This is a genomic window from Plantactinospora sp. A48 (assembly GCF_055793945.1).
In genome coordinates, this window is sequence record NZ_JBTIXF010000024.1 from 1 (window position 1) to 57,671 (window position 57,671).

A 57,671-nucleotide genomic window follows, 5' to 3' on the forward strand; every position below is an offset into this window, starting at 1 on the left:
GGAGGGGGGGGGGTTCTTTTCTCGTTTGGGGGGTGGGGGGGGGGGCTGTACTGGGGGGGGGGGTGTGTTGGGGGGGGATCCCTCCCCCCCCCCCCCCCCCCCCCCCCCGCGGTTTCTCCCACGGGCACGACGATTCCACCGTCCCGCCGCACGGTGTTTCCCGGGACGCTGTGGGCGTCCCGCATCCGGTTCACCCCGGCTGCGCTAGCGTGGTGATCATGCAGGGACCTGCGGAGGGGCGGACCCGTCGAATGTTCGGCGGGCGAGCCGGCGCGCTCGGCGACCTGGCCGCCAGCCCGTACCGGGCGGACCGCGACCGGATCGCCAGCTCGCCGTTCTTCGCCCGGCTCGGCGGGGTCACCCAGGTGGTCAGCCCCGGCGGGGCCGGTCTGCTGGTACACAACCGGCTCACCCACAGCCTGAAGGTCGCCCAGGTCGGCCGCGCCATCGCGGAGCGGCTGGCCGCCGGCCCGTACGCCGAGCTGCTGACCCGGCTCGGCGGCTGCGATCCGGACGTGGTGGAGGCCGCGGCACTGGCGCACGACCTCGGCCACCCGCCGTTCGGGCACCTCGGCGAACAGGTGCTGGACCGGCTGGCCCGCCACCAGTTGGGGCTGCCGGACGGGTTCGAGGGCAACGCGCAGTCGTACCGGATCGTCACCAGCACGGAGATCCGCAAGACCGCGACCATCGGTCTGGACCTCACGGCGGCGGTCCGGGCCGCCATGCTGAAATACCCGTGGACCCGGCGTGGCTATCCGGATCCGCATCCCCGCTGCCTCGATCCGGCGCCCAGAGGTGCCGCCGCGCCGTCGGCCGACCCGGAGAGCGGTTCGGTCAAGTTCGGCGCGTACGACACCGAGGCGGCTGACCTGCGCCAGGCCCGGGAGCCGTTCGCCGGCCGGATCGCCGACTGGCAGCAGACCGTCGAGGCGTCGATCATGGACACGGCCGACGACATCGCGTACGCGATCCACGACGTCGAGGACTTCCACCGGGTCGGCGTGCTCCAGCAGGGCGTGGTGGCCACCGAGCTGACCGGGTGGCAGCGGGACGCCGGTCAGCTGCGGAACCTCAGCGACGCCGTCCTGGCGACCGCCCGCCGTCGGCCCGGCGCGGCGATCGAGCGACTGCGCCGGCAGTTGCACCGCAAGGACGCCTGGATCAGCGACGGTGACGCCTTCGCCGCCGCGGTCGAACACGTCCGCGCCGAACTGGTCGACGGACTGCTCGCCGCGCCGTTCGACGGATCGATCGAGGCCGAGCAGTACGTCGCCAGCTTCTCCGCCCGGTGGACCCGTCGACTGGTCGACGCGGTCACCGTGACGGCGGCCCCGGCGGTCCGCTCCGGCCACGTGCTGCTCGACGTCGCACAGTGGCACGAGGTGCAGGTGCTGAAACTGGTCCACCACCGCTTCGTACTGGAACGTCCCGACCTGGCGTTGCACCAGCGCGGTCAGGCCCGGCTGCTGACAACCCTGGTCGAGGCGCTGTTCGCCTGGCTGCGCGACACGGGGGAGGGCGGCCGGTTGCCGCAGCGCCTGCACGACCTGGTGGAGCTGGCCGAGGCCGAGCTGCATCCGAGGACGCCCGACCGGATCGGTCGGGCGCAGGCGCGGGCCACCGTCGATTTCGTCGCCGCCCTCACCGACGGACAGGCCGGTGCGCTGCTCGACGCGCTGTCCGGCCGTTCGGGCGCGCTCTGGACCGACGCCTTCGTCCTCTGAGTCCTTGGTCCCGGCGGTGTGACCGGTCGGGTCCGCTGATGGCGGCGTCGGGCTCGGGCTGACCGGTCGGTCCGCTGATGGCGGCGTCGGGCTCGGGGTTGCCGTCGGCGTACCCGGCAGGGCTAGCTCGGCCGCGACTCGTGGTCGGCGCGTGCGGCGAGCAGGGCGGTCATGTTGTCCGCGCACCAGGCGCGGGCCGCGTCGATGAGCGTCAGGAGGCTGCGGCCCAGCGGAGTCAGGGCGTACTCCACCCGGGGTGGGTTCTCGGCGTACGCGTTCCGCTCCACCAGGCCGTCGCGTTCCATGGCTCGCAGGGTCTCGGCGAGCACCTTCGCGGTCACCGTACGCAGTGGGACACGAAGCTCGCTGAACCGGCGTGGCCCGTGCTCCAGGCACAGGACCACCATCGCGGTCCACTTGTCGCCGATCTGGAAGGGCATCACGCTCGACGGGCAGGCCGCGTCGAACATGTCCTCCCGCAGGCTCAGCGTCACGGCCCGAGCGTAACCCCGGTACCGTTGCGGTAACCAGGGTGCCGGCGGTTAGCGTCCCGCCATGAGCAGCATCGTCATTTTCGGCGCCGGGGGTCGGGCCGGCCGGGCCGTCGCCGCCGAGGCCCGCCAGCGTGGCCATTCCGTCACCGCCGTTGTCCGGGACCCCGCCAGACATCCCGATCTGTCCGCCGCGATCCGTGGCGACGTCACCGATCCGGAATCGGTCGCCGCTGCCGTGGGTGGCCACGACGCGGCGGTCAACGCCGTCAGCCCGGCCTCCGGACCGGAGGAACTGGCCCGGCTGGACCTCGATCCAGCCTTCTTCCGCAAGGCGGTCGACGCGCTGCTGGGTTCCGGCGTGCCAAGGCTGGTGGCGATCGGCCTGTTCGTGAACCTGCTCGACGGCGACGGCCGGCTCCTGCTGGACGTTCCCGAGATCCTGCCGGCCGAGTTCCGGCCGTTCGCGCTCGCCCACACCGCCGGGTTGCGGCGGCTCCGGGACGCGGGGTCGGCCACCGACTGGGTGATGCTCACCCCGCCGGCCCTGTTGCGGGACGGCCCGCGTCTCGGCCGGTACCGAATCGGTGGCGAGACCGCGCCCGAGGGCGAGTTGTCGTACGCGGACCTGGCCGTCGCGGTCATCGACGAGATCGAAAGGCCCAGTCTGCACCGGACCCGGGTGTCCATCTTCAACCGGTAGGTGCCATCCGTCGGCAGCGGTTCAGCCGGACCGGACCCGGGCGTCGTGCCAGGTCCGGCCGGAACGCTTACACATTGCCACTGGTCTATGCACAAGATCGATGCTATGAAATGGTGGGTCGCTGGCGACCTACCAGGGCAGTGCCGCCTCCACCGGTTGGGCATCGAAGTCGTTTGGGGAGACCAGTACATGAACGCAAATCAGGATGGTCGGCTGCGCGCCCGATGGCGGCGTTCGACGAGAACCATCATCGCCGCGGCGACGATGTCCACCGGAGCCGCCGTGCTCACGGTCGGACTCACGATCGGAGCGGCCGTGGCGAGCGCCGGCACCGCCGAGCGCAGCTCGCCGAACGTTTCCCTCGCCGCCCCGGCGGTTTCCAGCGTGGCGGCTGGTATCGCACACACCTGTGCGGTACCCACCGACGGCACCCTGTGGTGCTGGGGCGGTAACTACAGCGGCCAGCTCGGCGACGGCACCACCACGAGCCAGAGCGCCCCGGTGCGGATCGGTACCGCCACCAACTGGGCCAGCGTCGAGGCCGGTACCAGTTACACCTGTGGGGTCCGGACGGACGGCACGCTGTGGTGCTGGGGCAGCAACAGCCGGGGCCAGCTCGGCGACGGCACCACCACCAGGCGGAGCGCGCCGGTACAGGTCGGCACCGCCACCACCTGGGCCAGGGTCAGCGCCGGCGACCAGCACACCTGCGCCACCCGGACCGACGGCACCCTGTGGTGCTGGGGCTTCAACCGCACGGCGCAACTGGGTCAGGGGAGTACCTCCCCCTACACCGCGACCAGCCCGATCCAGGTTGGTACGGCGACCAACTGGGCGAGCGTCACGACCGGCTTCGGCCACACCTGCGCCACCCGGACCGACGGCACCCTGTGGTGCTGGGGTGACAACTCGAACGGGCAGCTCGGTTTCGGCACCCTGACCCCCAAGACGTCTCCCTTCCAGGTCGGCACCGCGACAACCTGGGAGGGCATAACGGCTGGGTACGCCTACACCTGCGCCACCCGTACCGATGGCACCCTGTGGTGCTGGGGGGAGAACGGGTACGGACAGCTCGGCGCGACTGGCTCCTACCAGACCTCGCCGGTCCAGGTCGGCACCGCAGCCACCTGGAACAGGGTCACCGCGACCTTCGACACGACCTGCGGGACCCGGACGGACGGCACCCTGTGGTGCTGGGGCAACAACGGCAAGGCGCAGGTTGGCGACGGAACCACCACCAACCGGTACGCGCCGACCCAGGTCGGCACCGCCACCACCTGGACCGGTGACGTCGTGGTCGCCTACCACGGCTGTGCGATCCGCACCGACGGTGGCCTGTGGTGCTGGGGCGACAACTCGGGTGGCCAGCTGGGCGACGGCACCACCACCCAGCGGTCGGCCCCGGCGCAGGTGACCTTCCCGAGCTGACCACAACCCGCCCCGAGGTCGCCGAGGCGGACGGCAGACGCCGACGTCCGACCGGCTGGGGTTTCGACGCCGTGCCGTCGGTCCGCACCGCACCTGTGGCGGTGCCGGGCCGACGGCACGAGCGCGAACGGCCGGCCCGGTCGATCGGCGCGGCCGACGGGGTCACGTGGTCGACCGGGTCAGGTGGTCGACCGGGTCACGTGGTCGACCGGGTCACGCGTCGAGCAGGCCGGTCACCGTGACCACGAGGGCCCGGCTGAGCCGTGCCGGGAAGTCGACGCGGGAGGCCGCCAGCAGCGGATCCTGGACCGCCTCCAGCACCGCGGGGGAGGGGTTGGCGAACGGCCACAGCCCGGCGATCAGCACCACCGACAGCGACACGAGTTCCCGCGCCGCCGCCGGGGTCAGCGCGCGGACGCGGTCCCGCAACAGCCGCGCGAGCCGGCCCTGCAGCTCGGCGTGGGCGAGCTTGAAGTCGCGTACCGCCTCGGCGGAGATGTTGCGTTCCAGCTCGGTGCCGAGCGAACTCCACAGTTCACAGACCAGCGGGCGGCGGGCGACCGACCGGGCCAGCGCCGTCACCACGGCACCGGGCGCCGGCGGGTCCGTCGGGTGTGGTTGCGGCAGTTCGGCGGGAAGTTGCGCCAACCAGTCGTGCAGCGACTGGTTGAGCAGCGCGAAGAAGACCGCCTCCCGGGTCTCGAAGTAACGGACCACGTTGGTCTTGGACAGGCCGACCCGCCGGGCGAGTTCCCGCAGGCTGATGTCGCGTACCGGCATCTCGGCCAGCAGCTGTCCCGCGGCGTCCAGGATGGCCCGGCGTCGGGCCTCGCGCTGCTGCGGGCTTCTGGCCCGCTGAAACTCCGGTCGCTGGCCGGTTGTGGTCATGGTCACTAGCTCGGGAAATCGACGGACTCGCTCACCGACCGCCACTCGGCGTCGGTCGCGGCCCGCCGTTCCGCCGCGTCGCCGGCCGCCGCCACGGCGTCGGAGCCGAGCAGCAGGCGCAGCGGCGGGGTGGGTGCCTCGGCGAGGTCCAGGACGACCCGCGCGACCCGCGCCGGGTCGATCGGCTGGTTGCCGTCGGCGGCGCGCAGCCGGGCCTCCGCGGCGCCGATCACCGGCTGGTACGCCGCGCTGATCGGGATGATCCGCATCGAGGAACCCGCCCAGTTCGTCCGCATGCCGCCCGGCTCGACGACCGTGACCTTGATGCCGAAACCGGCCACTTCCTTGGCGAGTACCTCGGAGAACCCGCCCACCGCCCACTTGGCGGCCTGGTAGGCGCCCAGCCCGGGGCTGGCGACCCGGCCACCGACCGAGGAGATCTGGATGACGTGGCCGGAGCCCTGTTCCCGCATGGCCGGAAGCGCGGCGCGGGTGACGTTGACGACCCCGTAGAAGTTCGCGTCGAGCTGGGCCCGGAAATCCTCCTCGGGCATGTCCTCGATCGAGGCGACGTCCGCGTACCCGGCGTTGTTCACCACCACGTCCAGCCGCCCGAACGCCTCCAGCGCGACCCGCACGGCCGCCCGAGCCGCGGTCGCGTCGGTCACGTCGAGCGCGACGGTCCGGACCCGGTCGCCGTACGCGTCGACGAGGTCCTGGAGCTGGTCGGTCCGGCGGGCGGTGGCCACCAGGGTGTTGCCGGCCCGGAGGACGGCCTCGGCGAGGTCACGGCCCAGCCCTCGGGAACTCCCGGTGATCAGCCAGGTTCTGGTCATGATGGTTCCTTTCCTTGGATCGGGTCGAATTCCCCATGTCGCCCGCCCCGAACGTGGGGTCGGGCGAGGGGAGCGGCGTCTGAGCCGGCATTCCTGTCCCGCGTCGTGATCTTGTCCGCCACCATAAGGTTCCGCCGGCCTCTTATGTTTTCCACGATAACAGGCCACTGGCCTCTTCGGCGACCTGGTCCGTCGCGGGTCACCGGGCCCGCGCCGGTGCGTTATCGTTGCCGGGGTGCCGACGATCGGATGATCGTCGTATCCGCGAGGGTCGGAGTGGACGAGGATCGGAGTTGATCGTGGTAGGTGACGACGACATCTCCGGGTGAGAGCCCGGACCGGCCGCCGGGGCGCGTGATCGCGCCGTCGCCGCGGCCTCCCTGTCGTCCCCTCCGCTTCGTACCGGGCGCCAAGGTCGCGCGCCCGGCCGTCATTCTCCGAGGTCGATCGTGTCCGACGCTTACATCGTCAGCTCCGCCCTGTCCTTTTCCTGGCCGGACGAGACGCCGGTCTTCGGCGACCTGTCCTTCTCCGTGCCGGGCGGCCGGACCGGCCTGGTGGCGCCCAACGGCAGCGGCAAGACCACGCTGCTGCGGCTGATCGCCGGTGACCTGCGCCCGACCTCCGGCACCGTCACGGTGCGGGGCGTACTCGGTTACCTGCCACAACACCTGCCCTTCGCCGTCGACCAGACCGTCGGGCAGGTCCTCGGCGTCGACCGGACCATCGCCGCGCTGCACGCCATCGAGGCCGGCGATGCCAGCGAGCAACACTTCACCGCCGTCGGCGACGACTGGGACATCGAGGAACGCACCGCCGCCGAGCTGGACCGGCTGGGCCTGGGCGAGGTCACCCTGGACCGGCGGCTGGGCACCCTCAGCGGTGGACAGGTGGTCTCCCTGGGTCTGGCGGCGCAGCTGCTCAACCGCCCGGACGTGCTGCTGCTGGACGAGCCGACGAACAACCTCGACAGCGCGGCCCGGGAACGGCTGACGGCGGTGCTGCGGGGCTGGAGCGGCTGCCTGCTGGTGGTCAGCCACGACCGGGCGCTGCTGGACGAGATGGACCGCATCGCGGCCCTCGACCACGGCGAGATCCGCTGGTACGGCGGCACCTACACCGACTACGAGCAGGCCGTACGCGCCGAGCGGGAGGTTGCGCAGCGGCAGGTCCGCACCGCCGAACAGGACCTCAAGCGGCAGAAGCGCGAGCTGCAACAGGCCCGCGAACGGGCCGCCCGCCGCGCCTCCACCGCCGCCCGCAACCTGCCCGACGCCGGCCTGGCCCGGATCGTGGCCGGCGGCCTCAAACGGGACGCCCAGGTGTCGGCCGGTCGGGCCAACGAGACCCACACGGCCCGGGTCGGCGACGCCCAGGCCCGCCTCGACCAGGCCAGCCGGGCGGCCCGGCAGGACGACCGGATCGTCATCGAACTGCCCGACACCGCCGTGCCGGCCGGCCGGACCGTCTTCGCCGGCGAGCACCTGCGGACCGAGTACGACGGGCGGCCGGTGTTCGCCGGTGACGGCATCGACCTGAGCATCCGGGGACCGGAGCGGATCGCGCTGACCGGCGCCAACGGGGCGGGCAAGTCAACCCTGCTGCGGCTGGTCAGCGGCGACCAGCAGCCGGTGTCCGGGACGGCCACCCGGGCGGTCGGCCGGACCGCGTACCTGTCCCAGCGGCTCGACCTGCTGGACTCGGACCGTACCGTCGCGGAGAACCTCGCCGCCTTCGCCCCCGCCCTGGCCGACGCCGAGCGGATGAACCTGCTGGCCCGTTTCCTGTTCCGGGGCGACCGGGTCCACCTGCCGGTAGGGGCGCTGTCCGGCGGCGAACTGCTGCGGGCCACCCTCGCCTGTGTCCTGTTCGCCGCGCCGGCGCCCCAACTGCTCCTGCTCGACGAGCCCACCAACAACCTGGATCTGGACAGCATCGGGCAGTTGGAAGCCGCGCTGACCGCGTACCAGGGGGCGCTGCTCGTCGTCAGCCACGACCAGCGTTTCCTGGACGCGATCGGGGTCGACCGCTGGCTGCACCTGGCCGACGGCCGGTTGACCGAGATCCATGCGCCCCGGGCCGACTGAGTACGCCTGGTCCGGCTCGGACAGCCTGGCTCAGTGCGCACAGCCTCGTCCGGCGCGAACAGCCTGGGTCGGGTGAATTGCCCGGTTCGGGGTACCCGCCGAGCCTTTCGTCACCGTCGGTGATCGGCCGCTGACCAGGGATGGATCACCCCGACAGACTTTGCAATGCTTCCCTCCAGGCGACAGGCACGCACGGTGAGCACATGCTGGAGGCCAGTCCGATCATGAAAACGGAATCGTGGCAGCTCAAAGGTTGTGTAGCCGTGAGGGAAGCATTGCAAAGCCGCTGTCACCGGCGGCCCGAGAGCTCGGACCGAGATCACCCACGGTAATCATCGCAGTGGCCCGGCGCCATTACTCCACGTAGTCTTCGGGCCCTCGTCTGGATCAGCCAGCCAGCCGTCGGTGGAGGTGCCGCTCGGCGTACCGCTGCTCGACCCGCCGTTGGTGGGAGCCAGCGAGCATCGGCGGAAACCCGCGAGGGGTGGTCAGCGACCCGAGCCGCAGGTCGCAGGTCAGGGGTCCGTTGGCGCCGGTCGCGCCGGTCGCGCCGGACGGGCGCGCGGTTACGCGGTTACACGGTCGCCTTCACCGCGCGGAGGAAGGTCTGCCAGGAGGCTGGGCCGAACACCAGCGCCGGACCGTGGCGGTCCTTGCTGTCCCGGATGGCGACGATCCCGGTGAGGTTGCCGGCGACCTCCACGCAGTTGCCCTCGTTGCCGCTCCGGGTGCTCTTCCGCCACACGGCACCGGTCAGGTCAGTCATCGTACGTCTCCTTGATCACGTTGCCGATCAGGTCGTCTGACGCCGGCTCGTCGAGGGCGAGATCCCACAGCGTCCGCCAGGCTTCATCGTACGTCTCCAGCTCGCCCGGCTGATCCAGATAGAGGCTGCCGGTCAGCGACTCGCTGTACACGGTGGACGGCTCGGCCGGGCGGGTGCCCACGGGCGGGAAGTCAAGGATCGCAAACGCGTTTGCCACGGAGGCGGTGTGTGGCCCAACGGACAGCGGCAGCACCCGTACGGCGATGTTGGGTGCCCGGGCAACGTTCACCAGGTGGGCGAGCTGGCGCCGCCACGCCTCGATGTCCACGATGGGCCGGCGGATCGCCGACTCGTCGATGATGGCCTCGAACATCGGCGCGGCGGGGCTGCGCCGGGTGAGCAGCCGCTGCCGCTCCAGCCGCATCGCGACCTTCTGCGCCACCCACTGCGCGGTCCGGTCGGGCTTGGTCTCGAACACCGCCGTCATGTATTCCGGCGACTGCAACAGCCCGGGGATCAGCGTCGACTCGTACTGCCGGATGTGGCTGGCGGCGGCCTCCAGGCCGACGTACAACTCGAACCAGGCCGGGATCACCGCGCCGTAGGCGTGCCACCAGCCCCGGCTCTTGCTCTCGCGGGCGAGCGACACCAGCACCTCGGTCAGCTCCGTCGACATGCCGTAGAGCTGGCACATCAGCGTCACGTCGTGCGAGCGCAGGGACGACTGGCCGCCCTCCAACCGGTACATCTTGGCCGGCGACCATTCGAGCTTGGTGGCGGCGGCCTCCAGGTTGATTCCGGCCTCTTCGCGGGCCTGTCGGAGCAGCCGGCCGAGTTGGCGTCGCGGTACGGAGGTACCCACGTCGATCATTTGCCCCCGACCCTGTGGTCGACGACGATCCACCGACTTCGTCCACTCTGCCTGCCGAAATGACGCACCGTCAATCACCCGCACAAGACGATGCCGCGGGTGCGCGATGGAGGCCGCGCACCCACGGCACCGGGCGGGTGCGCGACGGCCACCGCGCACCCGCGGCACCGGCTGGGGAGCCGGGGAGGTTACGACAGCGTCAGCGCGGTGTCGTCGATGACGAACGAGGTCTGCGCCGAGGAGTCCTCGACGCCGGTGAACTTCAGGGTCACGGTCGACCCGGCCAGCGACGTCAGATCAACGGTGCGCAGCTGGTACCCGCTGGCCGCGTTCAGGTTCGAGTACGTGGCCACGGTCGTCGAACCGGCCTGGACGGTCAGCTTGTCGTAGGCCGTGCCCGTCGTGCTCTCCGCCGTGTCGATGTGCAGCCAGTAGGTGAGGGTGGCGTGGCAGCCGGCCGGAATGGTCACCGACTGCGACAGCGTGTCGGTGTGGGACCGGCCGTAGCCGTCCAGCCAGGCCTTGTAGGAGCCGCCGTGCGCTGGCTGGCTGGACGAGCTGCTGATCACCCCGGAACTCGCCGTCCAGGGTGCGGTGCCGGATTCGAAGCCCGGATTGCCGAGCTTCTGGCCCGAGCAACCACCACCGGGCGAGCTGACCGCCCAGCTGAAACTCGTCGTACCGGTGGCGCCGGTGCCGTCCTTGACGGTGACGGTCGTGGTGGTGTTCTGGACCGCCGTCGGCGTACCGCTGATCAGACCCGAGCTGGCGTTGATCGACAACCCGGTGGGCAGCCCGGTCGCGCTGTAGGTGAGGGTCTGGCCGCTGCCGGAGGACCTGGCCTGGATCTGCAGGCTGGTCGGTACCCCGGTGGTCGCTGTCTGGTTGCCCGGGTTGGTCACCGTCACCGTGTTCCCGCTGCCCGGGGGCTTGGTCAGCAGGCAGCCGGCGATGGTCAGGTCGATGGCGTTGGCGGAGTTGAGGCAGGTGGTGAACCAGTAGACCTCCTGCCCGTAGCTCTGGCCCTGGTACGCGTGGGTGGTGCCGTCCGCGTCGACCTCGCACGGATTGTTCAACGTACACATCTGGCCGTTGTCGTTGCCGGTGTTGTTGATCCCGACCACCCGGTTGCTGTTCAGGTCGACGATCGGCGACCCAGAGGTGCCGTGGGTGGTGTTGCATCCGCTGCTGTAACGGATCGAGTCGTGCCACGTCCACGCGTCCTCGCGGAGCGTGGGTACGAACCCGTTGATCGAGCAGTTCCAGATCTGCTTCCAGTAGCCCGACGGGATGAACATGTTGCTGGCGTCCACCGGGTGGGTGTCGGAGATGGTCAGCGCGGTCACGCCGTAGCTGGACCTGATGGACCCGAAGGTGGTGTTGAGACGGTACAGCGAGACATCGGTGTTGGTCATCGTCGCGTAGAGCAGCATGTCGGCCCGGACCGTACCGAGGGAACCACCGGTGGAGTTGAGCAGCGTGCCGGATCTCGTACTGGTCCTGTTCTGCAGCACCACACCCGCTCCGGGCATGCCGCCCTCGTAGCAGTGACCGTTCGTCAACATCAGGGCCCGGTCGGTGTCCACCGAGGTGGGATACCGGACGAGGGCGGCCGAGCAGTTGTTCAGGGCGATCGTCGCGGTCAGGCTGGCCGCCTGCAGGGTGTCGGCGGCAGCGGCTGGACGGGCCGGGCCGCTGATCGCGGCGCCGAGCACGATTACGCCAAGGGTGATGGCGATTCGTCGGAACATGGGCTCTCCAGATGGGAGTGGGGGATGCCGACATGAGCTTATGGCCGATCTTGCTCACAATGAAGAGAGTGAATTCCGCGAGGCATCGGCGAAGGATCCGGCAACCGGAGGGGGAGCGCGATGACCACACCGAAGAAAATCGACTTCAGGTCCATCCCCGACGACGGCGTGACCTGGACACTGTTGGGCACCCTCTACCTGCGAGCCTGGGAGAGCCGCCTGTCGCACCCCATTCTCGGGGACCGGTACGCGGCCGAGGCCGTCGAGCGCATCGACTACGACTTCGCCAGCCTCAGGCGGCGGGTCCGGCCCGACTACAACCAGTTCGTGGTCGGGCTACGGGCGCGGCAGCTCGACGACTGGGCCCGGGCCTTCCTGGCCGACCATCCGGACGCCACGGTGCTGCACCTGGGTTGCGGCCTGGACAGCCGGATGCTCCGGCTCGACCCGGAGGGTGTTCTTCGCTGGTTCGACCTGGACCAACCGCACGTCATCGACCTGCGCCAGCGGCTCTACCCGGAACACGGCAACTACCGGATGATCCGCGCCTCGGTCACCGAGCGGGGCTGGCTGGCGGAGATCCCCACCGACCGTCCCGTCCTGATCATCGCCGAGGGACTGCTGCCCTACCTGACCCCCGACGAGGTACGGGACCTGCTGCGACGGTTGACCGACCACTTCGCCACGGGCGAGCTGATCTTCGACGGGGTGGCTCCGTGGGTGGCCCGGATCGTCAAACCCTTCCGCTGGTCGGCGGGCGACGGCCGGGAGATCGAGCGGTGGAACCGGCGGCTCCGCCTCGCCGACCGGGCGGGGCTCACCGCCCACTCGGAGCGCATTCCGATCCGTCGTTACCGGGTGCTGTACCGGCTCATGGACGCCGTACCGCCGCTGCGGGCCGGCTCGACGACGTACCGGTTCACCTTCTGAGCCACCGCTGACCGGCGCCGGCCGGGACCGCGCTGACCGGCGCCGGCCGGGACCGGTTCTCCCGGGCCACGTCAGTTCGACGTGGCCCGGGAGAACCGGAGTGCCGGAACCCGGTCGGGTCGGGCGGGGATGCCACCGGGCTCCGGCGGATGGGGCCGGGTCAGGTCCGGTTCAGGTTCCAGAGGTGGTCGGCGGTGCCGTTGTCACCCCACTGGAGGGTCTGCGCCCCGGACGCCGTGCTCATGTTGGAGACGCCGAGCAGCAGGCCGCTGTTGACGTTCCGGAGCTTGTAGTGGCCGGAGCCGTCCGCCACCGGCACCCAGAGGTGGTCGGCGGTGCCGGTGTCACCCCAGACGAGGCCCGTGGCGCCCTGGCTGGTCGAGGCGTTCTGGATACCGAGCACCAGATTGCTGAGCTGGTTGACGATCTTGTATTGCCCGTTGCCCGCCGAGACGAGCGACCAGACCTGCGACGAGTTGCCGTTGGCGGTGGCCTGGACCACCGAGGTGCCCCACGCCGTGCCGGAGTTCAGCGTGTCGAGCCGCAGCCCGCTGTTGACGTTCGAGATCCGGTAGGTGCCCGAGAGGTCGGACGGGGGCGGCGAGGACGGCGGTGCCGACGTTGGTGGCGTCGACGTCGGTGGCGTCCCGTTCCCTGGGGTGATGGTGATCCGGTACGCGTCGTTGGTGGCCATGTTGACCGGTACCGAGATCGTCCCGTTGGACGGGGTGTACGTGCTGTTCGAGATCGTGCTCGGGCCGGCGGACGCGACCGTACGGCCCAGCGAGACGGTCTGCTCGACCTTGACGTTCACGGTGCTGCCGAGGCTCAGCGAGTTGAGCCCGTTGACCGTCACCGCGCAGGATCCCGAACAGTGCCCGACGATGATGCTGACCTGGTTGTTGCCCGACGGCACCGCGGCGAAGCCGTCGATGCCGGTCTGCGCCGGCGGGTTCGTCACGACCATGTTGCCGGACATGGCGCCGTACCAGGTGTAGAGCCAGTAGGCGGCGTTCGGGCTGCCACCACGGCTGGTCAGCAGGTCGCCGAGGGCGCCGGACTGGTTCCAGAACGCCAGTTCGGCGTCGCGGATGCCGAGCCGCTCGAACTTCGAGATGTAGCCGACGAGCGGACCGGGCAGGCCGACCTCGCTCGGCGAGGCGTACTCCTCGATCGCGATCGGCCGCCGGGCGATGCCGAGCTGGTCCTCGATCGACTGGACGGTGGCGACGTCACCGGCGATCTTCGAGGAACTCGACAGCTCGTGCCAGGCGAGGATGTCCGGCACGGTGTTCGTGTTGACCGCGTTCTGCAGGAAGTTCCGCATGTCGCTGATGTTGTCGGAGAAGCTCGGGCCCTGGATCGGCTTGTTCGGGTCGATCGAGCGGACCTGGCGGAACGTCGTGGTCCAGAAGCTCTCGTACGTCCCGTTGGTCGAGCGCCAGGTGTTGTCCGACTCGTTCCACAGCTCGTAGGCGGAGATGCTGTTGTAGTAGGACGAGGACTTCATCGCGTTGATCTGCGAGTTGATGAAGGGCGTCCAGGTGCTCCAGCTGAACTGGTACGGCCAGCCGGCGTAGTAGTCGGACAGCCGGTTGACCAGCTTCGCGCCGACGGCGACCGCTGTCGGCGCGACCTGGGAGATGTCGCCGGTGGGCTGCTGGCGGCCACCCTGCGGCATCTGGACGAAGGTGTTCGGCTTGATGGCCTGGGCGAGTGCGACCGACGGCTGCGTGGCGTTGGCGAGCCCGTAGAGGCTGCCGGTCGCGACGTGCGTCACGGGACGGAGCACCTGGTTGGCGTTGACGGTCAGGGTGTTCGCGGCGCTCGCCGCCGTTGCGGGGGTCAGGGTGAGGCAGGTGACGACGAGCGTGCCGGCAACGGCCGTGGCCGTGGTCGCCAGCAGGGATCGGGATACTCGTCGACCCCATCCGGTATGGACGGTCTGGGTCATGCCGTGAGGGCTCCTTCCAGGTTGGGCTCTGACGCTGGCCTGGCTCCGAAGGAAAATATGGAAAACAGTTTCCTGAATGTAAGGGCCATGTTTCCGAAGGTCAAGCGGCGCCGATCGATTTCCTGAGGCCCTGGTGTTGATGGTGCGTAGAGCCTGTTAACGGAGCGTGAGGAAACCCTTTGCCCTCAGCGACCCAGAGGCAGCCACACCCGCATCGGCCCGGCGGCCCGGTTGGCCCACAGGTGGTACGGGATGGCCGAGACCGTCGCCCGGACCACCTCGGAGGTGTCGGCCGCGTCGAGGGGCCGGTACAGGGCGTCGTCGCTGCTCGGGCGCACGGCCATCGTCGCGGCCAGGCGGACCGGAGCCAAGCCGTCGCCGGGCACCGCTTCGAGCGGTACGGAGGGATCGAGTTCGAGATCCTCGAAGACCGCTCCGGACAGCGCCTCGGGCACGTCGGCGTGCTCAAGGCAGTAGACGACCGGACCCCGGGCGAGCGCGACGGTGCCCCGCACGGCGTCCACCCGCGGGTGTGCGGTCATCAGGCGTGGGGGCATGTGCAGCACGAGTTCGGCCCGGTCGCCGGGCCGCCAGGCGCGGGTCAGGCGCAGGTAGCCCTCCTCCGCCGCCGACCGGACCCGGACCCCGTTCACCGACAGCTTCGCGTTGGCACACCAGGCCGGTACGCGCAGCGCGAGGGTCCACGGATCGTCGTCGGTCTCGGTGACCGTGACCGTGATCCGCCCGTCCCAGGGATAGTCCGTATCGACCTCGACCGTCCGACCGGCGCAGGTGTAGGTGCCGGCGGCGTACAGGTGCAACTGAAGTCCCAGCCCGTCGCCGGTCGCCGTGTAGTCGTGCAACGAGGCCATCAGCCGGGCCAGGTTGGGCGGGCAGCAGGCGCACGAGTACCAGGACAGCCGCTGCGAGGGCGCGTCCTCGTCGGAACCGTCGTGGCCGGTGCGCAGTTGCAGCGGGTTGGAGTAGAAGAACTCCCGGCCCGACTGGGCGATCCCGACGGCGATGCCGTTGTAGAGGAAGCGTTCCATCTCGTCGGCGTACCGGACCCGACCGGTGGCCAGCAGCAGCCGCCACGCCCACTGGAACGAACCGATGGCCGCGCAGGTCTCCGCGTACGCCCGGTCCGGTGGCAACTCGTACGGGTCGCCGAACGCCTCGTCGCGGTGCCGGGATCCCTGGCCGCCGGTGAGGTAGGTCTTGCTGGCCAGCGCCGACTCCCAGAGCCGTTCGGCGGCGGCCAGCAGGTCGGCGTCGCTGTTCTCGACCGCCACGTCGACCGCGCCGGCGAGCAGGTAGACCTGGCGAACCACATGACCGGTGACCTCGCGGGCCAGCCGCACCGGCTCGTGGTCCTGGAAGTACCGGGGTCCGAACCGGTCGCCACCGAGCAGCCCGTGCCCACGCAGCTCGACGAACCGGGTGGCGAGCGTCAGGTACGGCCGGTGCCCGGTGACGCGGTACAGCTCGACCAGTGCGGTCTCGATCTCGGGATGGCCGCAGACCGCGTCCTCGCCGTCCGGACCGTACCGGCGGACCAGCAGGTCGGCGAACCGGCGCGCGACGCCGATGACCTGCTGCGCCGCCGCGTCGGCGGGACCGTCACCGTCGCCGGTGCCGTCGGCGCCGCTGCGCGCCGCGGCGACCGCCGCCTGGATGAGGTGACCCGCGCAGTACATCTCGTGGCTGTAGTGCAGCTCGCTCCACTGCCGGTCCCGATGGTCGGTCTGGTAGTAGGAGTCGAGGTAGCCGTCGGGATCCTGTGCCTTCTCCAGCAACGCGGCCACCTCGGTGGCGAACCCGGAGACGTCCCCGGACCGGCCGCGCTCCCAGAACACCGCCTCAAGGGTCTTGTACACGTCGCTGTCGGCGAACCACATGCCGGCGAACGGCCCGCCGAAATCCCCGGTGACCCGCCGCAGGTTGCGGATGTTCCCGTACGCGTCGAGCTGCTCGACGCAGTGTGGCAACGTCGCCGCCGCGTTGCGCTCCTGCCAGGAGCCGAGCAGGCCGCGGGGATCCAGGCGCACGGCGTCCGCGTGCAGGGGCCGGAGCGCGGAACGGGCCTGGGGCGTGGGTACGACCGGACCGTACGAAGAAGTCATGGAGTGTCGTCCTCAGTCCTTGACGGCGCCGGCGGTGACACCGGCGGCCACGTACCGCTGCGCGACGATGAGCAGCAGGGTCGCGGGGATGGACGCGATGACGGCGGTGGCCATGATCGCGTTCCACTGCTGGTTGTTGTTGCCGATGTAGTGGTAGATGCCGAGGGTGATCGGCTGGGTGTCGCCCCCGCCGTCGAGCGTGGTGGCGAAGACGAAGTCGGACCACGCCCACAGGAAAGCGAACAACGAGACGGTGACGACGGCGTTGCGGGAAATCGGCAGGACGACCGAGACGAACGTGCGCCACCTCGTGGCGCCGTCCATCCGGGCCGCGTTGATGAGCTCCTCCGGGATGCCCGACATGAACGCTGTGAAGATCAACACGCCGAACGGCACCGCGATCGTCGAGTCGGCCAGCACCAGGCCGACGGCGTTGTTCAGGATGCCGAGCCTGAGATAGACGGCATAGAACCCCATCGCCATGATGATCGCCGGGATGATCTGCGCCATCAGCAGCACCAGGCTGAGCGCCCCGCCGCCGCGCGGTCGCAGTTTGGCCAGCGAGTAACCCGCCGGCGCCGACAGCAGCACGGTGAGGATCACCGTGCCGAGGCCGATCATGAGACTGGTTCCCAGGTACGGCAACTGGTCGTGCAGCACGGCCCGGTACCCCTCCAGGGTGCCGTGGACCGGGAACAGGTACGGCGGATCGTGCCGCATGTCGGTGTCCCGGGTGAAGGACACGTTGATCATCCAGTAGACCGGGAACAGCATGACCGCCGTGAGCAGCAGACCGATCGCGGTCTTGACCGGCTTGCTCATGCCGACTCCTCGCTGCGCTCGCTCATGCGTTCTGCCTTCGCTGGATGCGGATGTAGATCAGGCCGAAGATCAGCGCCATCACGATCAGCAGGTTGCCGACCGCCGCGCCCGGACCGAACTGCGGCAGCATGCTGCCGAAGCTGAACCGGTACGACCAGGTGGCGAACGTCGTCGACGAGTCGGTGGGGCCACCCCTGGTCATGATCCAGATGATGTCGAAGACCTTGATCGTGTAGACCAGCCCGAGCAGGAGGGTGATCGCGCTGACCGGCCGCAGCAGCGGGAACGTCACCTCCCAGAATGCCTTCCACCCGGTCGCGCCGTCGATCGCGGCGGCCTCGTAGAGGTCCGCGGGGATGGCCTGCAGACCGCTGTAGAGCACGACCAGGTTGAACGGGATGCCGATCCAGATGTTCGCGATGATCACGCTGGTCAGCGCCCACTGCGGCGAGGTGAGCCAGTTGACCGGGTCGATCCCGAACAGGCCCAGCGCCGAGTTGACGATGCCGGAGTCGCTGTTGAGCATCCACGACCAGGTCGAGGCCGAGACGATCAGCGGCAGCAGCCACGGCACCAGGAACAGTGCCCGCAGGGTGGCCGAGAGCCGGAAGTTCTGCCGGAAGAAGACCGCCAGCGCCATCCCGATCGAGAACTGGAAGACCAGCGAGACCACGGTGAACACCACCGTGTGCGACAACGCGGGACCGAAGGTCGGGTTGTCGATGACCGTGCGGTAGTTGTCCAGACCGGAGAACGGCGCCCCGCCCTGCACGAACGAGCGGACGGTGTAGTGGCGCAGGCTCAGGTCCAGGTTGCGGTACAGCGGGTAGGCGTAGAAGGCCAGCAGGTAGAGCACGACCGGGGTCAGGAAGGCCCAGGCCGCCCACTGGCCGCTGCGGCGCCGGGTGCGTCGAGCGGCCCGGGCCGGGGCGGCAGTCACCGCACCGGCCCGGGTCACCACGTCGGATGTCCTGGTCACTTTGTCGCCGCGGCCGCCTGCTGGGCGGCCTTCAGTGCGTCCTGCGGCGTCTTCGAGCCGGACAGCGCCGCCTGGAAGGCCCCCCACAACGGTTCGGAGATCTTCGGGTACCGGGTGCCGAGGTTGTCGCTGGTCCGGCCCTTCGCGGCCTGCACCGCCTCGACCCACACCTTCAGGTCGGGCGCGGCCTGCACCTGCTTCTGCTGCACCGCGTCGGTGGCCGCGATGTAGGACAGCGTGGTGTCGGTGGTGTACGCGTTGTCACCGCTGGTCAGGCAGGTGATGATCTTTTCGGTGGTGGCGTAGCGCCCGGTGTCCTTCTGCACCGGCGCGGAGACGAACTCGCCGCCCGTGGGTGCCGGTGCGGTGCCGCCGGTGCTCGACGGAATCGGGATGATGCCGTACTCGAACCCGGCCTTCTTCGCGTTGGCCAGCTGCCAGGTGCCGTTCTCACCGAACGCGAAGTTGCCGGAGGCGAACTCCTGCCAGGTGGTCGTCTGGGTGTTGTTGATCACCGAGTTCGGGGCGTACCCGTGCTTGAGCCAGTCGGTCCAGAGGGTGAGCGCCGAAACCGCCTGGTCCGAGTCGAGCTGGGTGAGGTTGGCCCCGGAGCCCCAGAACCAGGGCAGGAACTGGAAGCTGCCCTCCTCGGTGCCGATGGCCGAGAACGTGATCCCCTTCTTGCCGGTCGCCTTCACCTTGCCCAGGGCCGTGGTCAGCGACGCCCAGTCCTTGATCGTCGTCGGGTCGACCTTCGCGGCGTCGAGGATCTTCTTGTTGTAGTAGAGGGCGAGGGTGTTCGCGCCGATCGGGACGCCGTAGGTCTTCCCGTCGAGCTGGCCGGCCGCGAGCAGGTTCGGCTCGATCGCCGAGGTGTCCATCTTCGTGTCGTCGGTGGTGGTCAACACGCCCGCCTCGGCGAGCGTGGACACCACCGGGTTGTCGATGATCAGGACGTCCGGCGAGTTGCCCTGCTGGGCGCCCAGCAGCGCCTTGTTGGTCAGGTCCGTGGTGTCGTAGCTGGTCCGCTTGACCGTGACGCCCGCGTCGGTGCCGCACTTGGTGAGCAGCTTGACCCAGTCTGAGCTGTCGTCGAACTGCGGGTACGGATCCCAGACGGTGTACGCGCCGCCCGCGGCGCCCGGGGACGACCCGCCATCGGAGGATGTGGAGTGCGAACAGCCGGCCGCGAGGCAGGCGGTGACGGCGAGGGCGGCGGCGATCCGCAGCCGGCGCCGCGCCGAGGTGGACAGGGTCATATCGGATCCCCTTTTGCGCGGGTGGGTCTTCTCGGACAGGGATGGCCCGGCGTCCCAGGTCGAGAAACAACGGCGCCGGGGCGGCGAGGAAAACGATTGCCGACACGCTAGGGACAGCCTTGCGCGGCTGTCAAGAGCAAGTTACGGTCGCATTATGTGACCGGCGAGAGCGGCACCGGCGGGAGCGGCTCGGAAAATCGAGTCGGCACGGGGACCGGGGAGGAAAAGCTGAGCATCACAACCAGGGCGGCCACCATCAGCGAGGTGGCGGCGCTCGCCGGGGTTTCCGTCGGGACGGCGTCCAAGGCGCTCAACGGACGGGGGAGTCTGCGTCCGCAGACCGTCGCCCGGGTGCGCCAGGCCGCCGACCAGCTCGGCTTCGTGGCGAACGCGGCGGCGCGCAGCCTGCAGACCGGACGCACCTACACGGTCGGGATGATCACGACGGACAGCATCGGTCGGTTCAGCATCCCGCTGCTGATCGGCGCCGAGGACGCGCTCGGCGCCGGGCAGATGTCGGTGTTCCTCTGTGACGCCCGGGACGACCCGATCCGCGAGCAGTACTACCTGCGCACGCTGCTCAGCCGGAAGGTCGACGGGATCATCGTCACCGGCCGCCGCACCCAGGCCCGCGCGCCGATCGGAGCCAGCCTGGGCGTACCCGTCGTCTACGCCTTCATCAGCTCCACCGACCCCCGTGACTGTTCCGTGGTGCCCGACGAGGCCGACGGCGCGCGCCGCGCGGTGCAGCACCTGCAGGCCATCGGCCGCCGTCGCATCGCGCACGTGACCGGGCCCGAACACCACCACTCGGCCCGGGTCCGCGCCGAGGCCGCGGCGTCGGTGGTCGATCTGGTGACCCCCCCGCTGTACGGGGAGTGGAGCGAGGCGTGGGGGCGGCAGGCCGCCGGCATCCTGCTGTCGACCGGCGCCGAGATCGACGCGGTGTTCTGCGGCAGCGACCAGATCGCCCGAGGGGTGGCCGAGGCGCTGCGTGACGCCGGCCGGAACATTCCCGGCGATGTCGCCCTGGTGGGCTTCGACAACTGGGACGTCATGGTGGCGGGCTGCCGGCCCCCGTTGACAAGCGTCGACATGGACCTTGAGGGCATCGGTCGCGAGGCCGCCGAGCTGCTGCTGCGGGCGATCAACGGCGATCCCGGACACGGCCCGCGGAAGCGCCCCTGCCGCCTCGTCCCCCGGGCCTCCACGGCCGTGTGACGGACCACCGTCAGCCGGTCCGGTCACCCGCCGGTCATCACCGGTCGGGCCGGTCACCCGCCGGTCAGCCTGGCCGGTCATCACCGGTCGGGCCGGTTACCCGCCGGTCAGCCGGGCCGGTCATCACCGGTCGGGCCGGTCACCGCCGCGCTGCCCGGCGGGGTCCCGGTCGGCGGGCCCGCGTCCGCCTTCAATGAGGCGGTCCAGGATTCCCCGGGCCGCGGCGAGCTTCTCGATGGACGCGGTGATCCGGGTGCGCTCCTCGGCCAGGACGTCGAGCAGCTCGGGACAGGTGGGCGCGAGCACCGTCCGGTCGTCGGGTACGCAGGGCAGGATCTCGGCGATGGCGCTGCTGTTCAGCCCGGCGGACAGCAGCAGTTGGATGTGTCGCACCTTGTACACGGCCTGCCCGTCGTAGTCCCGGTAGCCGCTCGCGCGACGGGCGGGCCGCAGCAGGCCCTGCTCCTCGTAGTAGCGCAGGGCCCGAGGGGTGGCTCCGGTGCGCCGGGCCAGTTCACCGATCCGCATCCGTAGAGCAGATCAGGACTTGACCTTCACGTCAACGTGAAGGTTTAGCGTCGTCGTCGTGACAGACCTCAACACCGATCACGAAAACACCGATCAGGAACCGCCCCGGACCATCGCCATTCTGGGCCTCGGCCCGATGGGCCGGGCCCTCGCCACCGCCACGCTCGCCGCGGGTCACCGCACCGTGGTCTGGAACCGCACGCCGGGCCGGGCCGAAACGCTCGTGGCGCGGGGCGCCACGCTCGCACCAACCGTGGCCGACGCGGTGGCCGACGCGTCGATCGCCATCACCTGCATGATCAACTACGACGCCGTCCGCGCGAGCGTGGCCGACCTCGCTGACTGGCCGACGGGCACGCTGGTCAACCTCAGCAGCGGGCACGCGGCGCAGGCGCGAGCCACGGCGGACTGGGCCGCGCGGCGCGGTATCGACTATCTGGACGGCGCGATCCTCACGCCGGCGCCCTCGATCGGCACCCGCGCCGCGACGATTCTCTACAGCGGCCCGTCCGCGCTGTTCGACCGGGTCCGCGTCCCACTGGGAGCCTTCGGCGGCAGCAGCGTCCACCTCGGCGCGGACATCAGCGCCGCGGCCTCGTACGAGATGGCCCTGCTCGACCTGTTCACCACGTCCGTCGGCGGGCTGGTACACGCCTTCGCCCTGGCCGTGGCCGAGGGCATCGCCCCCGTCGCGTTCGCCCGCTTCGCCCGGGAGATCGGCGGCCTGCTGCCCGAGATGGCCGACCGGTTCGCCGCGCAGCTCAGCGCCGGCAGCTATCCGGCCGACATCTCCAACATCGCGTCGGCGGGCTCGGCGGTGGCCCACGTCAGCGCCGCGGCGGCCGCTCGCGGCATCGACACCGCACCGCTGCGGGCCGTACAGGGAATCATCGGGCGGGCCGTCGCGGCGGGCCACGGCGGCGACAGCTACGCCCGGCTCGCCCGGTTCCTCGCCGAAACCGACCAACCGGACGTCCCGACCCCGGTTGACCAGGCCGGAAGCCCGGTACAGTGATACCCCGTGATCAGGCGACTCGGGTGGATTTCCGCTGTTCAGGCCCGTGGTTGGGACCCGGACGAGGACTTGGCGCTGCCGGCGCTGCGGCGGGCGGGTGTCGAGGTCGACGTCGTGATGTGGGACGACCCGGCGGTGGCGTGGGACTCCTACGATCGCGTGGTCCTGCGCTCGCCGTGGGACTATCCGGAGCGGCTGGACGAGTTCCGGGCCTGGCTGGACCGGGTCGCCGCGGTCACCGAGCTGCGCAACCCGCTGCCGATGCTGCGTTGGAACCTCGACAAGCACTACCTGACCGACCTCGGCCGGGCCGGCGTCCCGGTGATCACGACCAGCTTCGTCGAGCCCGGGGAACGGCCGGTGCTGCCGGACGATGACTTCGTGGTGAAACCGGCGGTGGGCACGGGCAGCCGGGAGGCCGCGTCGTACGCGGCCGACCAGCACGACCAGGCCCGCGCGCACGTGCGGCGGCTGCACGAGGGCGGGAACACCGCGCTGGTGCAGCCGCTGGTCCGCTCGGTGTCGACCGAGGGCGAATGGCCGCTGGTCTTCCTCGGCGGCCGGTACAGTCACGCCGCCAGCAAGCGGGTGAACCTGCCGCGGGCCGACGTGGTGACGGGGCTGTTCGCCGAGGAGACCAACAAGCCGTACGTGGCCGACGCGCGGCAGATCGCGGTGGCGCAGGCGGCCGTGGAGGCGGCGACCGCGCGGTTCGGTCCGCCCACCTACGCCCGGGTCGACCTGGTCCGCGACGACGACGGGGAGCCGTGCGTCCTCGAGCTGGAACTCGTGGAGCCGTCGCTGTTCCTCACCGAGGGTCCTCCGGAGGCCGTCGGTCGCCTCGTCGACGCGCTCCTGAACTGACCGATCGGGGCGTGACTAGGATCGGACGATGGCGGAAATCGACATCGACCCCACGCTCGCGCCGGTGATCGCCCGTACCGGGGATGAACGGGCCATCCTGGAGGCGTTCCTCGACTTCCACCGTTCCATCGTGCTGCGCAAGCTGCGCGGACTGTCCGACGCGGATGCGACCCGCCGGCTGGTGCCGTCCGCGACCACGCTGGCCGGCCTGGTCAAGCACCTCACCCAGGTGGAGCGGAACTGGTTTCCGTACCTGCTCGCGCCCGACCCGGGTGACGTGTTCCCGACCTCCGCGGAGGATGCCGAGGCCAGCTTCGCGCTGGCCGACGGGGACACGGTGGCGGCGCTGGCGACGGCGTACGAGAAGGCCTGTGCCCGGTCCCGGGAGCTGGCCGCCCGGTTCGACCTCGACCACGTGGTGCCGCAGCCGCAGCTCGGCGAGGTGTCCCTGCGGTGGATCCTGGTACACCTGATCGAGGAGACCGCCCGGCACGCGGGGCACGCAGACATCCTCCGGGAACTGACCGACGGCTCCACCGGCGCGGTCTGACCACGCCTCGCCGAGCCGTCGCCGCGAGTCACCCGCGCCTGGCGCAGGTGACCGGCGGGCGGGCGGTCCGTGCGGGCCGGTGGCCGTGTGGGCCGGCGGTCCGTGCGGGCCGGTGGCCGTGCGGGCCGGTGGTCCGTGCGGGCCGGGGGCCGTGCGGGCCGGGGGCCGTGTGGGCTGGAGGCCGTGTGGGGCTGGGGGCCGTGCGGGCTGGGGGTCCGCGCGGCTTCGAACCCGGTCGGCCGGGGCCGTCGACGAAGCCGGCTGGGTCATCCGAATACGGAAAGTGAACGCTGCTTCTGCCGCACCGAGCCCACTCTCCAGCCTTTGCAATGCTTCCCTCAAGGCAACGGTAACCCTGAGCCACTGGATGTTGTCGATCACGGAACCCGGGTCTGAGGAAGATCGCAGGTCAGAGCGGTGTCGCCTGGAGGGAAGCATTGCAAAGCGGCCGAGAGGGAAAAAGCTGGACCAGGCCAGCGCGTTACTGAGGGTAAATGTCGACCTTCGCCGCCGCCGTCACTCTCCGTGCCGTAACTCGGCGGCCGAATCACCCATGTCCATCAACGCCTCCGGCCCGGAAGAACGTCAACCGGCCGCGGGCCGGGGATGGGCGCTGAAGAAGCGCCAGATGGTTTCGGTGGCGTTGAGCGCCGTGGACGGCGGGTCGAGATGGAGCAGTTGCTCCGCCCGGGGCGGGTTGGGTCGACCGCCGGGCCACTGGTGACCGGCGTCCGCGATGGTGATCAGCTCCACGGCCCGCCCGTGCGGACAGGTCGCGGCCGTTCGGGTCACCAGGCCGGTGGTGGTCGTGTGTGGACTGCCACAGTCGTCCACGGCCCGCCACTTGGCGATCAGGTCCGGGACGGGCGGCCCGTCGATCTTGACCGGGTTCCGGCCGGTGCCGTCGTTGTCGCGGCGGCCGGGCCCGCCCCCGTACGGCATGGTCTTGTCCTGCCGGCCGTGGATGTGCAGGACCGAGACCGGCGACGGGGTCGGACACTGCCCGGTCAGCGTGCTGGCCACCGCGCCGACGGCGGCGAAGGTTCCGGTGTCGCAGGCCAGCCGGTACGCGAGCAGGCCGCCGTTGGAGATTCCGGTGACGTACGTCCGGGCCGGGTCGACCGGTGCCGAGGCGCCGATCGCGGTGACCATCTCGGTGATGAACTTGACGTCGTCGACCCCCTCACGGGCCGGCGCGCCGCAGCACCCCGGGCTGACGGCCCAGGCCCGGTTCAGCCCGTCCGGGAAGACGACCAGAAAGCCGGCGCGGTCGGCCTGCCCGGTCCAGCCGTACGCCTCCTCGGCCTGGCTGCCGGTGCCGGCGGCGCCGTGCAGCATGACCACGAGCGGGACCGGACCGCTCAGCTTCGCCGAGGCCGGCCGGTACAACCGGTAGGTGCGCTTCCGGCCGTCCACCGTGAGGGTGTGCTCGGAGGTGCCGACGGCCACGTCCCGGGCCGACTCCCCGGAGGTCGGGCCGGCGGACGGGGAGTTGTGGCCGGGCCGGTCGGCGCGGTGCCGGGTGCAGCCGGTGAGGGCGGCCAGCCCGACGAGGAGCGCGAGAGATCCGACAAGGTAGCGGGAAACGGTGGACGGCGCCATATAAATACTTTCGTCGGTAAATGTTCGAGCAACGTTAGCGACACGCCAGAACTCGGTCAGCCGACCCGGCCGACCCGGCGGACCGGCCGGACCAGTCGGACCGGCCGGACCGGCCCGGCGGTGGGGCCGCCGGGCCGGTGGCTGGAACTCACCAGCGGTCGCGGAGCTTGATCAGCTCCCAGCCGCCCTCGGGTATGTCGTCGGTGGGGTCGGTCCGCAGGTTCATCGGGTTCGCCATGCCCAGGTAGAGCGTCGGGCCATCCGCGACCATGTTGCGGATCCCGTAGTTGAGATAGTTGCCCAGACCGGTGTTGTCGATCATCGTGGCGGGCTTCCGTGGCGAGGTGAAGGCGTACAGGTCGCCGCCGTACACGGCCGGTGGAAGGTCGGTGGCGACCGCCCCTGGGGTGGCCGCGGCGGCTGCCCTGGCCGGTGCCTGAGCCAACACGTCCGCCATCCCCGGCGACAGGCCCAACTGCGCGGCCGTCGAACTGCCCAACTCCTTGGCCAGGTAGCTCCAGTCCATCGTGCCGACGTAGAGCTTCCCGCCCGCCACCACCATCGTCCAGGTGTAGTTGTTGTACGGGTTGCCGAAGCCCGGCCCGCCGTACAGCGGGGTCTGGTGGGTGGACTGCAACGCCCAGGCCCCGGCGCCGTCGTTGGCGGTCGGGTCGTAGGCGGGCAGGTCGGTGGCGCCGTAGAGCAGGTCCACCTTCTGATGGGTGGAGCCGAAGCCCCGGCCCCGGTAGATGCTGATCGCCCGCTGGGTGTTGTTGACGGTATCCTGGAGCGCCGCGTCGTCCTTGGGCGGATAAGTCGTCAGGAGCAGGGTGGTCGCCTTCATCGGCACGTGCATGGTGCCCCAGTACAGTTGGCCGCCGTACGACGCCAGCCCGCCCAACGCGTAGGCCTTGGCGATCACGGGGTCCGGCTCGTAGCTGGAGACGTCCCACACCTTCTGCCAGCCGCCGGCGTCCTCCGGATTGAGTCCGGGAGTGCCGTCGGAGAGCTTCGGACTCATCCAGACCGCGGCGATGCTGGTCGGCGCCGACGCGATGGCGGGCGCGAGGTCGGGCGTGGTGCCCGGCGCGAAGTCGTCCGCGGATCCCGGCCAGCTGGTGATGAAGATCCGCCCCTCGAAGAGGGCCAGATCGGCGGCCTGCGCCGGCAACGTCCCCACCTCGGCGAAGGAGAACGGGTCGGTCTTGCTGCCCGTCCACCGCAGGACGTAACCGCCGGCGCCACCGTTGGCGCCGACGCCGACCCCGGCGTAGAGGCCGTCGTCGGCGACCAGGAAGTGCCGGATGTTGCCGTACTTGCTCAGCGTGCGCGACCCGAGGTACGCCCCGGTGTCCGTGTCGAACGCGAACAGGTTGATGCTGGTGCCGATCGCGGGACCGCCCAGCAGGGCCACCCCACCGAAGTTGCCGGCCGCCCGGATGCCGGCGGTGACCTGCAACCGGTTGGCGTCATCCGGTGAGGCGGACTTGATCATGTCGGTGAGTTCGGTGAGCTTGTTGGCGCGCGTGTCGTACCGGTAGACCCGGGGCACCCGGTGGTCACCGAGGATCGCCGGCAGACCGGGGTTGTCCTTGACGATCTGGCTCTCGCCGTACTCGCAGACCCAGTCGTTGTTCTGGACCGGGGTCGTGTTGGTCAGGGCCCGACCACTGGTCATGCAGTTGACGTTCGCCCCGGTGCCGAAGTACAGGTTCTGCCCGGCCCGGGTCAGCCCCCACACGTACGACTGGTTGACCTTGGCCTGGCCGGTGGCGCACGGGGGGCCGGGCGGGTACGGCTGCCCGATCCCGGCGAAACACTCGTCCGGCTGGGCCTTGGCCAGCAACTGCGGGCCCTGGTGGCCGTGATCCCCGGCGGGTTGGTCGGGCGGCGCGGCCAGCGCCGTCGACGGGGCGACCAGCAGCGGCCCCAGTATCGCGGCGGCCAACAGCCGCCGGATGGATATCCGGAATGGACTCACCAACTGCCTCTCTCTCCAGATGAAACGGGGAATGCCCGCACCCGGCCGGTGAGGCCGGGGCGGGACAGATACGGGCACACCGGGATCGATCTGAGCGTGCCCGGGGACTGATTCGAGTGGGACTGGGAGCGGGCGGTGGTCACACGGTGGCGGGCTCGGCGGTCCGCGCCGGCCTGACGACCCGGCCCGCGACCTGGTTGGCCCATTGGGCCGGGTCCTCGAACTCCAGGAATTCGCCGAGCTGGGTCAGCTCGCCCACCGGGTCGGCGACGAGGTCCTCGTAGCGCATCCGAAGCAGGTGCTCCGGGGGTACGTCACTGAGCGCCTGCTCGGCCTGGCTGGTCATGAACGCGGACAGCCCGAGGTAGCGGTTGAGGTCCGCGCCGCGTTCCCGCAGCGCGTCGGCGGTCAGCCGGTCCGGCAGGTACCGCTGGAGGTCCTCCGGCACCTCCTGGCCCGGCTCGATCCGGAACGGGTCCAGGCCGCACCGGGCGAGGAACTCCACCCGCAACTGGATGAGCTGGAACGACGGGTGCCGGCTCATCGAGCGGGCGGTGTCCGTCAGGCTCCGGGTGAGATAGACGAATTTGCAGTCCGGGAACCCCTTCAACAGGTACGGGGCCACGTGGCTCGACCCGCCGGAACGCTCCACCCAGCGCTTCTTGCCGGTCATCCCGGCGAGCACGTCGAGGAAGTCGCGGTGGTGCCGGGCCACGGGCTGGGTGGGAAACTGCGCCACCCGGTCGGCGAGCTGGTCGAACAGCGCGTCCGGGTCGTCCGTGAGCTTCGAGAGGGTGATCACGAGGATCCGGGGCAGGTCGATCATCCGGTCGGCCCACCGCCCGGTGGCGGGGTAACGGACCTCCTTCGGTGGCAGGCCGATCCGGAACAGGGTGGACAGCTCGGCCTTGGGACTGGCCAGCACGCCCCAGTACTCGGGGCCGGTCAACACCTCGCCGCTGCGGGCCCACGGCGCCACCGACATGAAGAATTCCTGGGCCGAGAGCGTGTCCGGCTGCTCGTGGATGAGGTCGGACAGCAGTGTGGAGCCGCAGCGACCGTTGCTGATGATGATCGACCGGCCGGTGATCGGGGTGTCCATCACGAAACCTCCTGCGTCTCGGGCTTAGCTGGTGAGGGAAGTGGCACGTCGAGCCCGCGCTGCTCGGCCAGCCAGGTGAACACGTGCTGGCGGACGGCCTCGGGTCGGGTGACCAGGACGGTGTGCTTCTGATCGGGCAGGACCACGATCCGGGTCTGTGGCAGCAGCGCGCTGACCGCCGGGGCCAGCTCGCGAACGGCGGAATCGCCGCCGTAGAGGCACAGCACCGGGCAGTCGATCGCGGCGATCCGCTCGACCGCCGGCAGCCGGCTGGCCGGTAGTTCGTCGGCCATCGTGGTGTCGGTCAGCATCCTGCTGGTCTCGGCGGCCCGCCGGGCGGCACCGACCCCTCGGCGCGAGCCGATCTCGGCCACCGCCATCTCCTGGGGGAGCAGGGTGGCGATCCGGTCGAGTCGGACCCGTACCCGGCGCATCCACTCCGACGTCGGCGGTGCGGACTCCACGGCCACGATCCCGGCCACCCGGTCGGGGTGGCGTGCCGCGTAGCCGAACGCGATCGTCCCGCCGAAGGAGTTGCCGAACAGCAGCAGCGGGCCGTCGACGCCCAGCTCGGCCAGCAGCGCCTCCAGGTCGTCGACGAAGTCGTCGAGGGCGTAGCCGGTGGCCGGACGGTCGCTGCGGCCATGCCCGCGCAGGTCGTACAGCACGGTCGGGAACCCGGCCCGGGCCAGCGGTTCGGCCATGGTGAAATACCAGCTCGCCATGGTGTCCGAGGCCATCCCGTGCAGCAGCACCGCGGTCGGGGCGGGCCCGCCGGTGCCCGTACGGACACCGGCGGGCGGATCGAGCCGCTGCACGTGCAGCGTGATCCCGTTCGCCCGCACCATGGTCACCGGCTGCCCGCCCCGACCTCGTCCGCGCCGGCCCCGGCCGGCTCGCGATCGGCCGCGTCGAGCGACGTGGCGATGTGCTCGACGAGCTGACCGACCCGCAGCTCGCTCACGGCCTTCAGGTCCAGCTTCGCGACGAACAGGGCGAAGTTCACCGTGTCGCCGTAGCGGGCCTGAAGGCGCCCGGCCAGCGAGACGACGTCGATGCTCTCCATGTTCAGGTCGTCCTGGAACGTGGTGTCCATGGTGATGACCTGGTCGGTGGCGAAGTCGCCCAGTACGGCGTTGATCATCTCGGTGAGTTCGACGAGGATGTCGGCCCGGGCCGCGGACATAAGGTGCTCCTTCTGCTGTTCCGGTGGGGTGACCTGCTGTTCCAACAGAGCTGTGGGTGGCGCCGGCAGGGCGGTCGGCGGTGCCGGCCGGCCGACCCTCGACACGGTTGGCCGAGGGTCGGCCGGGTGACTGTTCATGGCCGGGGCGCCATGGCCTGGCGGGGTCCGGTCATGGCCGGGACACCCCGGGCGGGGTGCCAGGGTCCGGCTCCGGCCCCCAGGTCCAGGCCACGACGTACCGCCGGGACGGCAGGTCCGGTGGGTTGGTCACGACGCGGTGCCCGACCCGGTACGTACGCTCGCCGACCACGACGGTCAGCGCGGTCTCGGTGGCCTCGCGGACCTCGAACTGACGCGGCCTGCCGTCGAGCCCGGTGCCCTCGGCCTTGCCGACGGCCTCCTTGGCGGCCCAGAACCGGGTGAACCACAGCCGGCGGGCCTCCCCGGTGTCGCTGGTGGTGCCGGCCGGACCGGCTCCGTTGGCGGTGCCGGCCGGACCAGTTCCGTTGGCCGCGCTGACCGGGCCGGCTCCGTTGGCGGTGCCGACCGTGCTGGCCGCGCCGGCGACGGACAGGCTCGCGAGTAGCGCCGCCTCCGGCCCGGTCAGGGCGAACGAGGCGGTGCTGTCCGGATGGTCGGTGACCTCGGCGACGTCGATGCCGACGCCGGGGCCACCGGCCGAGGCCGTCGCGGGACGCAACCGGGCGATCGCCACGCCGATCTCCGCGCAGTGCGCGAGGGAGATGTCGCAGTCCTCCAGACCCCGGCCCGGCCGCCCGCGTACCCACGGCCGCCCGTCGGGGTCGTTGCCGACGGTCAGCTCGATCGGATAGATGTCGGTGTGGCCGGTCTCCCACAGTCGGGACCGGACGGCGTCCTTGGCCGCGATTCGGCCGAGCAGCCACTGTTTGCGGTTCCGGCCCGGCTGCCGCTCGTAGTCGGCGTACGCCTCGCCGCCGAGGATGCCCCGGGCGGCCATGCTCTGGGTGACCAGGTCGGTCCAGCAGTCGAAGGCCATGGTCCAGCCGTCCGGCTGGAACTGCGACATCGGGTACCGCTCGGGGAAACGCTCGGCGACCCGGGCCTGCGGATGACTGTCGAACCGCCGGTCGATCGCGCCCTCGATCTGCGCCCAGACCCGCCCCTGGTAACTGAGCTGGGTGTCGGCGACGAGCTTGCCGTCGTCGATCGACCGTACCCGGGCGACACACTCGAACGCCCGGCCCGTCGGCGGGGGTGGCCCGAAGAACCGGACCTGCCCGAGGCCGACCGGCAGGGCGACCGTCCGGGCCGGTTGAGTCGTGATCAACCAGTTGCCGATGAGCTGGAGCGCGTTGTCCAGCAGGGCACCCGGCGGCGCCGGGGCGGTGACGACGCCCCGTACGTGCATGTCGCCGAGCGCGTGTACCTCGGTCACGCCCTGGAACTGCGGCCCGTGGAACATCAGCCGCTCGGCGTACATCTCCGCTGCGCCCAGCGTGGGTGGCCGCTCGGTGACCGGGTCGTGCGTCCAGACCGCCGGCGGCGGCGCCGGGTAGGCGGGCCCGACCTCGACGGTGGCCCGGGCGAAGCCGGCGCAGACGACGGCGTACCGGTTCGGCCCGGCCGCCCGGACCACGACCTCGACGTCCTGGGCCGGCACGGCGATGAGCCACTTGTTGAACTTCGCGTCGTGCACGGCCACCACCCGCAGTCCGGCGGGGATCAACTGCTCGACCGCGTCCATCATGTGCGCGACCAGGGCGGTCGCCGGAACCACCGGCCAGCGGTCCTCCGGGTTGGGCCAGTCGTCCGGCTGGACGAAGAAGCAGTGGTCCAGCAGGTACGGCATGGTGTCCAGGGAGACCCGCAGGATGAGCCGGCCGATCTCCGGGGCGGCCCCGGGCGGTGCCGGCCGGGCGGCGGCGGGTGGCGGCGCGACGGACCACACGGGCGGGGTCGTGACCGGACGCACCGACGGTGCCGCGACCGGGCGTGCCGGCGGAGCCGGTGCCGTGGTGGGCCGTGCCGGCGGGGTCGCCGTCGTAGCGGACGGTGCCGGCGGGGTCGCCGTGGCGGACCGTGCCGGGGGGACGGCCGGTGGGTTCACCGGTGGCGCAGCGGCGCCGGGGTCACCGGCGGTCAGCACGCTGAGCGTGCCCTGCGTGGTGTCCTGGAGCAGCGCGGCGAGTTCGGCCGCCGCGCTGGACCGCCCGGCGAGCCGTTGCAGGGCGGCCACCGCGACACCCGAATCGCCGGACCGGCCGGCCGGCTGTGCCGTCGCCGCCACCAGGGGCGCGGCGACGGGGGTCGCCGCCGGTGGGGGTGCGCTGACCGAGGTCGTAACCGGCGGGGTCGCGGTGACCGGGTTCGTGGTCACCGGCCCGGTATGGCCGGCCGTACCGGGCGCGGTCACCTGGCGTGCGACCGCCGGCTGCGCGACCGCCAGCTGCGCGGGCGCCGGCCGGGTGACCGCTGGTTGTGCGACCGCTGGTTGTGTGACCGCTGGTTGTGTGACCGCTGGTTGTGCGGGCGTGACCGGCCGCCGGGCGGCACCGTTGCCGCCGGCCGGCGTCGGAGCCGGGGTTGTGGCCGAGGCCGCGACGCCGCCTGCTCCGGCGGGGGCCGGATGGCCGTTCCCGCCGGCCGGCGCGGCGGACAGCCCGAGCAGCCCGGCCGCCTCCGCCCCGAGCCGGACCAGCGGCCCGCCGAGGTCGAGTTTGATCCGGGGACCGCGCCGGGTGCCGCCGTTCGACCCCACCGCCGTCCGGTCGGGTCCCGCCGTCCGATCCGGTCCCTTGCCGGTACGCGCCGCGAGGGGGCGCAGGTCGGGCGTGCCACCCTCCACCCACAGCGCGGTGGCGACCCGGCGGAGCTGGTTGAGACCGCTGCGGTGCGCCGTGTTCACCGGCATGGCCAGGTGGTCCCGGCCCCGCAGATTGTCCCCGACCAGTGAGGCGAGCTGACCCGCACCGACCTGGAGGAAGACCCGGAACCCGGCGTCGTACATCGCCTCGACGGTCTGGCGGAACCAGACCGGTTCCATCATGTGCCGCACGAAGAGCCGGTTGACCTCGTCCTCGTTGTCCGGGAACGGCGCGTGCAGCGTCGACGACCACACCGGCATCCTGGTCGGGTGCACCTTCCAGCGGCCGAGGGCGGCACCGATCGAGGTGAGTCCATCGGCGAAGGCGGGGGTGTGGAAGGCCGACCGGAAGGGCAGCTTCTGACACAGGATGTTGCGGTTGCGCAGCGTCTCGACCAGGCGGTCGACCTGCGGCTCGGGCCCGTTCACCACGGACTGGGCCGGCGCGTTGTCGTGGGAGAGCACCACCTGCGGGAAGTCGCCGAGCAGCGGGGTGACCCGCTCCGCACCGGCGCCGATCGCCGCGAAGACGTACCCGGAGACCTCCACCGAGTCGGCGTTGAACAACTCCAGGAACTCGTCCATCGCCGCCGTGCTGATCTGACCGCTGACGGCCGCGGCGGTCCACTCTCCGATGCTGTGCCCGGCGACCGCGTCGGGACGTACGCCGATCCGGTTCAGCGCCTCGGTGAGCAGCTTGCCCACCTCGATCAGGCCGGCGCCGTGCCGGCCCAGGTCGGCGGCCGACCACTCCCGATCCGGCAGCCCGAAGTGGGCGGCCAGGTCGGCGGTACGCGGCGAGAACTCCGCCTCCAACCCGGGGAAGACGAACGCGAGCTTGCCCGCGTGACCGGCCAGCAACGGGTGCGGGGTGAACCAGATGTCCCGACCACCCCGCCACGCCTGACCCCGGGCCACCGTCTTGCGGGCCACCGCGAGCAGCTTGTCCGTCGGGTTGACCACACCGAGGCGGGCCGGCCCCGGCGCGTCGCCGCCCGAGCGGGCGGCCACCTCGATGCCGAGCCGGCGTACCTCCTGGTCGTCGCGGGCCAGCAGCTCGGCCAACCCGGCCGGGTCGGCGGCGGCCAGCCACAACACCTGATCCGGCTCGTCCACCACGGCGGTGCCGCCGGCGCGGCCACCGGCCGGTACGGTGAGCGGCGCGACCGCCCCGCTCACCGACTCGGGCGCCTGCTCGATGATCAGGTGTGCGTTGATCCCGCCGAAGCCGAACGCGTTGATTCCGGCCCGCCGTGGTCCGTCGCTCTCCCACGGGCGGGCCGTGGCGATCGGGGCGAACCGGGTCGCGGCCATCTCGGCCCGGGGGGACTCGCAGTTGAGGGTGGGTGGCAGCACCCCGCGGTGCACCGCGAGCGCCGCCTTGATCAGCCCGGCCACACCAGCGGCCGGCATGGTGTGCCCGATCATCGACTTGACCGAGCCGATCACCGGACGGGGGCCGCCACGGTGCGGACCGAACACCTGGGCCACCGTGGTCAACTCCGCGACATCCCCGGTCGGGGTGCCGGTGCCGTGCGCCTCCAGCAGACCCAGCGCGTCCGGCGCGGTCGGGTCGAGCCCGGCGGCCTCCCAGGCTCGCTGGATGGCCAGCACCTGCCCGGACACCGCCGGGTTGAACATGCTCGCGGAACGCCCGTCGCTGGACATCCCGCTGCCCCGGATCACCGCGTACACCCGGTCCCCGTCGCGGACCGCGTCGGCGTACCGCTTGAGCACGACGACGCCGGTGCCCTCGCCGATCAGCAGCCCGTCGGCGGCGGCGTCGAACGGCCGGATCTCACCCCGCCGGGACAGCGCCCGGAGCTGGCTGAACACCGACCAGAAGCTGATGTCGTGCACGTGGTGGACGCCGCCGGCCAGCACCGCGTCCAACCGGCCGTTGACCAGCTCGCTGATGCCCTGGTCGACGGCGATCAGCGACGACGCGCAGGCCGCGTCCAGCGTGTACGCGGGACCGCGCAGGTTGAGCCGGTTGGCCACCCGGGAGGCGGCCAGGTTCGGCACCAGACCGATCGTGCCCTCCGGCTGGTACGGGCCGAGCCGTTCGTCGATCTTGCGGCGCAGCAGGTCCATCCGGGCCTCGTCGAGCTCCGGCACCAGCTCCCGGAGGATGCCGGTGACCTGGCTGGACATCCGCACCCGGTTGGCGTACCGGGCCTGGGCGGGGCTGAGGATGCCGCCCCGCCCGAGGATGACGCCCACCCGTTCCCCGGCGGGGAGCCGGTCCGGGCCCCCCGCGTCGTCGATCGCCGCGGCGGCCACCTCGAGGGTGATCAGCTGATCCGGCTCGATGTCACCCACGGAGGCCGGCATCACCCCGAACCGCAGCGGCTCGAACGTGGCGTACTCGTCGACGAACCCGCCGCGCCGGCAGTACATCCGGTCCGGCCGGTCGGCGTGATCCGGGTCGTAGAACTCGTCGTCCCAGCGGTTCGGCGGCACGTCCGTGATCGCGCTCACGCCGTTGACCAGGTTGTTCCAGTAGCTCTCCAGATCCCCGGCGGAGGGCATCAGCGCGGCCATCCCCACGATGGCGATCCGGTCGGGCGCGGCGGCGCCGTTGCTCATCGGTTCCTCCGACGTGCGGTTCTGACGGGTAAGGACCGGGTCATCGCGGTCACCATCCCGAGGCGGTGTAGACGACCGAGGTGTTCTTCGGGTCGGCCCAGGCCAGCTCCCGCAGCAGGGCCATCGCGCCCTCCTCCGGGTCGATCAGGCCGATGCCGCGCCGGGCGTACTCCCGGGCCAGTTCGGCGGTGACCATGCCGGGGTGCCCGGCGCCGGGTGCCCACGGGCCCCAGTGCACGGTCAGGCACCGCGCTCCGGTACGGGCCGAGTAGCGGGTGCCCATGGTGTCCAGGGCGTCGTTGGCCGCCGCGTAGTCGGCCTGACCCCGGTTGCCGTACGCGGCGGCGATGCTGCCGAACAGCACCGTGAACCGGGGTTGGTCGGGCAGTTCGGCCAGCGCGGCCAGGACGCCGCGCGCCCCGCCCACCTTCGTCTCGAAGACCCGGGTGAACGACGCCGGGTCCTTCTCGGCGATCAGCTTGTCCTCGATGACCCCGGCGGCGTAGACGATCCCGTCGAGGCGACCGTACTCGGCCCGGATGCCGGCGAGCAGTTCCCGGGTGGCGGCCGCGTCCCGTACGTCGAGGACGTGGTAGCGGACCAGGCCGCCCAGCCCGGCCAGCTCGTTGACCGTCGCGGTCACCTCGCGGGCGGCCAGGATGGCCTGTGCGGTCCGGTCGATCTCGGCGGGCGTCCGCCCGCCCTGCCGGGCCAGGGCGGCGACGAGCGCCGCCTTGTCAACGGCGGCGGCCAGCGCCGGGTCCTCGGGGCCGTCCGGCACCGGGGTACGACCCACCAGCTCGATCCGGCACCGGCTGGCGGTGGCGAGGGCGCGCGCGAACCACGGGGTGATGCCGCGCGCCCCGCCGATCAGTACGACCACCGAGTCCGGCTCCAGGCCGATCGCGGCGGCCTCGGCCACCCCCTCGCCGGCCGGTCCGGCGCCGCCGGCGGCCAGCGCCCCCAGGTCCACCGGGACCAGGTCGGCCACGTACCGGTCGGCGCCGCGACGGCTCACCACGGGGGCCTCGGCGGTGATGAGCAACTCGTCGAGGACCTGCCGGGCGAGCAGTTCCGGCGCGACCCCCGCGTCCACCGCCAGGAAGCGGGCGGTCAGCTGCGGGTACTCGCGGGCGATGGTGCGGAACAGTCCGGGCATGCCGTCGGCGGCCTCGCCCGCCCCGGCCGCGAGCAGCCAGCGCGGGCCGGTGGCCAGGGCCCGTTGCAGCAGCGGGAACACGGCGGGCAGCAGCGGCTCGTCGAGCGCGGTGAGCCCGTCGAGCACCAGCACCCCGTCGAAGCCCTGGCCGGCCTGCTCGCTGTCCAGCACCCCGAGCTGCCCGTTGGCGCCGTACGCGCCGAGCAGCTGCGCGAGCTGGGCCGCGACGGCGCCGCCACCGGTGATCAGGAACCGGGTGCCGGCCAGCGCGGCGGGGTCGCCGGGCGCCTCGTTGCGGACCTGCTCCAGGGCGACCAGCCGCTTCGGCGCGATGCCCAGGTCGCCGCCGGCCAGCGGCGGTGGGGCCGGTGCCACGACCGGTGCCACCGCTGGCGCGGCAGCTGCCGTCGCCGGCTGGACGGCCGGCTCCAGCAGGGTGGTGGTGGCGGTGAGGGTGGCGCTGGCCGTGACCGAGGCATTGAGCTTCTCGTCGAGCCAGGTGACCATGGCGCGGACGGTGCGGGCCTTGACGAGGTCTTCGAGTTCGCTCTCGTCGCCCTCGACGCTGAGTTCGAGTCGTTGGGCGACCTCGCCGGCGACCTCGGCCCGTTTGATGGAGTCGATGGACAGGTCGGCTTCCAGGTCGAGGTCGAGTTCGATGAGGTCGACCGGGTAGCCGGTGCGCTCGCTGATGACACCGAGGATCGCGTTCTGGAAGTCGGCGAGGCTGGCTCCGGCCGGGGCGGCCGGGGCGGCCGGGGCGGCCACCGGGCCGGTGGTGGAGACCGACAGGTGTACGTTGCCGGCCATCTTCTCGTCGAGCCAGGTGACCATGGCGCGGACGGTGCGGGCCTTGACGAGGTCTTCGAGTTCGCTCTCGTCGCCCTCGACGCTGAGTTCGAGTCGTTGGGCGACCTCGCCGGCGACCTCGGCCCGTTTGATGGAGTCGATGGACAGGTCGGCTTCCAGGTCGAGGTCGAGTTCGATGAGGTCGACCGGGTAGCCGGTGCGCTCGCTGATGACCGCGAGGATCGCGTTCTGGAAGTCGGCGACGCCCGGCCCGGCGGCCTCCGGCGCGGCGGTCATCGGTACCGCGATCATTGGTGCCGCAGCCATGGGCGCCGCGGTCATCGGTGCCGCGGCCACCGGCGGCGCGGGGGCGATGGGTCCCACCGCGGGCGAGACCGGGACGATGGAGGGAACGACGGGTGGCCGGACGGTCGGGGTCACTGCCGGGGCGACCGGCATCGCGGGCGCGGCGGCCGTGGTCAGCACCGGACCGCCGTTGCCCGTCGCGACGGTGGCCGGCACCGCCGGTGGAACGACGACGGCGGACAGGGCCGCGTTCGGGTGGCCGCCCTCGGCCAGGAACTCCTCGGTCGGCTGCCATGCCGGCCGGCTGCCACCTCCGGTGTCGCCGAGGAAGGCCAGCATCACCTCGCGCTGCGAGGCGATCATTTCTCGGGTGGTCCGGAGGTACTCGCTGAGCAGTGCACCTCTGATGTCCTGGCCGCCGGTCGCCGGGGTGCCCGGGTTCGTCTCGGTGGCGGTGGTGCTGTGCGCAGGGGTCATCGACAGCTCCTTGATCCGTCGGGGAGGGGTCATGCCACCGGGAAGGCTGTTGCCGTGCTGGTCCCGGACGAGCATTCCGTCGACCGTCCAGATCGGACGACGGTTTGGTGCGGTGCCGGGTGCCTCGGTGGTCACCCGGTCCTGGAAGAGCCAGTCGGTGCGTACCGGAAGGCCGGCGCAGGCCAGTTCCGCGAGCGAGATCAGGAACCCGCGCAGCCCGTCGTTCGGTCCGCGTTCACACGCGATCGCCCGGTGCGGTCGTTCCGTGCCGAGGACCTCGGTGACCAGGCGGGAGAGCACCTGCCCGGGGCCGACCTCGACGAAGGTCCGTGCGCCGGCGGCGTACATGGCCTCGATCTGCTCGACGAACCGGACCGGTTCGCCGATCTGCTCGGCGAGGTGGTGGCGCACCCCGTCGGCGTTTCCGGGGTACGGCGCGGCGGTCAGGTTGGACCAGACCGGGATGCGCGGCGCGTCGATCCGGTGGTCACCCAGCACCTCGGCGAAGGTGGCCACCGCGCCGGCCACCACCGGGCTGTGGAAGGCACAGGCCACCGGGAGCGGCTTGGCCGACAGCCCGGCTTCCTTGAGCGCGACCACCGCCGAGCGGACCTTCGCCGTCGGGCCGGAGATCACCAACTGGTTCGGGGAGTTCCGGTTGGCCAACACGACCTCGCTGGTCAGGTTGGCGCTCGCGATGATCCGGGCCACCTCGTCGGGGGCGGCGCGGACCGCCGCCATGGTGCCGGGATCCGTCCCGCAGGCGTCGAGGATGGTGGCGGCCCGCTTCCGGCTCAGGTCCATCAGCGTCGCCGCGTCAAAGGCGCCGGCGACGCACAGCCCGACCAGTTCCCCGTAGCTGTGCCCGGCGGTCATGTCCGGTCGTACGCCGAGGCGGCGCAGCAGGTGGTCCATGGCCAGCCCGCCGATGCCCAGCACCGGCTGGGCGATCCGGGTGTCGCGGACCCGCTCCTCCTGCTCGCGCCGACCGGCCGAGTCGAAGGCGGCCGGCGGGAACAGCAGCTCCGCCGCCGGACGGTCGAGTTCGAGGTAGTACCGCAGCTCCGGGAAGGACAGGAACAGTTCGGCCAGCGCACCCGGTCGCTGACTGCCCTGACCGGGGAACATGAACGCCACCCGGCCCGGGTCGACGGGATCGACCTGCGCCGGCTGGACCAGCCCGCGCGTCGGGTCGTGCTCGCCGGCCAGCGCTCGGCGCAGCAGCGTCTCCAGCTCGCTGAGGTCGCGGGCGACGACGGCGACCCGGACCGGACCGGACCGGCCGGCTGCGTCGGCGGCGACCGACGCGGCCAGCGCGGCCAACCGTCCCGGTCGGACCCGTTGGCCGTCACCTTCGGTGGTGACCCGGTCCAGCAACTGCTGGACCGACCGGTGCGCGGTGGCCCGGTCGGAGCCGCGGAAACAGAACAGCTCCGCCGGCCAGCTCCGCCGACCGTGCCGGGGTTCCGGGGCGTTGGCGTGGGCGCCGAGCACCGCGTGGAAGTTGGTGCCGCCGAACCCGAACGCGCTCACCCCGGCGATCCGCTCGGCGGCCGGGGCCGGCCAGGGGCGGGCCTCGGTGTAGAAGGCGAACGGACTCTGCTGGGGGTGCCAGGCGGGGTTGGGCCGTTGCAGGTGGATGGTGGGCGGCCGGACGCCGTGGTACAGCGACAGCGCCACCTTGAGCACCCCGGCCAGCCCGGCGGCGCACTTGGTGTGCCCGATCTGGGACTTCACCGAACCCAGCGCGCACCCGCCCGGCTCCGCGCCGGCGTCGAGGAACATCCGGGTCAGCGTCTCCAGTTCGGTGCGGTCGCCGACCACCGTGCCGGTGCCGTGTGCCTCGACCAGCCCGACGTCCCGGGGGGAGACCCCGCTGCGCCGGTAGGCCCGGTCCAGCGCGCGACGCTGGCCCTCCGGCCGGGGGGCGGTCAGCCCGAGGGCCCGCCCGTCGCTGGCCCCGCCGAGGCCCTTGAGCACCGCGTAGATCCGGTCCCCGTCGCGCTCCGCGTCGGCCAGCCGCTTGAGCACGACGCAGGCCACGCCCTCGCCGAGGGCGATGCCGTCACCGGTGCTGTCGAACGGCCGGGACCGGCCGGTCGGGGACAGCGCGTGCGCCGAGGTGAACATCAGGTAGTCGTTGACGCCGTTGTGCAGGTCGGCGCCGCCGCAGATCATCAGGTCGCTGTCGCCGCTGATCAGCTCCTTGCAGGCCGCGTCCATGGCGGCCAGCGAGGAGGCACAGGCCGCGTCGATGGTGTAGTTCGGCCCGCCCAGGTCGAGCCGGTTGGCCACCCGGCCGGCGATCACGTTGGCGAGCACCCCGGGGAAGCTGTCCTCGGTGACCGTGGGCAGCAGCTCCTCCATCTCCTCGGGCACGTCGCCGAGGTACGCCGGGAGCATGGTGCGCAGGGTCTGGGCGTGCCCCATGTCGCTGCCGGCCTCGGCCCCGAAGACCACACCGGTGCGGGAGTGGTCCAGCCCCGGCCTGTCGTACGGGTAACCGGCGTCGACCAGCGCCCGGTGGGACACCTCCAGGGCGAGCAGCTGGGTGGGGTCGATGCTGCCGAGCGCGGTCGGGGGGATGCCGTAGCCGATCGCGTCGAAGGGCACCGGTTCGATGAAGCCGCCCCACTTGGAGACGCTGATCCGGCCGGCCTGGCCGGGCCCGACCTCCGGTGCGTAGTAGATGTCGGTGTTCCAGCGGTCGGCCGGGACCTCGGTCACCGCGTCGGTGCCGGCCAGCACCGTACGCCAGAAACTGTCGAGGTCCGGTGAGCCGGGCAGCATGCAGGCCATTCCGACGATGGCGATGTCCAGCGGGGCGGCCGGCTCCTCGGTCTGCCGTTCCGCCGGGGCGAGCGGGTCGCGCAGGGCGGCGACCCGGGCGGAGTGGTAGTCGCGTACCCCCGTGCTGACCGACGCGTGCAGGTCGGCGACGGTGGTGGGGGAGTGCCGCAGCACCGCGACCTGACCGGCCATGAACAGGCCCTCGGCCTCCTGGACGGTCTCGTCCACGGCTTCGAGGACGTCGCCGTTGCGGCGCAGGCCCTTGCTGGCGATCCGCAGCCGCCCGACGTTGAGCAGCTCCAACTGCTCCCACACCGCGCGGTTCTCGGCGCCCGCGCTGTGCAGTTCGGTGCGGAGCCGGTGGAAGTCGTCGGCGAACGGGGTTTGCAGGCAGCGGGTGACGTGACCCGGTGCGGTCTCCAGCAGGGCGGTCCGCTCGGCGTCGAGCGCCTCGCGCTGGAACAGCGGTCGTACCGCGCCCTGTTCCACGGCCTCGACCGTGAAGAGGTACGCGGTGCCCATGAGCACCCCGATCCGGCCGCCTCGACGGGCCAACGGCGCCGCCATGGCCGCGACCATCGCCGCCGAGCGGGCGTCGTGGATGCCGCCGGCGAAGAACACCTGTAGCTGGTCGGCGGCGGTCGGGTCGGTGTCGAGGAACTCGTCGAGCACCAGCAGTTGGGCCTCCCACAGCGGGAAGCTGAACCGGGGTCCGATGTGTCCGCCGCACTCGGCACCCTCGAAGACGAACTTGCGGGCGCCGGAGCGCAGGAACTGCCGCAGCAGGCCGGGGGAGGGGACGTGCAGGAAGGAGCCGATCCCGTGCTCCTCCAGGGCCCGTGCCTGGGGCGGCCGGCCGCCGGCGACGATCGCGTAGGGCGGGCGGAACTCCTGGATGACGGCGAGCTGGGCGGTCCGCAACTCCTCGGGGGCGAAACCGAGCACGCCCACCCCCCAGGGCCGGTCACCGAGCCGTTGTGCGGTCTCGCTGATCATCCGGCGGCACTGGTCGGCCGAGTTCAGGGCGAGCGCGATGAACGGCAGCCCGCCGCCCGCGGCGACCGCCTCGGCGAAGCCGGCCTCGTCGCTGACCCGGGTCATCGGCCCCTGCGCGACGGGCACCCGGACCCCGAGCGCGTCGGCGAGGGGAGCGCCCGGCAGCAGCAGGTTGCCGGCGTCCGGGTCGGTGGCGGCGTCGAGCATGGCCGCGCGCATCGCCCGGACCGCGCTGGCGGTGTCGGCCCAGCGCGCGGCGAAGACGGTGGCCAGCCAACCGTCCTGGCCGACCGGCAGCAACTCCGAGCCGGCGTCCTGCGGGCCGCCCCGGCGCAGGCCCCGGAAGGTGTCGTCGACCAGCACGGTCTCCGAGCCGTCCATCCGGCGGATCGCGGTCCGTACGTCGGTCGGCAGGTCCGACTCGGGCATGAGGGCGAGCTGGGTGTCCAGGACGACGCCGACGGCGCCACCGACCAGGCAGGCCCCGGCGGTGTGCGGGCCGATCCCGCCGGCCACCCAGATGGGCAGGTCGAGGCCGTCGTCGACGATCTGCTGGAGCAGTACGAAGGAGCTGAGGTCGCTGACCCGGCCACCGCCCTCGGTGCCCCGGACGATCAGCCCGTGCGCTCCGCCGGACGCGGCGGCCCGCGCCTCGGCGCGGCTGGTCACCTCGACGATCACCCGGTAGCTCGACGTGATGTCCGACAGCGACCAGGGGCTGTCCGGGGCGACGATCACCAGGTCGACGGCGCCGGGCGCGGCGCGGTCCACCGCGTCGGGGGTGGCCGTACAGCCGGGTGGAACCCGGACGCCGACCGGGACGGGTGACCAGGACGCGGCCTGGCTGAGCGCGCGTAGCGCCCAGTCGTCGCCACGGGCCAGGTCGAGTACGCCGAGTGCGCCGGCGGCGCAGGCGGCGGCCGTGATTCGTGGGCTGGGCTCCAGGGAGCCGGCCGGGCTGAGAGCCATGATCAGGTCACGGGGGTGTGGTGCGATACTCATCGGACTCCCACTGGGGGTGGTGAGGGAATGACGGTGCGATGGGCCGGATCGTCGGCCGGACTGATGGTGTCCACGTTGGATTTGCTGCGGTAGATGTAACGCTGGGCTGTAAGCTAATGTCGCTCAGTTACATCTCGGTTACATGTGACGGAAAAAAGACGACCATCCTAAGAACTCCTTACTAAGGCGCTGGTCAATGGTCCTGTAACCGGTATCACTCACAAGTGGGCTTGTGTTGTTGTCATCTTCGGTTTCCCGGGACGAATGGGACACAGTTGCCTTCGGCAACTGTGTGTAATACCGCCACCAAAAAGGGCCTGTCCATCCGGCTGAACGAGCGTTTTGTCGCTGTATGCCGGATGACGGCGATCATGAAAGTCGGCATTGAGGCCCGACCGGCCAGCCCGGACAACCCACCGCGGCGCCGGGTCGGACATTTGGAGGCGACACGACGAAAGCCCCGACCGTCACCCGGTTGGCCGGTGACGATCGGGGCTCCAGCGGTCCGCGCGGGATGCGGTCAGGTCACCTTCGCCGGCGCGCGTTCGTCGTCCGGGCGCGACCGCTCCCGCGACGCCTCGTCCGGTTCGGGCTCCGCCGGTCCGGCCGGGCGCCGGCGCAGGGTCAGGACCAGATGCACGGCGACGCCGGCGAGCAGCCCCCAGAACGCGGACCCGATGCCGGCCATGGTCAGCCCGGAGGCGGTCGCGGCCAGGGTCACGAGGGCGCCTTCCCGGGCCGGCACGTCATCCATGGCGCCGACCAGACCACCGAGCAGCGCCCCGAGCAACGCCACCCCGGCCACGGCGGCGACCAGCGGCCTGGGCAGCGCGGTGAAGAACTGCACCAGGCCGGTGCCGAGCAGGCCGCAGATCAGGTAGAAGATGCCGCAGGCCACGCCGGCCACGTACCGCTTCCGGGGGTTGGGGTGCGCCTCCTCGCCGGTGCAGATCGCGGCGGTGATCGCCGCCAGGTTGATGCCGTGACTGCCGAACGGGGCCAACAGTACGGACGCGAGGCCCGTGCCGGTCAGCAACAGCCGGTCGTCGGGCACGTATCCGCTGGCGCGCAGCACGCCGAGACCCGGCGCGTTCTGCGAGGCCATCGTGACGACCAGCAGCGGCAACCCGATGCTCACCAGCGCGGAGACGTCGAATGTCGGGACGGTCAACCGCGGTGTCGCGACCGCGAGCTGGACCCCGGCGAGGTTGAGCTGGTGGTCGGCGGCGGCGACCGCGATCCCGCCGGCCAGCGCGATCAGGACGGCGTACCGGGGCAGGAAGCGGCGGCCGACGACATAGCCGGCCAGCACGGTCAGCACCACCGCCGGCGCCTTGGGCACCGCCTGGAACGCCCCGAGCGCGAACGGCAGCAGGATGCCCGCGAGCATCGCCGAGACGATCCCGGCGGGCACCCGGGCGAGGATCCGTCCGAAGAGGCCGGAGAACCCGATGATGGTCATGCCGACGGCGGCGAAGAGGAACGCCCCGACCGCGTCGGAGTACCGGTAGGCGCCGAGCGAGCCGACCAGCAGGGCCGCCCCCGGCGTCGACCAGGCGGTGATCACCGGCATCCGGCTGATCAGGCTCAGCACCAGGCAGGTCAGGCCGCTGCCGATGGAGATGGCCCAGACCCACGAGGTGGTCTGGGCCTCGGTGAGGCCGGCCGCCCGCGCCGCGGCCAGCACCACCACGAACGGCCCCGAGTACGACACCAGCACCGCGATCAGCCCGGCCACGATGGCCGACAGGGAGACCTGCCCGCGCAGGCCGCTCATCCCTGCGCCCCGGACCGGATCGCCTCGCTCAGGTCGGCGATCAGCTCGGCGGTGTCCTCCAATCCGATCGACAGCCGGAGCATGTTCTCCGGCGAACGGCTGCCCGGCCCCTCGAAGGTGAACCGGTGCTCGATCAGACTGGCCGTGCCGCCCAGCGAGGTGGCCGGCAGGAACAGCCGGGTGGACCTCGCCGTCCCGAGGGCGGCCCGGCCACCGGCACGGAGGAAGACCGAGAGCATCCCGCTGTAACCGCCGACCATCTGGGCGCTGGCCACCTTGTGTCCCGGGTCGGAGGTCAGCCCCGGGTACGCCACCCGCTGCACGGCCGGGTGCTCGCTGAAGTGCTCGGCGATGGTGAGCGCCGAGGCGCACACCGCCCGCATCCGGACGGTCAGCGTCCGCATCCCGCGCAGCAGCAGGTACGCCTCCAGGCTGCCCGGCAGCTGGCCGGCCAACTGCCGTTGCAGCCGGATCCGCTCCCACAGCTGCGGGACCGACCCGTCGGTGACCAGGGCACCGGCGACCACGTCGTCGTGCCCGTTGAGGTACTTGGTGCAGGAGTGCATGACGATGTTCGCGCCGAGCTCCAGCGGCCTGGTCAGCACCGGGGTCGGCACGGTGTTGTCGACCGCGAGCACCGCACCCGCGGCGGCGGCCAGCTCGGCGGCGGCCGCCACGTCGGTGACCGTCCAGGTCGGGTTGGCGGGCGTTTCCACCCAGAGCAGCGCGGTCGGCGCGGCGGCCAGGGCCGCCCGGATGGCGTCGAGATCACCGGTGGGCACCTCGACGACCTCCAGCCCCTGCGCCACGCCGAACGTGCGCAGCCACCTGGTCAGGCCGAAGTACATGACCTCCGGCACGACCACCCGGGCACCGGCCGGAAGCGCCTGGAAGACGGCGGTGCAGGCGGCCATCCCGGAGGACACGAGCAGGGCGTCGGTGCCGTTCTCCAGGTGGGCGAGCAGCTCCTCCACCTGGGTGAATCCCGGGTTCCCCTGGTCGCGCTGGTAGGCCATCCCGGCTGGCAGCGCGTAGTCGGCATCGCGGACGTAGGTGACACCGACCGAGACGGGGGCCGGGAAGGCTCCGGTGTCGGTGGCACGCCTGCCGAGTGCCTGCGCCACCGCCGTGTCGGCCGAGACGCGCCCAGGGGGCTGGACGGTGATCATGGTGTCGTCGCTCCTCATCGGTCACTGTGGAATCGCGTCGCCAGGACACGGTCCAGGTCGGTCAGCGCCCGGGACCAGATCCCGGGTGACGGTACGTAGTGGTTGTAGTAGCTCGCGCCCTCGGCCGGCGGCCCGAAGACGGCGACACCGGTGGTGACGTGCCCGGCGCGGTGCCGGACGTGGCCGTCACGGGTGAGGTCCAGTTCGCCCGGCCCGCGTCCGGGTGCCGCCCAGTGCCGCACCGAGGCCGTGACCGGGTCGTGGGCCGGGTCGACGACGGGCCAGTGCAGGTTGGCCACCACGACGACGTCGACGGGAAGGCACGACTGCTGTTTGAACGCGGTGGACCGTAGCTCCCAACCCGTGGCGGTGCGGGCGAGATCGGGCGCCGGCCCGGGACCGAGACCCAGCAGGCCGGCATCGGTGAGGGCGATCAACTCGGCGATGCGTTCCCGCTGGGGACCGATCACCGAGCGGTTGACCGTCGCGGTGAAGGACCGGAAGAAGTCCCGATGACCGTCCTCGGTCAGCCCCGGCTGGTCCACCACGGTGCGCAGCGTTTCCCGATGATCCCGCAGGAGTTCCAGGCGGTCCTTCAGGACGCTCTGGCCGAGCCCGCGGGCCGCCTCGGCGAGGTCCCAGCGGGCCTGGGCCAGGACGGCGGTACGCCATTCGTCCGCGTCCGACCAGCTCTCCGCGATGCCGAACAGCCGGCGGACCACCTGCCGGGCCTGCTTGTCGAGGCCGGCCTCCAGATCGGCGACGATCAGCGGCTCCACGTCGCGCCACAGGTCGAGCCGTCCGTCGGGAGTGCGGGTGCGTAGCTCCTCCACGGTCTGCCGGGTGAACCGTCGGACCGCGCCGGGATGCCGCTGGCGCGGGATGCGGGGGCGGGCGGCGGGCAGCCAGCCGCCACGGTTGACCAACACGATACGGGGTTCGTCCCCGGACGCCAGGTATTGGTGGCCGTTGTCCGTCACGACGTGTCGCCCGCCCCGGCCGACGGTCAGGGCGGCGACGACGTCCATCGCGGTCAGGCCGGTCCCGAGCACCGCGACCCGCGCTCCCGCCGGGATGCCTGCGACGGTGTCCGGCAGCGGATAAGGCTCGGCGATCCAGGCACCGGCCGGTCCGGACGGGTCGGCCGGCCGGGGTGCGTCGGCCGGTCCGGCCGGATCAGCCGGCCGGGGTACGTCGGTCGGTGTCGGCGGGATCGGACGGCCGGGAACGGCGCCGGTCGCGGCGGTGAGCCCGTGACCGGTGGTGATCACGGCGAGGTCGACCGTCAGCACCGTCCCGTCGGCCAGGGTCACCCGGGCCCCCGACCCGGCCGGCTCGACGGTCGTGGCGATCTGCCGGTGGCGGTCCACCCGGACCCGGTCGGGCACCCGGGAGAGCAACCGGTCGGCGGCCCAGGCGAGATAGTCACCGAGCAGGCGGCGGGGCAGGAAATCGTCGAAGCGGACACCGCGCGGCCCACCGACGTCGGGCACGGTCACCCCGTTCTCCCGGCACCAGCGGTACAGGTCGGGTCCCTCGTTGATCGGCGCGTCCGGCACCATCCGCTCATCAGAGAAGATCGTCAACTGGGCCGCGACGGTGTTCAGCAGCAGGTAGTCGGGCTGGTCCCGGTGATGCACGCCGACGCCGAGCGGACCGGGCTCGACGATGGACAGCGTCACCTCCCGGTCGGGGGTTGTCGCGGCGTACGCGAGGATCCGCTCGACGGCCGACAGGCCCCGTGGACCGCAGCCGACCACGGCGATCCGGAGCGGCTTCACCATCGGCTCGTCTCGCCGAAGAAGTCCGGCACCTGGACCGTGACGCCCCGTTCCCGGGCCCGGTCGAGGACGAACCGGCCGACCGCGAGATCGAGCACGCCCAGCCCGAACGGTGAGACGAGCACGCCGCGACCCGGTTCGGGGCGCCGGTCGCCACGGACGAACTGGGCGATGGTGCCGGTCACGAAGTCCCGGTTACCGACCCGCTGCTCGGCCAGGTGGGGCGAGGTGTCCGCCTTCAGGCAGTGGTCGATGTCGTCCAGGATGTTGGTCGCCCCCAGCACCACCTCGGGGGTGAAGTCCCGCAGCGAGATGTTGAGGGCGAGCTGGTCAGGGCGCAGCGGACGGTCGACGTACGGCTTCAGGGCGGTGGTGGCGGTGACCACCGTCTGCCGGTCGAGCACCCCGGTCAGGTCGCCGCGGCTGGCCCGCAGCCCCAGTTCGGAGCGGGCGAACTCGACGAGCCGGTCGGCCGACAGCGGGTCCAGGTCGTGTACCAGCACGTCCCCGCAGGGATAACCGGTCAGGTGCAGGAACCGGAGGACGGTCCGGGCGATGACGCCCGCGCCGATGATGCCCACCTCTCCCGCCGGGGGCAGGTGCCGGGCCACCGCGCGGGCCGCCACCGCGGCCGACGCCGCGGTCCGGGCGGCGCTGATACCGGCCGCCTCCAGGCAGGCGATCGGATAGCCGGTGGTCAGGTCGTTGAGGATCAGCACGGCGGAGGCCCGGGGCAGGCCGGCGCGGACGTTGCCGGGAAAACTGGCGATCCACTTGATGCCGGCGATCTCCCCGCCCGGCAGGTCCGCCGCGGCCGGCAGGGCGATGATCCGGGAGTCGGGCCGTTGCGGGAAGCGCAGGAAGTAGCTGTCGGGGTTGATGGTCAGACCGGCGTCGTGCCGCAGGTAGGTGTTCTCGACGATGTCGACCAGGGCGGGCGCCGAACCGTCGAGGATCTCCTTAACCACCTTCCCGGGCACGATGTCAAAGGAGAACATTGCTGGTTTCCTCCCACGCGGTGGCCAGGCCGCGCCGGGCCACCCAGTCGTCGTCGTAGATCGTGGACAGGTACCGCTCCCCGAGATCGGGTGACAGGGCGACGACGGTGGCGCGGGTGGGGATCACCGGGGCGAGTCGGCGTACGGCGGCCAGCACGGTCCCGGTGGAGCCGCCGGCGAGCAGGCCGGTGGTCCGGGCGAGCCGGCGGCACTCGGCGACCGTGTCGGCCTCGGTGACGTGGATGACGTCATCGGGCGCGCAGACGTCGACGAGTTCGGGTCGCCGGCTGGCGCCGAGCCCGGGGATGTGCCGGGGCGCGGGCCGGGCGCCGAAGGTCACCGAACCCGCGGCGTCGACGGCGACGATCCGGGTGTGCGGGCTGTGCCGGTGGAACGCCTCGACGCAGCCCATCAGGGTGCCGCCGGTGCCGGTGCCGACGAAGAGGTAGTCGACCCGGGCGAAGGCGTCGAGGATCTCCGGCGCGGTGTGCGTGGCGTGCGCCGCCGGGTTCGCGGGGTTCGCGTACTGGTTGAGCCAGAGCAGGTTCGGGTCGGCGGCCACCCGGGCGGTGATGTACGCGATGCGCGACCCCAGGAATCCCCCGTTGGCGTCCCGGTCCCGGATCATCACCACCTCGGCGCCGAGCGCCCGCATGGTGTTCGTCGCCGACTGGTTCGTGTTCGGGTCGACGACACAGGTCAGCGGATAGTCCTTCGCCGCGCAGACCACGGCCAGGGCGATGCCGAGGTTGCCGGAGGTGGACTCGATCAGCCGGGTCGCCGGCCGGCCCGGCGCGGCGTGGATCCGCCCGTCCCGTTCGGCCGCCGCGACCATGCCGCGCGCGGTCGTGAACTTGACGCTCCCGGCCGGATTGAGCCCTTCGAGCTTCAGATAGAGCCGACGCAGCGCACCGAATCCGCGAATGCGCAGGAATTGTGGTGTGGACTGGATCTCGTGGACATGTTCAGCGATCATGACGTCCCCCGTGCGTTATCGGAGAAGCGCGTCACCGCTCCTCGAACAACATCGGAACATCGGTCCACGTCCCTGGACAAGGCCGTCGCGGTATCGGTGATCCCGTCTGTCGCGTCCACGACCCTGGCGGTGCCGATCGGGTGTGAATGGTTCGACGAGTCGTGCTACGAGCCGAAGGGCCCCATGTTGTCGCAGGTCAGTGCGAAGGCAGTGCCCCGGAGAGCGCTTCGGGCACCGGAGACCGGTCCCGACTCTCGCTCGAATCTCAGGTTCTGGAACGATTGTCCGCAACTGGACACTGACCGGTTCCTGTTTCGTTGTATCCGGGAACAAATAAAACGGTGAGCGCGACGCGCCCGATCGCACTCGTGTGACAATCCGCCGAAGTGGCGTCGGCGGGTCATTCCGGTGACGGGTGCATGCCCGACCGCGACGGTACCGCGCCGGCCGCGATCCCGGGTTCGTCCCGGTGTTCAGCCTGCACCGGGAGCAACGCCGCGGCGGCCAACGGGAAGGCGATGACGGTCGCGAAGGCAGCACCGTAGCCGGCTCCACTGATCATGGCGGCCACGGTCGGTGGCGTGGCCGCGGCGACGGCGTTCTGCGCGGTGTTCTGGATGCCCAGGGCCCGGCCGGCCCAGGCCCGCCCGGCGTACTCGGCCACCGCGGTGTACGCGAGCCCGTTGGTACTGACGCTCACCACGGCGGCGACCAGCAACGCCACCACCGCCAGGCGGGAGTGCGCGAAGACGCCGACCGTCAGCGCGGCGATGGAGACCCCGATCGTGACCGCGAGGGTACGCATCGGCCTCATCCGGGAGCCCGTGCGGTCCGACCACCAGCCGGCCACCAGTCGTGACGCCGCGCCGCCCACCTGGACGACGGCCATCAGCTGACCCGCGAGCTGCGCCGTCCAACCGTGCTCGTCGACGAGGAACACCAGCGCGAACGTGGCGACGGTGAACTGCGGCACGATCAGCAGCGCGCTGGCGGCGTGGACCTGCCACAGCACCGGGGTGCGGTAGGGGGAGCCGGTACGCGGTGCCGTGGTGCCGGCGGCGCGCCGCGGATCGCGTACCGCGATGACCACCAGGGCGGCGGCGACCAGGCAGAAGATGCCGAGGAACGCGAGCGCCGCGCCCCGTCGGTACGCCCCCAGCGGGGGGAGGGCCAGCGCCGCGACCGCGACCCCGAGTGGTTGGGCGGTCTGCCGGAACCCCATTGCCAGGCCGCGTTCGTGTACCGCGAACCAGCCCAGGATCAACCGGCCGCTGGACGCGTGCACCGAGCCGCCGGCCGCCCCGGCCAGCATGAAGCACACCCCCAGCGCGACGGGGCCGTGCAGGGTGCTGCCCGCCAGGAGCACCGCGCCGGCCAGCGCCAGACCGATGGTGAGTACGACCCGCTCGCCCCACCGGTCGGCGGCGGCGCCCCAGGCGACCAGGGTCGCGAGCAGTCCGGCGCTGGGCGCGGCGGTCAGCAGTGCGGCCTGGCCGAGGGTCAGTCCCTCCGCGCGGAGCGCGGGGACCAGGTATGCGAGCCCGTACTGGAAGGCGCAGCCGGCCGCCATCGCGAGCATCCCGACGGCCAGCACGATCCACCGCCGGCGGTCGTCGGCGGGTGGTCCGATCGTCAAGACGCTCTCCCCGGGAACGGTCGACAGTGGCATCGCCGGTGCCAGGCGCATGATTCCATGGCGTGACGGCCCTGTGCCACCGCGTGTCCACGTGCCGGATCGGTGCCCCGAACGGTGTGCGGCGTTCCCCGAGGCCGTTCTCCAGCGGCCCGGACGCGCCTGCCGAGAGGCTGGTCGAACGACGCCGAGCCCGGTGGCGGACGTCGGGCGGCTGCGGGCGGTCGGCGGCCGCTGGCGGGATGGCCCGGTCGCGGGCGGTCGCGTAGGCTGCCCGCCGTGCTCAAGCAGCGGCTGGCCGGCGCGCGGCGGCTGACCAGGTGGTCGGGTCCGGCCGGCCTCTTCCTGTCCGGCCTGCTGCTCCTGCTGCCGTTCGTGGCGGTCTCCTGCGCGCCACCGGGCGGCTACGGCCGGGGCGCGGCCGGCAGCACCACCACCTACACCGGCGTGGATCTGGTGACCGGGGACGAACCCGCGGTCAGCCCGCCGGACCGGCTGCGCCCACCGGAACAGCGTCGCGACGACAGGCTCGGCGTACGGCCGCTGGCCGGGTCCGCGCTGCTGCTGATCATCGTCGCCCTGGCCGCCTCGGTCGTGCTCACCAGCCGGGTGCGCCGCCGGCTCACCGTCGCCATCCTCGCCGTCCTGGCGGCGTCGGCGCTCGGCGCCGAGCAGCTCGCCGTCCGTTCCCTGCTGGCGTCGCGGCTGCGGGAGCAGCTCACCACGCCGCTGCCGGCGGGCAAGCAGGTCGGTGACTACGTGCAGACCCAGCCGGGGTTCTGGCTGTGCCTGGTCACGCTCGGCGCGGTCGCCGCGGCCAACGTCGTCGGCCTGCTCCGCGCCCCGCGCCGGCGACGGCGCGACGGAGACTGGGACGGGGATCGGGACGGTTGACGCGCGGGCGGACTCAGTCCGGCGGGCTGCGCCGGTCGTGGGCCGGCCGGTCGAGAAACATCAGCCGGGCCCGCTTGTCCGGCAGGTCGATCAGCGGCCCGGGCCGGAAGCCGGTCCGGCGCAACCGGGCGAGCGCCCTGGCGTTGCGGGCGTCCGGCTCCGCGACCAGCCGCAGCCGGGCCGGATCGGCCCAGAGGAAGTCGAGCAGCGCACCCAGCAGCGCCGCCGTGAACCCGGCCGCCACCCCGGTTGGCGGGCCGATCAGCAGGTGCAGGCCGAAGTCGCCGGGCTGGACCGGATAGCACCCGCCGACCGGGTCGGCGGCCGGCTCGTAGGTCTGCAACAGCGCCACCGGCCGGCCGTCCCGGTGGACCAGGTGGGCGTGGTGGGTGTCGAGCGAATCCAGGTACGTGTAGATCTCCCGGACCCGCTCCCGGCTGGCGTCGCGCATCCCCCAGAACCGGGCCCGCTCCTGGGTTACCCAGCCGTGCAGCAGACCGGCGTCCCGGTCCGGCTCGACGGGACGGATGACCACCCGGCCGAACCCGGCGATGTCCCGGTCGTAGCGGTGCGGATGGGGAACCCCGCCCGGCGCGCCGGGACCGCCATCCGGGGTGCCGTCCGCTGCGCGCGAGGCGGGCCCCCCGTCCAGGGCGGCCGGGTCATGGTCGGTCTTCATCGCGCTCCTCGGTGAGCCGGTCCCAGTCGGTGAGTACCGGTAGCAGGTCGCCGGCCAGCCAGGCCGGTTGCTGGTCGCGGTGGTGCGGGTCGCCGGCCACCCCGGACGCGCCGAGCGGCACCACCCAGCGGCTGCGCGACCGGTCGCCCAGGTCCCACACGTAGCGCGCCGCCGGCCCGCGCAGGCAGTTGTGGGTGACCCCGGGAACGCTGGAGGTGGCCAGGACGCAGTCGTGGTCTCCGGCCAGTCGGGGCCGTGGCTCCGGGTCGTCCTCGGTGGCCGGCAACGCGCGCCACGGGGTCAGCCGGTGCAGGTCGCCCCACCGCGGCGTCCCGCCGCCGGCCGGGCCGGGGTCATCCGCGCCGGGATCGCCCGCCCCGGGACCGTCCACGGCGGAGACGTCCCCGCCGGGGCCGTCCATGGTGGGTCCGTCCGGATCGGGACCGGGTGCCCCGGCGACCTCGTCGAGGGCCGAGCGCAGCAGCGCGGCCACGTCGCCGGCGGGCAGCAGCGGGCCGTCCAGCAGGGCCGGGAGGGCCAGCGCGACCCGTGGAACCAGCGCCAGCCACGGCTGGAACACCCGGGGGTACGCCGGGATGTCGGCGAGCGGGGCCAGCACCGGGTGCGCCGCCAACCGGCGGACGACGGCGGCCCGTACCAGGGCGTACGCGCCCGCGTCCGGGCTGTCCGCGGCCATCCGGCGGTCCCAGCGCAGCAGCCGGTCGCGCAGCGCGGCGGCCTCCGGCCCCAGTCCCGGAAGGGCGCCCAGCCGGTCGAGCAGCGGGCCCGCGGCGGCCAGCCGGGTGTCGGTGTGGATGGTCGCCATCCGCTCGGCCGTCCAGCCCCGGCCGCTGTCGAGCAGTTCCCGGATCCGCTCGGCCCGGTACGGCGGGGCGAACTCGAGACCGAGCGGCCCGGCCAGCCCGCGTTCGTTGGCCATCACCGCGTGTCCGACGACCTCGGCGCGGGGCGTCGGCGCGTACCCGGCTTCCCAGGCGTGCTCCGCCGACCAGGCCGGCACCACCCGCAACCGGTTCTCCGGGTTCCGCGTCGGCACCGCGCCGGCCACCCGGTGCAGCAGCCCGCCCGCGGTGTCCGCCGCCATCAGCACGTTGACCGGCTCGATCCAGCGGTCGACCGCCGCGTCCACGTCGCCGACGGTCCGCGCCCGCAGCAGCGCCGGGAGCGCGGCGAAGCCCAACTCGGCCAGGATCCGGGGCGGGTGGCGGAGGCTGATCGTCGGTTCCTCGTCCGGGCCGCCGGCCACCACCGGACCCCGGGCGGTCTCGATCACCTCCACCTCGACCGGGTCCGCGCCGGCGACCTCGATGGTCTCCCGGTGCGCCGCGGCGGGTTGCCAACCGTCCGGGCCGTACGCCTGCACCGCGCCGTGGTGGCGGCGCAGCCGTTCCGCGTACACGTCCTGGTAGTCGGCCATCGCGTTGGTGATCGCCCAGGCCACCCCGCCGGTGTGGGCGAAGTGGGCGACACCGGGCACCCCCGGCACGGCGAGGCCGACCACGTCGTACTCCGGGCAGGCCAGCCGGATCTGCTGGTACACCCCCGGATTCTCGATGATCCGGTGTGGGTCGCCGGCCAGCAGCGCCGCGCCGGTGCCGGTCCGGTCACCGGCCAGCAGCCAGCCGTTGCTGCCGGCGGTGGCCATCGCGTCGGCGGCGAACAGCGCCACCGCGGACGCACCGAGTCGCTGGGCGACGTGCTCGCGCCAGAGCTTGGCGGGAAACCCGGCGAACAGGATGTGGTGCGACAGCCAGATGGCCAGCGGCGTCCACGGCTGCCACCGCCCGGGGGTCAGCCCGACGGCGGCGAACTCGGGCGCGCGGGCGGCCCCGGCGGCCAGGCCGGCGTTGACGCCCTCGACGTAGCCGCGCACCCAGGCGGCGGTCGCCCGGTCGAGGGCGACGTAGCAGCGCCGGGCGGTGTCGGCCAGCCGGACCCGCCGGGCGAACAGGTCCCAGCCGACCGCCTCGGGGCCGAGGAAGGACGCGCTGCGCCCTTCGGCCCGGTGCCGTTCCAGCTCCAACTGCCAGGCCCGGTCGTACGCGGTGACGCGGCCCTGCGCGACCACGAGCGCCCGCGGGTCCGCGGCCCGGACGTGCGGGATTCCCCACGGGTCCCGGAACACCCGGGCGGTCACGTCGGCTCCGGCGCGAGCCGGCCGGCGGCGCGGCGGGCCGCCGGGACGACCAGCGGTGTGCCGGTCTCCGGGTCGGCGATCACCCGGCACGGCAGCCCGAAGACCTCCGCGACCAGTTCGGCGGTGACGACCCGGGCCGGCTCACCGGCGGCCACCACCCGCCCGTCGCGCATCGAGATGAGGTGGGTGGCGTACCGGGCGGCGTGGTTGAGGTCGTGCAACACCGCGACCAGCGTACGACCCTGCTCCTCGTGCAGCCGGGCGCACAGGTCGAGGACGTCGATCTGGTGCGCGATGTCCAGGTACGTGGTGGGTTCGTCGAGCAGCAGCAGCGGGGTCCGCTGGGCCAGCGCCATGGCGAGCCACACCCGTTGCCGCTGGCCGCCGGACAACTCGTCGACCGCCCGGTCGGCCAGGTCGGTCACCTCGGTCGCCGCCATCGACTCCTCGACCACCCGTTCGTCGTCCCGGGACCACTGCCGCAGCAGGCCCTGGTGCGGGTAGCGGCCGCGGGCGACGAGTTCGGCGACCGTGATGCCGTCCGGGGCGACCGACGACTGCGGCAGCAACCCCAGGGTGCGGGCCACCTGGCGGGCCGGCCGGCGGTGGATGTCCGTGCCGTCCAGCAGCACCGCTCCGGCGGTGGGCCGCAGCATCCGGGCCAGCGCGCGCAGCAGGGTGGACTTGCCGCACGCGTTCGGTCCGATGATCACGGTGAACGAGCGGTCCGGGATGGCGACGCTCAGCTCCTCGGCGATGATCCGCCGGTCGTAGCCGAGGGTCATCCGGGTGCCGGTCAGCCGTGGGCTTCCGGTCCCGGTCGGTGTGTCGGTCCGCACCGGTGTCGCTCCCTTCTCGTCGCCGGCTGTCGTACCGGGGGTGTCCGTCGTACCGGGGGTGTTCACAGTCGGCCCGCCCTTCGTTCCGCCGCCAGCAGCCAGACCAGGTACGCCCCGCCGATCGCGCCGGTGATCGCGCCGACCGGAAGCTGGTGCCCGGGGAACGCCCGCTGGGCCAGCAGGTCGGCGCCGACCACCAGCGTCGCGCCCACCCCCATGGTGGGCACCAGGTTCGGGCCGGGGGAGCGGGTCAGCCGCCGGGCCAGGTGCGGCGCGGTCAGTGCCACGAACGACACCGGCCCGGCGGCGGCCGCCGCGAACGACACCAGCAGCACCGCGGCGGCGAGCAGCACCGGCCGCAACCGGGTCACCGGCACGCCCAGCGCGGCCGCGGTGTCGTCGCCCAGCTCCAGCATCCGCAGCGCCGGGCCGCAGCCCAGCAGCACCACCGGCGCGAGCACGGCGAGCACGACCAGCAGCGGCAGCGCGTCGGACCAGCCGCGTCCGTCCAGGCTGCCGGTGAGCCAGCGCAGCGCGCGGGCCGCGTCCATCAGCGGCGCCCGGGTGAGCAGGTAACCGTTGACCCCGGTGAGGATGGCGGTGACGCCGATGCCGACCAGCACCAGCCGGTAGCCGTGGACGCCGTTGCGCCACGCGATCCCGTGCACCAGCAGGCCGGTGGCGACGCCGCCGGCCACCGCCGCGCCGGACAGCGCGAGGCTGCTGCCGCCGAGCACGACCACCACCAGGGCGCCGGTCGCCGCGCCCTGGGTGAAGCCGAGCACGTCGGGGCTGCCCAGCGGGTTGCGGACCAGGGACTGGAACACCGCCCCGGCCAGCGCCAGGGCCGCACCCACCACCAGCGCGGTGACCAGCCGGGGCAGCCGGAGCTGGTAGACGATGAACCACTCGGCCGGGCTGCCGCCACCGGTCAGCACCCGCAGCACGTCGGCCGGGGTCATCGGGTAGTCGCCGCCGGCCACCGCCACTGTGCCCAGGCCGGCCGCCAGCAGCGCGCAGCCGACGCCGACCGCCAGCGCGCGGCGGCGGAACCGCAGCGAGAACCCGCCGGGCAGGCGCAGCACGGTCTGCGCCGTCCTCCTTGTTCGCGGCTGCGGGGCTCGCAGGACCGGCTCACTCCTCGCGCTCATGCTCGGGCCGATCGACGGCGGACGACGAGCCAGAGGAACAGCGGCCCACCGAGCACCGCGGTCACCATGCCGACCTGGAGTTCTCCCGGTCGGCCGAGCACCCGGCCGAGCACGTCGGCGCCGAGCAGGAGCACCGGGGCGAGCACCGCGCAGTACGGCAGCAGCCAGCGCAGGTCGGGCCCGGTCAGGGCGCGGACCAGGTGCGGCACCAGCAGTCCGACGAAGACGATCGGGCCGCACGCGGCGGTGGCCGCGCCGCAGAGCAGGGTGACGGCCGTGATCACGGCCGCCCGGATCAGCGCGGGACGGGCACCGAGCGCCCGGGCCGCGTCGTCACCGAGGGCGAGGGCGTTGAGTGGGCGCGCGGTGGCCAGCGCGAGCAGCAGGCCGACGAGCAGGAACGGCAGCACCCGGGTCACGGTCGAGGCGTCGGCGGTGGCCAGCGAGCCGACGGTCCAGAAGCGGAGCCGGTCCAGCGAGGCGGAGTCGAGCAGCATGACCGCGCTGACGTACGAGTAGAGGGTGGCGTTGAGGGCCGCGCCGGCGAGGGCGAGCCGGGCCGGGGTGGCCGTCCGGCCGCCGCCGACGGCGTAGCCGAGCGCGGTGACCAGGGCCGCGCCGAGCAGCGCGAACCACACGTAGCCGCCGATCGCGGTCACCCCGAGCAGCGCGGCGCTGGCGACCGCGGCGGAGGCACCGGCGTTGATGCCGAGCAGCCCGGGGTCGGCCAGCGGGTTTCGGGTGAGCGCCTGCATGACCGCGCCGGCCACCCCGAGCGCCGCGCCGGCGAGCAGTCCGAGCAGCGTACGGGGCAGGCGCATCAGGTGGACCACCGCGTACTCGGCCGACTCGCGGTGCCACAGACCCGACCAGACGTCGGCCAGGGGGAGCTGTTTCGGGCCGACGGCGATGCTGAGCACGGCTACGACGCCGAGCAGCGCCACCGCCGAGGCCAGGCCGGCGGTCCGGGTGGTGGCCCGGGTCCGCCGGGCCGGGCGG

Annotated in this window: 40 protein-coding genes; 10 read left to right on the top strand and 30 right to left on the bottom strand. The window is 72.2% G+C overall.

Features of this window, described 5'->3' with window-relative positions; all coding sequences use genetic code 11:
* Positions 1 to 218: 218 nt before the first annotated feature.
* Positions 219 to 1,727: a deoxyguanosinetriphosphate triphosphohydrolase family protein gene (locus tag ACXN5W_RS14790; RefSeq protein ID WP_473158846.1), complete on the top strand. Its 1,509-nt coding sequence runs from the start codon at positions 219 to 221 to the stop codon at positions 1,725 to 1,727.
* 122 nt (positions 1,728 to 1,849) lie between these two features.
* On the opposite strand, the gene ACXN5W_RS14795 is transcribed toward ACXN5W_RS14790, so the two are convergent.
* Positions 1,850 to 2,221 (bottom strand): winged helix-turn-helix transcriptional regulator, encoded by a 372-nt coding sequence (locus tag ACXN5W_RS14795; RefSeq protein ID WP_473158847.1) that lies wholly within the window; start codon positions 2,219 to 2,221, stop codon positions 1,850 to 1,852.
* A gap of 61 nt (positions 2,222 to 2,282) precedes the next feature.
* Here ACXN5W_RS14795 and ACXN5W_RS14800 point away from each other — a divergent pair, with 61 nt between their 5' ends.
* The gene (locus ACXN5W_RS14800; RefSeq protein ID WP_473158848.1) at positions 2,283 to 2,921 is read left to right on the top strand and encodes an NAD(P)-dependent oxidoreductase; all 639 of its coding nucleotides are present in this window, start codon (positions 2,283 to 2,285) and stop codon (positions 2,919 to 2,921) included.
* Between the two features lie 189 nt (positions 2,922 to 3,110).
* Entirely contained in the window at positions 3,111 to 4,349 is a 1,239-nt protein-coding gene (locus ACXN5W_RS14805) for an RCC1 domain-containing protein (RefSeq protein WP_473158849.1), read from the top strand.
* A 213-nt stretch (positions 4,350 to 4,562) separates the two neighbouring features.
* Here ACXN5W_RS14805 and ACXN5W_RS14810 read toward each other — a convergent pair whose 3' ends face one another.
* The gene (locus ACXN5W_RS14810; RefSeq protein ID WP_473158850.1) at positions 4,563 to 5,237 is read right to left on the bottom strand and encodes a TetR/AcrR family transcriptional regulator; all 675 of its coding nucleotides are present in this window, start codon (positions 5,235 to 5,237) and stop codon (positions 4,563 to 4,565) included.
* Between the two features lie 5 nt (positions 5,238 to 5,242).
* A complete protein-coding gene (locus ACXN5W_RS14815; RefSeq protein WP_473158851.1) occupies positions 5,243 to 6,073 on the bottom strand; it encodes an oxidoreductase in 831 nt (276 codons plus the stop codon).
* A 449-nt stretch (positions 6,074 to 6,522) separates the two neighbouring features.
* On the opposite strand from ACXN5W_RS14815, the gene abc-f reads away from it, so the two are divergent.
* On the top strand, positions 6,523 to 8,160 hold the full coding sequence (abc-f, locus tag ACXN5W_RS14820) for a ribosomal protection-like ABC-F family protein (RefSeq protein ID WP_473158852.1): 1,638 nt from the start codon (positions 6,523 to 6,525) through the stop codon (positions 8,158 to 8,160).
* 574 nt (positions 8,161 to 8,734) lie between these two features.
* Here the strand turns inward: abc-f and ACXN5W_RS14825 are convergent.
* The 3 genes from ACXN5W_RS14825 to ACXN5W_RS14835 form a co-directional block, all read right to left on the bottom strand.
* The gene (locus ACXN5W_RS14825) at positions 8,735 to 8,926 is read right to left on the bottom strand and encodes a DUF397 domain-containing protein (protein ID WP_473158853.1); all 192 of its coding nucleotides are present in this window, start codon (positions 8,924 to 8,926) and stop codon (positions 8,735 to 8,737) included.
* Entirely contained in the window at positions 8,919 to 9,797 is an 879-nt protein-coding gene (locus tag ACXN5W_RS14830; RefSeq protein WP_473158854.1) for a helix-turn-helix domain-containing protein, read from the bottom strand. The genes ACXN5W_RS14825 and ACXN5W_RS14830 overlap by 8 nt, the downstream gene beginning before the upstream one ends.
* 188 nt (positions 9,798 to 9,985) lie before the next feature.
* Complete coding sequence (locus ACXN5W_RS14835) at positions 9,986 to 11,548, bottom strand: putative Ig domain-containing protein (protein ID WP_473158855.1); 1,563 nt, start codon at positions 11,546 to 11,548, stop codon at positions 9,986 to 9,988.
* 120 nt (positions 11,549 to 11,668) lie between these two features.
* On the opposite strand from ACXN5W_RS14835, the gene ACXN5W_RS14840 reads away from it, so the two are divergent.
* Positions 11,669 to 12,478, top strand: coding sequence for a class I SAM-dependent methyltransferase (locus ACXN5W_RS14840; RefSeq protein ID WP_473158856.1), 810 nt, complete (start codon positions 11,669 to 11,671; stop codon positions 12,476 to 12,478).
* A 160-nt stretch (positions 12,479 to 12,638) separates the two neighbouring features.
* Here ACXN5W_RS14840 and ACXN5W_RS14845 read toward each other — a convergent pair whose 3' ends face one another.
* From ACXN5W_RS14845 to ACXN5W_RS14865, 5 genes are all read right to left on the bottom strand, one after another.
* Positions 12,639 to 14,432 (bottom strand): RICIN domain-containing protein, encoded by a 1,794-nt coding sequence (locus tag ACXN5W_RS14845; protein WP_473158857.1) that lies wholly within the window; start codon positions 14,430 to 14,432, stop codon positions 12,639 to 12,641.
* Between the two features lie 185 nt (positions 14,433 to 14,617).
* The gene (locus ACXN5W_RS14850) at positions 14,618 to 16,555 is read right to left on the bottom strand and encodes a glycoside hydrolase family 127 protein (protein WP_473158858.1); all 1,938 of its coding nucleotides are present in this window, start codon (positions 16,553 to 16,555) and stop codon (positions 14,618 to 14,620) included.
* A 12-nt stretch (positions 16,556 to 16,567) separates the two neighbouring features.
* Entirely contained in the window at positions 16,568 to 17,377 is an 810-nt protein-coding gene (locus ACXN5W_RS14855) for a carbohydrate ABC transporter permease (protein ID WP_473158859.1), read from the bottom strand.
* Between the two features lie 22 nt (positions 17,378 to 17,399).
* Positions 17,400 to 18,356, bottom strand: a complete 957-nt coding sequence (locus ACXN5W_RS14860) for a carbohydrate ABC transporter permease (protein ID WP_473158860.1) — start codon at positions 18,354 to 18,356, stop codon at positions 17,400 to 17,402.
* Positions 18,353 to 19,615 (bottom strand): sugar ABC transporter substrate-binding protein, encoded by a 1,263-nt coding sequence (locus tag ACXN5W_RS14865; protein ID WP_473158861.1) that lies wholly within the window; start codon positions 19,613 to 19,615, stop codon positions 18,353 to 18,355. The genes ACXN5W_RS14860 and ACXN5W_RS14865 overlap by 4 nt, the downstream gene beginning before the upstream one ends.
* A gap of 234 nt (positions 19,616 to 19,849) precedes the next feature.
* On the opposite strand from ACXN5W_RS14865, the gene ACXN5W_RS14870 reads away from it, so the two are divergent.
* Positions 19,850 to 20,836 carry a LacI family DNA-binding transcriptional regulator gene (locus tag ACXN5W_RS14870; protein WP_473158908.1) on the top strand — a complete coding sequence of 329 codons (987 nt, stop codon included), beginning with the start codon at positions 19,850 to 19,852 and terminating at the stop codon, positions 20,834 to 20,836.
* A gap of 123 nt (positions 20,837 to 20,959) precedes the next feature.
* Here the strand turns inward: ACXN5W_RS14870 and ACXN5W_RS14875 are convergent, their stop codons facing one another.
* On the bottom strand, positions 20,960 to 21,364 hold the full coding sequence (locus ACXN5W_RS14875; RefSeq protein ID WP_473158862.1) for a MerR family transcriptional regulator: 405 nt from the start codon (positions 21,362 to 21,364) through the stop codon (positions 20,960 to 20,962).
* 58 nt (positions 21,365 to 21,422) lie between these two features.
* Here ACXN5W_RS14875 and ACXN5W_RS14880 point away from each other — a divergent pair, with 58 nt between their 5' ends.
* Genes ACXN5W_RS14880 through ACXN5W_RS14890 form a run of 3 tightly spaced genes read left to right on the top strand, consistent with a single transcriptional unit; the run spans position 21,423 to position 23,793 of the window.
* A complete protein-coding gene (locus ACXN5W_RS14880) occupies positions 21,423 to 22,379 on the top strand; it encodes an NAD(P)-dependent oxidoreductase (RefSeq protein ID WP_473158863.1) in 957 nt (318 codons plus the stop codon).
* Between the two features lie 6 nt (positions 22,380 to 22,385).
* Positions 22,386 to 23,243 (top strand): ATP-grasp domain-containing protein, encoded by an 858-nt coding sequence (locus tag ACXN5W_RS14885; RefSeq protein WP_473158864.1) that lies wholly within the window; start codon positions 22,386 to 22,388, stop codon positions 23,241 to 23,243.
* Positions 23,244 to 23,271: 28 nt separating this feature from the next.
* On the top strand, positions 23,272 to 23,793 hold the full coding sequence (locus tag ACXN5W_RS14890) for a DinB family protein (protein WP_473158865.1): 522 nt from the start codon (positions 23,272 to 23,274) through the stop codon (positions 23,791 to 23,793).
* Positions 23,794 to 24,378: 585 nt separating this feature from the next.
* On the opposite strand, the gene ACXN5W_RS14895 is transcribed toward ACXN5W_RS14890, so the two are convergent.
* From ACXN5W_RS14895 to ACXN5W_RS14955, 13 genes are all read right to left on the bottom strand, one after another.
* Positions 24,379 to 25,395: an extracellular catalytic domain type 1 short-chain-length polyhydroxyalkanoate depolymerase gene (locus ACXN5W_RS14895; protein ID WP_473158866.1), complete on the bottom strand. Its 1,017-nt coding sequence runs from the start codon at positions 25,393 to 25,395 to the stop codon at positions 24,379 to 24,381.
* Between the two features lie 148 nt (positions 25,396 to 25,543).
* The gene (locus ACXN5W_RS14900) at positions 25,544 to 27,376 is read right to left on the bottom strand and encodes a hypothetical protein (protein ID WP_473158909.1); all 1,833 of its coding nucleotides are present in this window, start codon (positions 27,374 to 27,376) and stop codon (positions 25,544 to 25,546) included.
* Positions 27,377 to 27,515: 139 nt separating this feature from the next.
* A complete protein-coding gene (locus ACXN5W_RS14905) occupies positions 27,516 to 28,478 on the bottom strand; it encodes a sulfotransferase (protein WP_473158867.1) in 963 nt (320 codons plus the stop codon).
* On the bottom strand, positions 28,478 to 29,326 hold the full coding sequence (locus ACXN5W_RS14910; RefSeq protein WP_473158910.1) for an alpha/beta fold hydrolase: 849 nt from the start codon (positions 29,324 to 29,326) through the stop codon (positions 28,478 to 28,480). Before ACXN5W_RS14910 ends, ACXN5W_RS14905 begins: the two co-directional genes overlap by 1 nt.
* Before the next feature lie 2 nt (positions 29,327 to 29,328).
* Positions 29,329 to 29,664 (bottom strand): acyl carrier protein, encoded by a 336-nt coding sequence (locus tag ACXN5W_RS14915; RefSeq protein WP_473158868.1) that lies wholly within the window; start codon positions 29,662 to 29,664, stop codon positions 29,329 to 29,331.
* A 169-nt stretch (positions 29,665 to 29,833) separates the two neighbouring features.
* Positions 29,834 to 35,098, bottom strand: coding sequence for a type I polyketide synthase (locus ACXN5W_RS14920; RefSeq protein WP_473158869.1), 5,265 nt, complete (start codon positions 35,096 to 35,098; stop codon positions 29,834 to 29,836).
* A gap of 49 nt (positions 35,099 to 35,147) precedes the next feature.
* Positions 35,148 to 42,617 (bottom strand): SDR family NAD(P)-dependent oxidoreductase, encoded by a 7,470-nt coding sequence (locus ACXN5W_RS14925; RefSeq protein ID WP_473158870.1) that lies wholly within the window; start codon positions 42,615 to 42,617, stop codon positions 35,148 to 35,150.
* Between the two features lie 520 nt (positions 42,618 to 43,137).
* Entirely contained in the window at positions 43,138 to 44,394 is a 1,257-nt protein-coding gene (locus tag ACXN5W_RS14930) for a benzoate/H(+) symporter BenE family transporter (RefSeq protein WP_473158871.1), read from the bottom strand.
* Positions 44,391 to 45,581: a trans-sulfuration enzyme family protein gene (locus tag ACXN5W_RS14935; protein WP_473158872.1), complete on the bottom strand. Its 1,191-nt coding sequence runs from the start codon at positions 45,579 to 45,581 to the stop codon at positions 44,391 to 44,393. The genes ACXN5W_RS14930 and ACXN5W_RS14935 overlap by 4 nt, the downstream gene beginning before the upstream one ends.
* Positions 45,578 to 47,347, bottom strand: a complete 1,770-nt coding sequence (locus tag ACXN5W_RS14940; protein ID WP_473158873.1) for an FAD/NAD(P)-binding protein — start codon at positions 47,345 to 47,347, stop codon at positions 45,578 to 45,580. The genes ACXN5W_RS14935 and ACXN5W_RS14940 overlap by 4 nt, the downstream gene beginning before the upstream one ends.
* Positions 47,341 to 48,342: a 2,3-diaminopropionate biosynthesis protein SbnB gene (sbnB, locus tag ACXN5W_RS14945; protein ID WP_473158874.1), complete on the bottom strand. Its 1,002-nt coding sequence runs from the start codon at positions 48,340 to 48,342 to the stop codon at positions 47,341 to 47,343. The genes ACXN5W_RS14940 and sbnB overlap by 7 nt, the downstream gene beginning before the upstream one ends.
* On the bottom strand, positions 48,329 to 49,318 hold the full coding sequence (sbnA, locus tag ACXN5W_RS14950; RefSeq protein WP_473158875.1) for a 2,3-diaminopropionate biosynthesis protein SbnA: 990 nt from the start codon (positions 49,316 to 49,318) through the stop codon (positions 48,329 to 48,331). Before sbnA ends, sbnB begins: the two co-directional genes overlap by 14 nt.
* Positions 49,319 to 49,718: 400 nt before the next feature.
* Positions 49,719 to 50,954, bottom strand: a complete 1,236-nt coding sequence (locus ACXN5W_RS14955; RefSeq protein WP_473158876.1) for an MFS transporter — start codon at positions 50,952 to 50,954, stop codon at positions 49,719 to 49,721.
* A gap of 276 nt (positions 50,955 to 51,230) precedes the next feature.
* Between ACXN5W_RS14955 and ACXN5W_RS14960 the strand changes: the two genes are divergently transcribed.
* Complete coding sequence (locus tag ACXN5W_RS14960) at positions 51,231 to 51,845, top strand: hypothetical protein (protein WP_473158877.1); 615 nt, start codon at positions 51,231 to 51,233, stop codon at positions 51,843 to 51,845.
* 13 nt (positions 51,846 to 51,858) lie between these two features.
* On the opposite strand, the gene ACXN5W_RS14965 is transcribed toward ACXN5W_RS14960, so the two are convergent.
* The 5 genes from ACXN5W_RS14965 to ACXN5W_RS14985 all read right to left on the bottom strand — a co-directional run bounded on the left by ACXN5W_RS14965 (position 51,859) and on the right by ACXN5W_RS14985 (position 57,616).
* Positions 51,859 to 52,524 (bottom strand): GNAT family N-acetyltransferase, encoded by a 666-nt coding sequence (locus ACXN5W_RS14965; RefSeq protein WP_473158878.1) that lies wholly within the window; start codon positions 52,522 to 52,524, stop codon positions 51,859 to 51,861.
* Positions 52,508 to 54,682, bottom strand: a complete 2,175-nt coding sequence (locus ACXN5W_RS14970; RefSeq protein ID WP_473158879.1) for a penicillin acylase family protein — start codon at positions 54,680 to 54,682, stop codon at positions 52,508 to 52,510. Before ACXN5W_RS14970 ends, ACXN5W_RS14965 begins: the two co-directional genes overlap by 17 nt.
* Entirely contained in the window at positions 54,679 to 55,467 is a 789-nt protein-coding gene (locus ACXN5W_RS14975) for an ABC transporter ATP-binding protein (RefSeq protein WP_473158911.1), read from the bottom strand. Before ACXN5W_RS14975 ends, ACXN5W_RS14970 begins: the two co-directional genes overlap by 4 nt.
* A 116-nt stretch (positions 55,468 to 55,583) precedes the next feature.
* Positions 55,584 to 56,672, bottom strand: a complete 1,089-nt coding sequence (locus ACXN5W_RS14980) for a FecCD family ABC transporter permease (protein WP_473158880.1) — start codon at positions 56,670 to 56,672, stop codon at positions 55,584 to 55,586.
* Positions 56,669 to 57,616: a FecCD family ABC transporter permease gene (locus ACXN5W_RS14985; protein ID WP_473158881.1), complete on the bottom strand. Its 948-nt coding sequence runs from the start codon at positions 57,614 to 57,616 to the stop codon at positions 56,669 to 56,671. Before ACXN5W_RS14985 ends, ACXN5W_RS14980 begins: the two co-directional genes overlap by 4 nt.
* Positions 57,617 to 57,671: the final 55 nt, after the last annotated feature.

Excerpts from the sequence above, each read along its gene's own strand:
- ACXN5W_RS14830 (WP_473158854.1), bottom strand. The coding sequence starts at position 9,797 with ATGATCGACGTGGGTACCTCCGTACCGCGACGCCAACTCGGCCGGCTG.
- ACXN5W_RS14925 (WP_473158870.1), bottom strand. The coding sequence starts at position 42,617 with ATGAGTATCGCACCACACCCCCGTGACCTGATCATGGCTCTCAGCCCG.
- sbnA (WP_473158875.1), bottom strand. The coding sequence starts at position 49,318 with ATGATCGCTGAACATGTCCACGAGATCCAGTCCACACCACAATTCCTG.
- ACXN5W_RS14920 (WP_473158869.1), bottom strand. The coding sequence starts at position 35,098 with ATGAGCAACGGCGCCGCCGCGCCCGACCGGATCGCCATCGTGGGGATG.
- ACXN5W_RS14890 (WP_473158865.1), top strand. The coding sequence starts at position 23,272 with ATGGCGGAAATCGACATCGACCCCACGCTCGCGCCGGTGATCGCCCGT.
- ACXN5W_RS14965 (WP_473158878.1), bottom strand. The coding sequence starts at position 52,524 with ATGAAGACCGACCATGACCCGGCCGCCCTGGACGGGGGGCCCGCCTCG.
- ACXN5W_RS14910 (WP_473158910.1), bottom strand. The coding sequence starts at position 29,326 with ATGGTGCGGGCGAACGGGATCACGCTGCACGTGCAGCGGCTCGATCCG.
- ACXN5W_RS14835 (WP_473158855.1), bottom strand. The coding sequence starts at position 11,548 with ATGTTCCGACGAATCGCCATCACCCTTGGCGTAATCGTGCTCGGCGCC.
- ACXN5W_RS14875 (WP_473158862.1), bottom strand. The coding sequence starts at position 21,364 with ATGCGGATCGGTGAACTGGCCCGGCGCACCGGAGCCACCCCTCGGGCC.
- ACXN5W_RS14895 (WP_473158866.1), bottom strand. The coding sequence starts at position 25,395 with ATGGCGCCGTCCACCGTTTCCCGCTACCTTGTCGGATCTCTCGCGCTC.
- ACXN5W_RS14790 (WP_473158846.1), top strand. The coding sequence starts at position 219 with ATGCAGGGACCTGCGGAGGGGCGGACCCGTCGAATGTTCGGCGGGCGA.
- ACXN5W_RS14865 (WP_473158861.1), bottom strand. The coding sequence starts at position 19,615 with ATGACCCTGTCCACCTCGGCGCGGCGCCGGCTGCGGATCGCCGCCGCC.
- ACXN5W_RS14845 (WP_473158857.1), bottom strand. The coding sequence starts at position 14,432 with ATGACCCAGACCGTCCATACCGGATGGGGTCGACGAGTATCCCGATCC.
- ACXN5W_RS14980 (WP_473158880.1), bottom strand. The coding sequence starts at position 56,672 with ATGAGCGCGAGGAGTGAGCCGGTCCTGCGAGCCCCGCAGCCGCGAACA.
- ACXN5W_RS14915 (WP_473158868.1), bottom strand. The coding sequence starts at position 29,664 with ATGTCCGCGGCCCGGGCCGACATCCTCGTCGAACTCACCGAGATGATC.
- ACXN5W_RS14810 (WP_473158850.1), bottom strand. The coding sequence starts at position 5,237 with ATGACCACAACCGGCCAGCGACCGGAGTTTCAGCGGGCCAGAAGCCCG.
- ACXN5W_RS14825 (WP_473158853.1), bottom strand. The coding sequence starts at position 8,926 with ATGACTGACCTGACCGGTGCCGTGTGGCGGAAGAGCACCCGGAGCGGC.
- ACXN5W_RS14930 (WP_473158871.1), bottom strand. The coding sequence starts at position 44,394 with ATGAGCGGCCTGCGCGGGCAGGTCTCCCTGTCGGCCATCGTGGCCGGG.
- ACXN5W_RS14935 (WP_473158872.1), bottom strand. The coding sequence starts at position 45,581 with ATGAGGAGCGACGACACCATGATCACCGTCCAGCCCCCTGGGCGCGTC.
- ACXN5W_RS14855 (WP_473158859.1), bottom strand. The coding sequence starts at position 17,377 with ATGAGCAAGCCGGTCAAGACCGCGATCGGTCTGCTGCTCACGGCGGTC.
- ACXN5W_RS14805 (WP_473158849.1), top strand. The coding sequence starts at position 3,111 with ATGAACGCAAATCAGGATGGTCGGCTGCGCGCCCGATGGCGGCGTTCG.
- ACXN5W_RS14800 (WP_473158848.1), top strand. The coding sequence starts at position 2,283 with ATGAGCAGCATCGTCATTTTCGGCGCCGGGGGTCGGGCCGGCCGGGCC.
- ACXN5W_RS14905 (WP_473158867.1), bottom strand. The coding sequence starts at position 28,478 with ATGGACACCCCGATCACCGGCCGGTCGATCATCATCAGCAACGGTCGC.
- ACXN5W_RS14840 (WP_473158856.1), top strand. The coding sequence starts at position 11,669 with ATGACCACACCGAAGAAAATCGACTTCAGGTCCATCCCCGACGACGGC.
- ACXN5W_RS14940 (WP_473158873.1), bottom strand. The coding sequence starts at position 47,347 with ATGGTGAAGCCGCTCCGGATCGCCGTGGTCGGCTGCGGTCCACGGGGC.
- ACXN5W_RS14850 (WP_473158858.1), bottom strand. The coding sequence starts at position 16,555 with ATGACTTCTTCGTACGGTCCGGTCGTACCCACGCCCCAGGCCCGTTCC.
- ACXN5W_RS14975 (WP_473158911.1), bottom strand. The coding sequence starts at position 55,467 with ATGACCCTCGGCTACGACCGGCGGATCATCGCCGAGGAGCTGAGCGTC.
- sbnB (WP_473158874.1), bottom strand. The coding sequence starts at position 48,342 with ATGTTCTCCTTTGACATCGTGCCCGGGAAGGTGGTTAAGGAGATCCTC.
- ACXN5W_RS14815 (WP_473158851.1), bottom strand. The coding sequence starts at position 6,073 with ATGACCAGAACCTGGCTGATCACCGGGAGTTCCCGAGGGCTGGGCCGT.